Annotated in this window: 44 protein-coding genes and 4 pseudogenes; 33 read left to right on the forward strand and 15 right to left on the reverse strand. The window is 60.7% G+C overall.

What is annotated here, in order from left to right; translation table 11 throughout:
* From EN949_RS06335 to EN949_RS06365, 7 genes and pseudogenes are all read left to right on the forward strand, one after another.
* Positions 1 to 628 (forward strand): annotated as a pseudogene (locus tag EN949_RS06335) (hydantoinase/oxoprolinase family protein); the annotation flags it as partial.
* Positions 629 to 647: 19 nt separating this feature from the next.
* On the forward strand, positions 648 to 1,115 hold the full coding sequence (locus EN949_RS06340; protein ID WP_127367550.1) for a hypothetical protein: 468 nt from the start codon (positions 648 to 650) through the stop codon (positions 1,113 to 1,115).
* A complete protein-coding gene (folE, locus tag EN949_RS06345; protein WP_127370789.1) occupies positions 1,091 to 1,759 on the forward strand; it encodes a GTP cyclohydrolase I FolE in 669 nt (222 codons plus the stop codon). The genes EN949_RS06340 and folE overlap by 25 nt, the downstream gene beginning before the upstream one ends.
* Before the next feature lie 58 nt (positions 1,760 to 1,817).
* Positions 1,818 to 2,498, forward strand: a complete 681-nt coding sequence (locus tag EN949_RS06350; protein WP_127366891.1) for an RNA polymerase sigma factor — start codon at positions 1,818 to 1,820, stop codon at positions 2,496 to 2,498.
* A 117-nt stretch (positions 2,499 to 2,615) separates the two neighbouring features.
* Positions 2,616 to 3,140: a DUF4142 domain-containing protein gene (locus EN949_RS06355; protein ID WP_127366892.1), complete on the forward strand. Its 525-nt coding sequence runs from the start codon at positions 2,616 to 2,618 to the stop codon at positions 3,138 to 3,140.
* Complete coding sequence (locus tag EN949_RS06360; protein ID WP_206519124.1) at positions 3,137 to 3,463, forward strand: cupredoxin family copper-binding protein; 327 nt, start codon at positions 3,137 to 3,139, stop codon at positions 3,461 to 3,463. Before EN949_RS06355 ends, EN949_RS06360 begins: the two co-directional genes overlap by 4 nt.
* Positions 3,464 to 4,049: 586 nt before the next feature.
* Positions 4,050 to 4,309: pseudogene (locus EN949_RS06365) on the forward strand (hypothetical protein); the annotation flags it as partial.
* 405 nt (positions 4,310 to 4,714) lie between these two features.
* On the opposite strand, the gene EN949_RS37055 reads toward EN949_RS06365, so the two are convergent.
* Positions 4,715 to 4,840, reverse strand: a complete 126-nt coding sequence (locus tag EN949_RS37055; RefSeq protein ID WP_263499051.1) for a hypothetical protein — start codon at positions 4,838 to 4,840, stop codon at positions 4,715 to 4,717.
* Between the two features lie 540 nt (positions 4,841 to 5,380).
* Between EN949_RS37055 and EN949_RS37215 the strand changes: the two genes are divergently transcribed.
* Together EN949_RS37215 and EN949_RS06380 are read left to right on the forward strand one after the other, a co-directional pair.
* A complete protein-coding gene (locus EN949_RS37215) occupies positions 5,381 to 5,683 on the forward strand; it encodes a DUF1127 domain-containing protein (RefSeq protein WP_084015936.1) in 303 nt (100 codons plus the stop codon).
* A 1,515-nt stretch (positions 5,684 to 7,198) separates the two neighbouring features.
* The gene (locus tag EN949_RS06380) at positions 7,199 to 7,768 is read left to right on the forward strand and encodes a DUF488 domain-containing protein (RefSeq protein ID WP_245472373.1); all 570 of its coding nucleotides are present in this window, start codon (positions 7,199 to 7,201) and stop codon (positions 7,766 to 7,768) included.
* A 30-nt stretch (positions 7,769 to 7,798) separates the two neighbouring features.
* On the opposite strand, the gene pgm is transcribed toward EN949_RS06380, so the two are convergent.
* Genes pgm through EN949_RS06405 form a run of 5 tightly spaced genes read right to left on the reverse strand, consistent with a single transcriptional unit; the run spans position 7,799 to position 14,656 of the window.
* Positions 7,799 to 9,457, reverse strand: a complete 1,659-nt coding sequence (gene pgm, locus EN949_RS06385; protein WP_206523617.1) for a phosphoglucomutase (alpha-D-glucose-1,6-bisphosphate-dependent) — start codon at positions 9,455 to 9,457, stop codon at positions 7,799 to 7,801.
* Between the two features lie 13 nt (positions 9,458 to 9,470).
* Entirely contained in the window at positions 9,471 to 11,576 is a 2,106-nt protein-coding gene (gene tkt, locus EN949_RS06390; RefSeq protein ID WP_064994318.1) for a transketolase, read from the reverse strand.
* Between the two features lie 38 nt (positions 11,577 to 11,614).
* Complete coding sequence (gene pgi / locus EN949_RS06395; protein WP_245461855.1) at positions 11,615 to 13,267, reverse strand: glucose-6-phosphate isomerase; 1,653 nt, start codon at positions 13,265 to 13,267, stop codon at positions 11,615 to 11,617.
* Positions 13,264 to 14,361 carry a transaldolase gene (gene tal, locus EN949_RS06400; protein WP_064994320.1) on the reverse strand — a complete coding sequence of 366 codons (1,098 nt, stop codon included), beginning with the start codon at positions 14,359 to 14,361 and terminating at the stop codon, positions 13,264 to 13,266. Before tal ends, pgi begins: the two co-directional genes overlap by 4 nt.
* A gap of 43 nt (positions 14,362 to 14,404) precedes the next feature.
* Complete coding sequence (locus EN949_RS06405; RefSeq protein WP_084015940.1) at positions 14,405 to 14,656, reverse strand: DUF982 domain-containing protein; 252 nt, start codon at positions 14,654 to 14,656, stop codon at positions 14,405 to 14,407.
* A 704-nt stretch (positions 14,657 to 15,360) separates the two neighbouring features.
* On the opposite strand from EN949_RS06405, the gene EN949_RS06410 reads away from it, so the two are divergent.
* From EN949_RS06410 to EN949_RS36130, 5 genes and pseudogenes are all read left to right on the forward strand, one after another.
* The gene (locus EN949_RS06410) at positions 15,361 to 16,764 is read left to right on the forward strand and encodes a cytochrome ubiquinol oxidase subunit I (protein WP_127370996.1); all 1,404 of its coding nucleotides are present in this window, start codon (positions 15,361 to 15,363) and stop codon (positions 16,762 to 16,764) included.
* Entirely contained in the window at positions 16,761 to 17,771 is a 1,011-nt protein-coding gene (cydB, locus tag EN949_RS06415) for a cytochrome d ubiquinol oxidase subunit II (protein ID WP_127366896.1), read from the forward strand. The genes EN949_RS06410 and cydB overlap by 4 nt, the downstream gene beginning before the upstream one ends.
* 269 nt (positions 17,772 to 18,040) lie before the next feature.
* Entirely contained in the window at positions 18,041 to 18,613 is a 573-nt protein-coding gene (locus EN949_RS06420; protein ID WP_064994348.1) for an NADPH-dependent FMN reductase, read from the forward strand.
* Between the two features lie 259 nt (positions 18,614 to 18,872).
* Positions 18,873 to 19,007, forward strand: a complete 135-nt coding sequence (locus EN949_RS37060) for a hypothetical protein (RefSeq protein ID WP_280953742.1) — start codon at positions 18,873 to 18,875, stop codon at positions 19,005 to 19,007.
* Positions 19,008 to 19,273: 266 nt separating this feature from the next.
* Positions 19,274 to 19,412, forward strand: a pseudogene (locus tag EN949_RS36130) (IS21-like element helper ATPase IstB); the annotation flags it as partial.
* 110 nt (positions 19,413 to 19,522) lie between these two features.
* Here EN949_RS36130 and EN949_RS06435 read toward each other — a convergent pair.
* On the reverse strand, positions 19,523 to 20,401 hold the full coding sequence (locus EN949_RS06435; RefSeq protein ID WP_064994322.1) for a GNAT family N-acetyltransferase: 879 nt from the start codon (positions 20,399 to 20,401) through the stop codon (positions 19,523 to 19,525).
* A gap of 228 nt (positions 20,402 to 20,629) precedes the next feature.
* Between EN949_RS06435 and argE the strand changes: the two genes are divergently transcribed.
* The 5 genes from argE (at position 20,630) to EN949_RS06460 (ending at position 25,832) form a co-directional block, all read left to right on the forward strand.
* A complete protein-coding gene (gene argE / locus EN949_RS06440; RefSeq protein WP_127370997.1) occupies positions 20,630 to 21,754 on the forward strand; it encodes an acetylornithine deacetylase in 1,125 nt (374 codons plus the stop codon).
* A 16-nt stretch (positions 21,755 to 21,770) separates the two neighbouring features.
* Positions 21,771 to 22,694 (forward strand): glyoxylate/hydroxypyruvate reductase A, encoded by a 924-nt coding sequence (locus EN949_RS06445; protein ID WP_064994323.1) that lies wholly within the window; start codon positions 21,771 to 21,773, stop codon positions 22,692 to 22,694.
* A 15-nt stretch (positions 22,695 to 22,709) separates the two neighbouring features.
* The gene (locus tag EN949_RS06450) at positions 22,710 to 23,066 is read left to right on the forward strand and encodes a cupin domain-containing protein (RefSeq protein ID WP_064994324.1); all 357 of its coding nucleotides are present in this window, start codon (positions 22,710 to 22,712) and stop codon (positions 23,064 to 23,066) included.
* Between the two features lie 226 nt (positions 23,067 to 23,292).
* The gene (locus tag EN949_RS06455; RefSeq protein WP_127366092.1) at positions 23,293 to 24,336 is read left to right on the forward strand and encodes a tartrate dehydrogenase; all 1,044 of its coding nucleotides are present in this window, start codon (positions 23,293 to 23,295) and stop codon (positions 24,334 to 24,336) included.
* Between the two features lie 20 nt (positions 24,337 to 24,356).
* A complete protein-coding gene (locus tag EN949_RS06460; protein ID WP_064994326.1) occupies positions 24,357 to 25,832 on the forward strand; it encodes an NAD-dependent succinate-semialdehyde dehydrogenase in 1,476 nt (491 codons plus the stop codon).
* A 149-nt stretch (positions 25,833 to 25,981) separates the two neighbouring features.
* Here EN949_RS06460 and EN949_RS06465 read toward each other — a convergent pair whose 3' ends face one another.
* Positions 25,982 to 26,671: a haloacid dehalogenase type II gene (locus tag EN949_RS06465; RefSeq protein ID WP_064994327.1), complete on the reverse strand. Its 690-nt coding sequence runs from the start codon at positions 26,669 to 26,671 to the stop codon at positions 25,982 to 25,984.
* Between the two features lie 323 nt (positions 26,672 to 26,994).
* On the opposite strand from EN949_RS06465, the gene EN949_RS06475 reads away from it, so the two are divergent.
* Both EN949_RS06475 and EN949_RS06480 read left to right on the forward strand, forming a co-directional pair.
* Positions 26,995 to 27,834: a GNAT family N-acetyltransferase gene (locus EN949_RS06475; RefSeq protein WP_127366094.1), complete on the forward strand. Its 840-nt coding sequence runs from the start codon at positions 26,995 to 26,997 to the stop codon at positions 27,832 to 27,834.
* A 13-nt stretch (positions 27,835 to 27,847) separates the two neighbouring features.
* Positions 27,848 to 29,224, forward strand: a complete 1,377-nt coding sequence (locus EN949_RS06480) for an aspartate aminotransferase family protein (RefSeq protein WP_127366095.1) — start codon at positions 27,848 to 27,850, stop codon at positions 29,222 to 29,224.
* Between the two features lie 183 nt (positions 29,225 to 29,407).
* Here the strand turns inward: EN949_RS06480 and EN949_RS06485 are convergent, their stop codons facing one another.
* The 7 genes from EN949_RS06485 to EN949_RS06515 all read right to left on the reverse strand — a co-directional run bounded on the left by EN949_RS06485 (position 29,408) and on the right by EN949_RS06515 (position 36,512).
* Complete coding sequence (locus EN949_RS06485) at positions 29,408 to 29,884, reverse strand: Lrp/AsnC family transcriptional regulator (RefSeq protein ID WP_064994330.1); 477 nt, start codon at positions 29,882 to 29,884, stop codon at positions 29,408 to 29,410.
* Between the two features lie 10 nt (positions 29,885 to 29,894).
* The gene (locus EN949_RS06490; protein ID WP_127366096.1) at positions 29,895 to 30,968 is read right to left on the reverse strand and encodes a tartrate dehydrogenase; all 1,074 of its coding nucleotides are present in this window, start codon (positions 30,966 to 30,968) and stop codon (positions 29,895 to 29,897) included.
* A 73-nt stretch (positions 30,969 to 31,041) separates the two neighbouring features.
* Positions 31,042 to 32,367 (reverse strand): FAD-binding oxidoreductase, encoded by a 1,326-nt coding sequence (locus EN949_RS06495; RefSeq protein WP_127366097.1) that lies wholly within the window; start codon positions 32,365 to 32,367, stop codon positions 31,042 to 31,044.
* A gap of 291 nt (positions 32,368 to 32,658) precedes the next feature.
* Complete coding sequence (locus EN949_RS06500; protein WP_206519146.1) at positions 32,659 to 33,210, reverse strand: hypothetical protein; 552 nt, start codon at positions 33,208 to 33,210, stop codon at positions 32,659 to 32,661.
* Positions 33,211 to 33,388: 178 nt separating this feature from the next.
* Positions 33,389 to 34,453, reverse strand: coding sequence for a cupin domain-containing protein (locus EN949_RS37220; protein WP_127370865.1), 1,065 nt, complete (start codon positions 34,451 to 34,453; stop codon positions 33,389 to 33,391).
* A gap of 17 nt (positions 34,454 to 34,470) precedes the next feature.
* Positions 34,471 to 35,463, reverse strand: coding sequence for a 4-hydroxythreonine-4-phosphate dehydrogenase PdxA (pdxA, locus tag EN949_RS06510; protein ID WP_127366808.1), 993 nt, complete (start codon positions 35,461 to 35,463; stop codon positions 34,471 to 34,473).
* Positions 35,460 to 36,512 (reverse strand): four-carbon acid sugar kinase family protein, encoded by a 1,053-nt coding sequence (locus EN949_RS06515; protein WP_127366807.1) that lies wholly within the window; start codon positions 36,510 to 36,512, stop codon positions 35,460 to 35,462. Before EN949_RS06515 ends, pdxA begins: the two co-directional genes overlap by 4 nt.
* 73 nt (positions 36,513 to 36,585) lie before the next feature.
* Here EN949_RS06515 and EN949_RS06520 point away from each other — a divergent pair, with 73 nt between their 5' ends.
* From EN949_RS06520 to EN949_RS06575, 12 genes and pseudogenes are all read left to right on the forward strand, one after another.
* The gene (locus EN949_RS06520) at positions 36,586 to 37,473 is read left to right on the forward strand and encodes a LysR family transcriptional regulator (RefSeq protein WP_127366806.1); all 888 of its coding nucleotides are present in this window, start codon (positions 36,586 to 36,588) and stop codon (positions 37,471 to 37,473) included.
* A gap of 775 nt (positions 37,474 to 38,248) precedes the next feature.
* A complete protein-coding gene (locus tag EN949_RS06525; RefSeq protein WP_127368143.1) occupies positions 38,249 to 39,913 on the forward strand; it encodes an ABC transporter ATP-binding protein in 1,665 nt (554 codons plus the stop codon).
* A 23-nt stretch (positions 39,914 to 39,936) separates the two neighbouring features.
* Positions 39,937 to 41,607, forward strand: a complete 1,671-nt coding sequence (locus EN949_RS06530) for a peptide ABC transporter substrate-binding protein (protein ID WP_127366277.1) — start codon at positions 39,937 to 39,939, stop codon at positions 41,605 to 41,607.
* Between the two features lie 78 nt (positions 41,608 to 41,685).
* Positions 41,686 to 42,636: an ABC transporter permease gene (locus EN949_RS06535; RefSeq protein WP_127366272.1), complete on the forward strand. Its 951-nt coding sequence runs from the start codon at positions 41,686 to 41,688 to the stop codon at positions 42,634 to 42,636.
* 32 nt (positions 42,637 to 42,668) lie between these two features.
* On the forward strand, positions 42,669 to 43,553 hold the full coding sequence (locus EN949_RS06540; protein WP_127366273.1) for an ABC transporter permease: 885 nt from the start codon (positions 42,669 to 42,671) through the stop codon (positions 43,551 to 43,553).
* Positions 43,554 to 43,607: 54 nt separating this feature from the next.
* On the forward strand, positions 43,608 to 44,918 hold the full coding sequence (locus EN949_RS06545) for an FAD-binding oxidoreductase (protein ID WP_127370866.1): 1,311 nt from the start codon (positions 43,608 to 43,610) through the stop codon (positions 44,916 to 44,918).
* Between the two features lie 60 nt (positions 44,919 to 44,978).
* Positions 44,979 to 45,308: pseudogene (locus EN949_RS06550) on the forward strand (IS481 family transposase); the annotation flags it as partial.
* Between the two features lie 189 nt (positions 45,309 to 45,497).
* Positions 45,498 to 46,820 carry an FAD-binding oxidoreductase gene (locus EN949_RS06555; RefSeq protein WP_127366275.1) on the forward strand — a complete coding sequence of 441 codons (1,323 nt, stop codon included), beginning with the start codon at positions 45,498 to 45,500 and terminating at the stop codon, positions 46,818 to 46,820.
* Between the two features lie 67 nt (positions 46,821 to 46,887).
* Positions 46,888 to 48,417 (forward strand): threonine synthase, encoded by a 1,530-nt coding sequence (gene thrC, locus EN949_RS06560; RefSeq protein ID WP_245459173.1) that lies wholly within the window; start codon positions 46,888 to 46,890, stop codon positions 48,415 to 48,417.
* Between the two features lie 37 nt (positions 48,418 to 48,454).
* Positions 48,455 to 49,399 (forward strand): homoserine kinase, encoded by a 945-nt coding sequence (locus EN949_RS06565; protein ID WP_127366276.1) that lies wholly within the window; start codon positions 48,455 to 48,457, stop codon positions 49,397 to 49,399.
* Positions 49,400 to 49,437: 38 nt separating this feature from the next.
* The gene (locus EN949_RS06570) at positions 49,438 to 50,625 is read left to right on the forward strand and encodes a glycine C-acetyltransferase (RefSeq protein ID WP_127371655.1); all 1,188 of its coding nucleotides are present in this window, start codon (positions 49,438 to 49,440) and stop codon (positions 50,623 to 50,625) included.
* Positions 50,625 to 51,156 (forward strand): alcohol dehydrogenase catalytic domain-containing protein (locus tag EN949_RS06575; protein ID WP_164782477.1); only part of this gene is annotated, 532 nt, incomplete at its 3' end. The genes EN949_RS06570 and EN949_RS06575, both read left to right, overlap by 1 nt.

Here is a 51,156-nt window from a genome sequence, read left to right on the forward strand (position 1 = left end):
CAAGCGCGACGGCCAAGGGCATCGTGTCGCCAAAGGAGCGGAAGCATTTTCCGAGATGGTCCTCATCGCCGTCACCCGGCGTTCTGCAGAAGCCATTCTTGAAACAGTCTTTGCCGAGGACGGGCTGGATGGCGGCGTCTCTGTTGCCAATCCGCTGGTTCAGCGTGCCGTTGGCCGACGAGGCGGCATGGCGCAGCTGTCGATCGCACTCGACCGGCCGGTGATCGGCCTCGGCGCTTCGGCATCGCTTCACTACGCGGGGCTGCCGCCGATCCTCGGCAATGCGTGCAAGATCGCCGAACACGCCGACGTCGCCAATGCGCTAGGCGCGGTGGTCGGGCAGGTACGGATGTCAGCGGAAGCCCGCGTCAGCCAGCCGGAGATCGGGCTTTTCCGTCTCAATTCCGGCCTGCGGCTGGACGATTTTGACACCGAGGACGAAGCAATGGCCGCCGCCGAAGCCCACATTCGCGCTCTGGCGGCAGGTCTCGCCGAGCGCGCCGGGACCGATCAGGCTCGGATCGAGATCTCACGGGACATAAGGGTTGCCACAATCGAGGGCGAGCGCAGTTTCGTCGAAGCCATCGTCGTCGCGACAGCCACCGGGCCGCCGCGGATCGCGTCCTGACCCGGATAGGGGCCGCCCTGTGGCCACGGCCGGAACGTTGCGCAGGCTGGAGCCCTTCGCCGATCTGAAGACCGATATAGGCCCTGGTGCAAATGAATACTCCGCACGCCAGCGGGACTTTGCAGTGGGTGCATGTGCCGTCGACCGCCAGCAAATGGTCGCCGACGCGTACCAGGACCACCAGCTGACCGGCGGCATCGGCATTATCGCGATTGCCACGATGAACACACCAACAGCGAGGGGTCGGTTTCCGCGGGCTGTTTCGATGCCATCTTGGTTCTCCTTCACGATCCTGACGGCGTGCGTCGACCATGCGCCAGACATGAAATTGGATGCAGCGCTTTTCGAAAAGTTCCCGTGGTTCGCCACGGATGGGAACCTTCCTCCTGGGTGTCGTGCCAGTCGGGAACCAATCCTCGCCAGCCGCATCCAATGGTTTCGAGCGTGGAACTGGAGAGACCGATGGACCTGCATTCGCAAATTCTGAACGACACCGAAGATGGCGTGTCGGCCTCCGCCGAAGCAAATTCAGTGGGAGACGGCCAACCCAGAGCAGTCGGCCGCGTCCGGCCGACGCGCTTCGATGCTGAGGCCGCGGTCAGGACGCTGATCTCTTGGGCCGGCGACGATCCGGCCCGACCCGGTCTTATCGATACTCCTGCGCGTGTCGTTCGTGCCTATGAAGAGTGGTTTGCCGGCTATCGGCAAGATCCTGTGAGACTGCTCGAACGGACGTTCGATGAAATCGGCGGCTATAACCAGGCGGTCGAACTGCACGACATAGCGTTTCATTCTTTCTGCGAGCACCACATGGCCGCAATCCACGGCAAGGCGTACATCGCCTACATGCCCCTCAACCGCGTGGTGGGCATCTCCAAATTGGCAAGGGTCGTCGAGGCTTGCGCTCGCCGCTTGCAGGTACAGGAGCGGCTCACGGATGATATCGCTTGCGCGATCGAGGATGCCCTGCAGCCGGGTGGAGTGGCCGTCGTGCTTGTGGCCGAGCATGGCTGCATGACATCGCGCGGCGTCCACGCGCACGGCACCCGCATGGTCACCAAACGCATGCTCGGCGTTTTCGAGACGAACATCGATCTGAGGCGCGAATTCCTGTCGTCGATTCCGGTGTGACGAATTTTCAGGAACCTTGTTGTCGAGACCAATCTCTTGAAGGGCAAGGAGACTGCTCATGTCGTACGTTCGGCGAGACGCGACCGAAATCATCGCTGCCTCTGGCGACCTGGAATTGACGCAGCGAGCCCTGGCGCGCGACGGCGCTGCCTTTCGCACCATCATCAAGACGCATAACCAGCGGCTTTACCGCATCGCGCGCGGCGTGGTGCGCAATGACAGCGAGGCCGAGGACATCGTCCAGGAGGCCTATGTCAGGGCCTTTGCCCATCTCGGCAGTTTTCGCGGCGATGCCTCGCTCGGCACGTGGCTGTCGCGCATCGTCATCAACGAAGCGCTCGGCCGGTTGCGTAAAAGACGGCGATCGGTGGCGATGCCCGAGAACCCGCAGGCCGAGATTATCCAGTTTCCCCTCAACCCCAGCGATGATCCGGAGCGGACAATGGCGCAACGGCAAATCCTGGCCCTTGTCGAACGGGCGACCGACAGCCTTCCAGATCTCTACAGGATGGTGTTCGTGGCGCGGGTGATCGAGGGCCTGAGCATTGAAGAGACTTCAGAACTACTCGGCGTGCGGCCCGAAACCGTCAAGACCCGCCTGCATCGCGCTCGCGCCCTGCTGCGCAAGGCGCTGGATGACCAGATCGGGCCGGTGCTGCTCGACGCCTTCCCCTTCGCTGGCCGGCGCTGCGAAGGGTTGACCGCTGCCGTGATGAAGCGGCTCGGCCTGGAAGGCTGACCCATTTTCTGATTTGGCGGATTTTCGCGGGAACGTTTGCCGCCGCGCTGCATCCAATGATGCGTCAACCGGAAACGAAGCCCGAGGCGATCCCCGCATCCGGGCGAAGGAGATGTCATGCTTATTCGTCACACCGCCGCTCTGGCCGCCTGGCTGCTGCTTGGCACTGCCCCGCTTGCGCAAGCCGCCGACAAACCAACCGACCCGCAGATCGCCCACATCGCCTATACAGCCGGCGTGATCGATGTCGAGGCGGCCAAGCAAGCGCTCAAGAAGTCGAAGAACAAGGAGGTGCTCGCCTTCGCCAAGGACATGGTCCGCGACCATGAGGCGGTGAATGTCCAAGCGCTCGACCTGGTCAAGAAACTCAAGGTGACGCCGGAAGACAACGCCACCAGCAAGGCGCTGACCAAAGCCGCCGCGGAGGAGCGGGCCAAGCTCGCCAAGCTCAAGGGAGCGGCCTTCGACAAGGCCTATGTCGACAACGAGGTAGCCTATCACAAGCAGGTCGACGACGCTCTCCAAACGCTCCTGATTCCCTCTGCGAGCAACGCCGAGCTCAAGGATCTGCTGGAGACCGGCCTGAAGATATTCCAAGGCCATGAACAACATGCCGAACATGTCGCCGGCATGCTGAAATGAGAACAGCGCTGATGATGCCGAAACGGCAACTGTGGATTGCACTGGCGCTAACAATCGTCGCCGCGCCGGTGAAGGCCGAAACCATCCAGGTCACCATCGACAAGCTGGTGTTCTCGCCAGTGACCGTCGAGGCGAAGGTTGGCGACACGATCGAGTGGGTAAACAAGGACGTGTTTGCCCACACAGCCACCGTGAAGGGTGGCTGGGATGTGATGATCCCGCCGAAGAAGTCCGGAAGCCTGAGATTGAAGGCCGCGGGAGCGGTCAACTATTTCTGCCGCTTCCACCCCAACATGAAGGGCCGCATCACGGTGGCGCCATAGCTGGAGCGTGGGATCGCGGCAGGCGTCGCGATCCAACAATTCGGGGGGGCGTCGTGCCCAAGGAGGTTACGCAGGCAAAGACCGCTTTGTCTTTGCGGGCGGCGACAGATTCGGCGCCACTCAGGTTGGCATTCTGCGCTCGCTCGCGCGCCGCGGCAATTGCAGCGTATATGGTTGTCGGTTCGAGAGTTGGCGCACTGAACGAGGCCTACTATGCTGGCGATCTCACGATGGAAGGAAACCCGGATCGAGACTATCTGGCGTGGATTGGGCCGGCGCGACGTCTTTCCGTTGACATGGAAAGTGAACCGGATGAAGCGGTCTCGCGTATGGGAGGGTAACGTTCAAGGCCATGCCGACCCCTTCTGATACGCCAGCATCAGCGAAGCAAGCACGAAAGAAGCGACAGTCCAATCGAAGGACTGGCGATATCTGGCTGTAGCGGAAGGACAGTGTCGATCGGTCCCGCCTGATCACGCCGAAGCACACTGGCACCGACGGCATGGTCTCTGACTAGCGCTCAGAGCCGTAAATGGGTCGCCTTTATCAAGAACCGCTTCGAGGCGCTGCTGAGGGAGATCTTCGAATGACGGCCGCTATCCTTTGCGGCCATCATGGACTAGCAGCTCATGCTCGTTTCGCCATCGGCTGCTACGTCTACCGAGTGGTCCGGGCCCGCGCACGCAGGACCGGGTGCTCTGCCTCGGCGCGATGTAGGTCTGCGCGATGCTCCTTGCGCTCACTGCCGGCACCCGCACTGGAAGCGAGGTGTATTTCGAAGGGCGTCCTAGGATCCATGTCGAGCAAGCGCTCGCCAAGTTCCTCATGCGCGGGGAGGTGATCGAATGCTCCAAGCCGCCGACCTGCCGCCGTGGGCTGCCTGCCGACCCCCCTGCTTCTGATCGGAGTGGTGCTTACCCTTGCCGGAGCCATCGCAACACTGCGATTCGGCAGCTTTTGCTAGCGAATCCACGTACCTACACTTGGCCTCGGCTGGGGAACGGGCGCGACCGCGCTTGCTCAATCGTCTTCTTGTCGGCGCTCGGTTCCCGCGTCGGAGCCCGCGAACTGCTGGTCGCCGCCTTCGTCACGGTCACCTGATGCTCATTGCCCGGGCAGCACGTTTCCGTGACAGGACCGCAGGGAAGACGGGCATCCCTTCGAGGTCAGAGGTGAGGCAGGCTTGCGGACATGCGTCGAACACGCTGCGGCGGCACCGGATAAGTGATGCCGCCGCAGTCATTACGAGCGTCAGCGGCGACGACCGGCCAAATTTGGGCCCGCAACGATCGCCGACACCGAAGTCGCCGCCTGACCCTTGACCTCCTTGTCCTGCTTCGGTTTGCGGGTTTCGCGGTTGCCCTTCCTCTTTGCCATTCCTTGTCTCCTTGCTGGCAAGCACTGTGCGGCCCCCGGTCGACGGCCGGCAGCGCGCTTCGTGCGAAAACGATGAAGCTGCAGGATCCCCTGGCCAGGCGGATACTCCCCGCGCGGCCAGGGTTACCGGCGCGTTTTGCGCCGCTTTCGGAACGTTAGGGAGCTTGGAGGAGGTGTGTTCATGACCTCATTATGGGAACGTCGGATGCAGAAGTCCAAGATGGCTGGCCGATACCGGCCGTTTCGCGTCCAAAGGCCGCACGCGGCGCGCTTCGATTGAATTTCCGTGTAGGAGCCCCATCTACGATGCATGGTAATCGCAGGTCGTCACAAGAAGTTTCTGGTCGTTTCGGCGTTCCTCCTGACGCGTTCCTAGCCCGAGCGGCAAGGGCGCGCCCGCCCGCCGTCTCGGGAACAAATCCCACCCAGTCCGACATCGTATCCGGTCGTTCAGCGGCCGGCTTGTCGGCATGTCCATGACCAAGCTCGCATGAGGTTCCGCCATGTGCGGCCGCGGGCTACTTCGGCGGAGAGACCAACATGTCCAAAATCGACCGCACTTATCCATCGGCATCAGAACGCGGGTCCGAACGCAAGTCCAGAACCACAGTGCGGCAGCTGTTCCTTCGTGCCATCCGCCAATGGCAGCGGAGCCGCGCGATCAACGAACTCTCGCGACTGGACAACAGGCAACTCGAGGACATTGGCATTTCGCGCAACCACATCCCGCGGGTGGTTGAGGGTCTTTTCAGTCCAGAAGGAGCCAAACCTCTCCCAATGGCGGACTACCTGGGCGAGAGCCCGGTAATCGTGGCGGAATCCTATATTCCCCGGAGGGCCTGACATGGACACGATCACAAAGACCATCATAGCCGTAGGTCTTCTCGGCCTGATGGTGACCGCGTTCGCGATGCTCTGAGGGGCATCGGTGGCGCATTCCCGCAGTTGAAGTCGGGATGAAGTAGGGATGAAGTAGGCAGGACAGCATGTGCATGGAGACGTTCATCAGGATTTCGAGGCTTGCCGGGAGGGTCGCGTCCTTTCCCGGAGCAAACTCTTTGACCCTGAATCCCGCACCTAACCTGCTCCGGAGCATTCCAGGCAAAGCGGTTTGGCGCCGAGCGCCGCATCGATGGAGCGTGTCATGAGAACCGTCCGAACGAGGCAGGTGTGCCTCTCCTGCAATAGCCTCTTGCCCCGCGCCGCAGTCCGCTGCCCCTGGTGCATCTCGTCGACCGTCACTCCTGCCGCGATTGCGGATCACTGCGCGTCGGGGACGAGGCCCGGCGGACGAGCAAGCCGGGCCCAGGTGCTGCAGTGAGACCGGCCAATGCGATGCCGGTCCCGCCGACCCTGATCGATCGCGCCCGAAACGCCGCCACTTCGGCGGAGCGGGGAACGTGGGCGCTTGGGGAGGTCGCCCGGACATCATCCTCTATCCATCCCGCTACGAAGCGCGAGGCGCTCTGGCCTCTCGGGTCTGCTCGCCGAAAGGGGCGGGCAAGCCGGGAAGCCGTGTTGGCTGCCCTGCTGCGGCGGGAGCGCCGCGGGCCGACATACATCGGCGGCGGAATCGCGATGCCGCACGGACGAAATGACGAGTCCCTGCTGCCAGCGGCGGCAGTCCTCCGTCTCCGGCAACCTGTGCACTACGCTACGGCGGACGGCGACATGGCGGACATCCTCGTAGCCGTCCCGTGGCCGAAGGGGGTCTCGTCAGGATACGTGCCGACGCTCGCCCGCCCGTTCGTCGGCCAGCGGACAAGGCACGCAAGGAATGCCGCAGACTTCACTTCGCCCCCGCCGAAGTCGGAGCGGGCCACGTCGGAGAAGGGAAACTACATCGGCGAGCGCATCATGTAGACCATCTCGGTGCCGGACAAGATGATCGCGGCTGATGCCTAGCCGCTGCAACCAAACCCTGGATCCATGCTGCGGTACTGTGGGCGTGGTGATGGGCTTCTTCGCCTTGTGCCGCCCTTGGGGCGAGCATGGTGGCAAGGGGCGCTCTATCTCCTAATCTCCGACGCCGTCTATAGCGCTCATCCGTGGTTGCGTTCGGCACGCCGGTCATCGGCGTCAGTCTGTGCACACGAACGATCGTGCCGCTGCCCCCCCCTGGGCTTCCGAATTCCAGCTCACGTAACGCTGACTCGAGCCATGTGGCTCGACCAAGGGTGACAGGGATTCTCGCGCGAGACGCCATTCCGCACCTGGATGGCGCAATCGAATGGCGATGATCCACCACTCAACCTTTGCACGCGAATTCGGTTCCAGCGATCGCTTCCCGATGCAGGGGTCTTTTTTGATCTGCGCGATAAACAGGCTACAATCCGCGTCGAGGTGGCCAAGGTCGCCGTGCGCCGTCAGATTGGAATCGAAACGAACAGCTTCTTCACCATAGGCCATTCCACGCGTACGATCGTCGAGTTCGCCGAACTGCTTAGGGAGTCTCGTGTCGATTTCGTTGTCGATGTGAGGTCGATGCCGCGCTCGCGCACCAATCCGCAGTTTAACGAAGACAGCCTTCCGGGAGCGTTGGCGCCGTGGCAGATCGGCTATAAGCATGTCGCTGCGCTTGGCGGCTTGCGGGGCAAGGCGCGGGGGGCGGAACCTTCCCCCAATAGCTATTGGCGCGTACGTGGTTTTCGCAACTACGCGGACTATGCGCTGACCGAGCCGTTCGCCAAAGGCTTGGCGCAACTGCGAGAGCTCGGCAGCCGGCATCGCTGCGCAATGATGTGCGCGGAAGCCGTCTGGTGGCGCTGCCACCGCCGCATCATTTCCGACTACCTGCTCGGAGAAGGCGAACGGGTCATGCACATCCTTGGGGTCGGTCATGTCGAGGAGGCCAGCCTGACGCCAGGCGCTGTCGTGCGCGATGATGGAACGATCGTTTACCCCGGGGAGCATCTCCTCGGGACGTAAGCATGGGTCATCACAAGCCGTGCAGCCGGTTCAGCTTCCTTTGGTTGCCCCGAGCGCATGGTCGACGGTCGTCTGCGCCTCGGCCAGGATGGCGCGCAGGTGGTCCTGTCCGCGAAAACTCTCAGCGTAGATCTTGTAGATATCCTCGGTACCTGACGGGCGCGCGGCGAACCAACCGTTTTCCGTGGCCACCTTGACGCCGCCGATTTCGGCATTGTTGCCCGGTGCCCGGCTGAGCACCGACCGGATCGGTTCGCCAGCCAAGATCTTCGACGTGATCTCATGCGGCGAGAGCTTCGACAGTTTCTCTTTTTGTGCTGGGGTTGCCGTTGCCTGGAGCCGGTCGGCGACCGGTTCGCCCAATGCCTTCGTCAGGTCGCGATAGACCTCGCCGGGATCGCGACCCATCCTTGCCATGATCTCGGCCGACAGCAACGCCGGCACGATGCCATCCTTGTCGGTCGTCCAGACGGCGCCATTGCGGCGCATGAACGTCGCACCAGCGCTTTCCTCGCCGCAAAAGCCCATCGAGCCGTCCTGAAGGCCCTCGGCGAACCATTTGAACCCGACCGGCACTTCATACAGTCTGCGCTTCAGCCTGGCGCTGACGCGATCAATCATCTGGCTGCTCACCACCGTTTTTCCAACAGCGGTGTCCTTGCGCCATTCAGGGCGATGCTGGAACAGGTAATCAATCGCCACCGACAAGTAATGATTGGCCGGCAGCAGCCCGGCACTGCGCGTGACGATGCCGTGCCGGTCGTGATCGGTGTCGCATGCGAAAGCGATGTCGAATTGATCCTTCAGGCTGATAAGGCCTTGCATGGCATAAGCTGAAGACGGGTCCATGCGGATCTGGCCATCCCAATCAACCGTCATGAAACGAAAAGTGGGATCGACGTGGCGATTGACGATGGTCAGGTCGAGTTTATAGCGGTCGGCTATGGCGGGCCAGTAGTGGACTCCCGCGCCGCCGAGCGGGTCGACGCCCATGCGAACATGCGCTCCCCGAATGGCGTCCATGTCGATGACATTGCCGAGATCGTTCACGTAAGCGTTCAGGAAATCGTGGGCATGGACTGTAGGCGCATGGAGGGCCTTCTCGAACGGCATCCGCCGCACGCCTTTCAGGCCGTTGCCAAGCAGCTCATTGGCCTGTTGTTCGATCCAGCCGGTGACATCGGTATCCGCCGGCCCGCCATTGGGCGGGTTGTACTTGAAACCTCCGTCGCCGGGTGGGTTGTGCGACGGCGTGATGACGATGCCATCGGCAAGCCCGGTCTTGCGGCCTTTGTTGTAGATGAGGATTGCGTGAGAGACGGCAGGGGTGGGCGTATACTCGCCACCGGCCGCCATCATCACCTCCGCCCCGTTCGCGGCCAGCACTTCCAGTGCGCTCGCAAACGCCGGTTCCGACAGCGCATGTGTATCGATGCCGATGAAGATCGGGCCGTCGATGCCCCGTAGCTTGCGGTACAGACAGATGGCCTGGCTGATTGCCAGAACATGTGCTTCGTTGAACGTTCTTTCGACTGCAGACCCGCGGTGCCCGGACGTCCCGAATGCCACGCGCTGCAACGGGTCGGCAAGGTCCGGCGCTTGGCTATAGTAGGCCGTGACAAGCCTGGGGACATTGACCAGCAGGTCGGGCGGGGGCGGCTTTCCGGCCAATGGACTGATGTTCATGATCGTGCTGATTGCCTCATTTGGTGAAAGCCGCACTGCCTGGAGCTTGAATGCCCGCAATTTGCGCCTTGGCAGCCGCAACGACGTGTGCGGGCTCGAATCCGAAGTGTTTTGCGACGACCTTTGATGGAGCGGACAGGCCGAAGCTATGCAGAGCCAGGATGGCGCCGTCGAAGCCGGTATACCGTTCCCATCCGAAACCGGATGCTTCCTCCACTGCCACGCGGGCGGTTATCGTTGGCGGCAGGACGGTGTCGCGATACTCCTTTGGTTGGCTTTCAAACAATTCCCATGACGGCATGCTGACGACGCGTGCCTTGATGCCCTCGGCCTTCAACTGTTCATAGCCCGTCACGCACAGCGCGACTTCGCTGCCGGTCGCCAGCAGCAGGACGTCGGGTCGGGCGTCGGGAGCATCGGCCAGTACATAAGCGCCCCGTGCCACGCCGCCTGCGTTTGCGTAGATCGAGCGATCGAGCGTCGGCACCCGCTGTCGCGTCAGTACGAGGCAGACGGGCCTGTCCTTGAGATGAATGATGACCTTCCATGCCTCCATGACCTCATTCGCATCCGCCGGGCGCAGCACGATCATGCCGGGCATGGCGCGGAACGAGGCAAGCTGCTCGATGGGCTGGTGGGTTGGCCCGTCCTCGCCGAGACTGATGGAATCGTGGGTCCAGATGGAGATGAGCGGGAGTTCCATCATCGAGCTCAGCCGCAGCGCCGCGCGGCAATAGTCGGTGAAGATCAGGAAGCTGGAGACGAACGGCCGCAGCTTCGACAGGCTCATGCCGTTGCCGATGGCGCACATGGCATGTTCGCGCAGGCCAAAGTGGAAATTCCGCCCGCGGTAGCTGACGGCCTGGTCACCCTCGGGCGCCTGAAAGTTGCCGGCGAAATCGAATTCGAGGTTCGTCTTGGTTGACGGCGACAGGTCTGCCGCGCCACCCAGCAGCCATGGCAAATGTTCCGCAATAGCGTTCAACACCTGGCCGGACGATTCACGTGTCGCGAGGCCTTTCGCGTCGGCTGAGAAGGCGGGCAACGTGGCGTCCCACCCGGGAGCAACTTCACGTCGCTGCATCTGATCGATCTGTTCGGCCAGGTCAGGATATTGTTTGCGATAGGCAGCGAACAATTTTCGCCAGGCGGCATGAGCGGCGTCCCCACGCTTGCCCATATGTGAGCGGAAATGCGCCACGACCCCGTCCGGAACCTTGAAATCGGCGTCCGGATCCCAGCCGTAGAATTCCTTCGTCAGCCGAACTTCTTCGGCGCCCAGGGGCTCGCCATGCGCTTTGCTGGTGTCATGCTTGTGCGGCGCGCCATAACCGATATGACTTTGAACGATGATCAGCGTGGGGCGGTCATGCGTATCGATGAACATCTGATACGCCTTGCCCAGCAACACCAGATCGTTTGCATCGCTTACCCGCTCGACATGCCATCCGTACGCAAGGAAGCGGGTTGCCACGTCTTCGGTGAAGGTAAGGCCAGTCGGCCCCTCGATGGTGATGTGATTGTCGTCATAAATCCAGCAGAGGTTCGACAATTTGAGGTGTCCAGCCAGCGATGCCGCCTCGTTGCTGAGCCCCTCCATCATGTCGCCGTCGCTGCACAGCGCATAGACAGTGTGCGAGAACAGATCATAATCGGGTCGATTGTAGGTGGCCGCCAGCCACCGTTCAGCAATTGCCATGCCGACGCTTGTGGCGGCACCTTGTCCGAGTGGCCCCGTGGTCGTTTCCACGCCCGAGGTCCAGCCAAATTCGGGATGTCCAGTGCAATGGCTGCCTGCCTGGCGGAACGACTTGAGATCGTCCAACGTCACGGCCAGCCGGTCGCTCGATGGATAGGCCGGCCCTTTTGCCTTGACGCCGCACACATGAAGCAGGCTGTAGAGCAGAGCGCAGGCGTGACCGGCCGACAGCACGAAACGGTCGCGGTTCGGCCAGTCGGGATCGGCTGGATCATAGCGCAGGAAGTGTTGCCACAGGCAGTAGGCGACTGGCGCGGCATCCAGCGGCGTTCCGGGATGGCCGGAATTTGCCTTCTGGACCGCGTCGATGGAAAGCATCCGCAGCGTGTTGATGCAAAGCTGGTCGAGTTGCGCCTGTACCATATTTTTTCCGATCGGAGTCTTGCGGTCCGGCTGTCGATTCAGTGCTTCTTGATCCGGCGATAGCGCTCGATCAAAGCATTGGTCGAGCTGTCATGTTGAAGATTTGGGGTCGCGGAAACTTCCAGTTCAGGGATTGTTTTCTCGGCCAGCGCCTTGCCCAGCTCAACGCCCCATTGGTCAAACGAGTCGATGCTCCAGATGACGCCTTGCGTGAAGACGCTGTGCTCGTAGAGCGCCACCAGGCTGCCTAGTATCTTTGGCGTCAGGCGCTCGGCAAGCAACGTATTGGTAGGGCGGTTGCCTTCGAAGGTGCGGTGCGGAACCAGCCAATCCGGCGTCCCTTCCGCTCGGACTTCCCCTTCCGTTATGCCGAAAGCCAGCGCCTCGGTCTGTGCGAAGAGATTTGCCATCAGGAGATCGTGGTGGCGTCCCAGCGGATTCAATGCCTGGCAAAACCCGATGAAGTCGCACGGAACGAGCTTGGTGCCTTGATGAATGAGTTGGTAGAAAGAGTGCTGCCCGTTGGTGCCAGGTTCGCCCCAATAGATCGGCCCTGTTTGGTAGTCGACTTTCGTGCCGCCAAGCGTGACGTGCTTGCCATTGCTCTCCATCGTCAGTTGCTGGAGATAGGCGGGAAAACGCTTCAGATATTGCTCGTAGGGAAGCACCGCGACCGTCTGCGCTTCGAAGAAATTGTTGTACCAGACCGCGAGCAGACCCATCAGAGCCGGCAGGTTCTGATCGAACCGTGCAGTGCGAAAATGCTGGTCCATGTCATGGAAGCCCGACAGCATCGCCTGGAAATTTTCCGCCCCGACGGCGAGCATGGTGGATAGGCCTATCGCCGAATCCATTGAATAGCGGCCGCCGTCCCAATCCCACATGCCGAACATCTGTTCGGTGTCGATGCCGAATTTGGCGACCCCTTCGGTATTGGTCGAGACGGCGACGAAATGCCGGGCCACCGCCCGCTCGTCGCCCAGCTTGCGCAGCACCCATTGACGGGCCGTATGGGCGTTGGTCAGCGTTTCCAACGTTTTGAACGTCTTCGAGCAGATGATGAACAGCGTTTCTTCAGGATTCAGATCTCGCGTCGCTTCCGCGAAATCGGTACCGTCGATGTTCGAGATGAAGCGGAAAATCATGTCGCGCCGGCTGTAGTGGCGCAGCGCTTCATAGGCCATGACCGGCCCGAGGTCAGAGCCGCCGATGCCGATATTGATGACGTTGCGGATCGGCAGGCCTGAATGGCCGCGCCATGCGCCGCTGTGGATCTTGTTCGTGAAATCAGCCATCTTGCCGAGCACCGCGTGCACTTCCGGCACGACGTCGATACCGTCAACTAAAATTCGCTCGCCAATTGGCGCGCGCAGCGCCGTGTGAAGCACAGCACGCTGCTCGGTCACATTGATCTTCTGACCGCTGAACATCGCTTCGATGCGCTCACGCAACCCGGAGGCCTCGGCAAGTTCAATGAGAAGCTGGACCGTCTCAGGCGTGATGCGGTTTTTCGAATAGTCGAGATAAAGTCCGCAGGCGTCGACGGTGAACTGCGTGCCACGTCGGGGATCATCTGCGAAGAGCTGTCGCAGATGCAAAGGGCGCACTTCCTGACAATGCGCCAGCAACGCCTGCCATGCTGAAAGCTCCGTGAGCGGCAATGTCCTGGCCGCAAGAAGCGCGCTCATCATCTGCCGGCCGAACCGTGGCGATGTAACTGCTCGCTCTTCAAGGCAATCACCGCCATCAGATCGGCCCATGATTTGGTGAAGGATTGCGCGCCTTCCAACTGGAGCTGCGCGGCAAGCGCCTGAATGTCGACGCCGGCTTTTGCGAAATCGCCAAGCACGGTTTCGCTGTCGCCGCCATCCTCCCGCATGATGCCGCGCAACACACCCTCTTTCGAAAACGCATGGAGTGTCTTCTCTGGAATGGTGTTGATGGTAGCAGGCGCGGCGAGCGCTTCGATATAATAGGATTGCGGAAGCTGCGGATCCTTGGTGCCGGTGCTCGCCCATAGCAGACGCTGGGAAAGTGCGCCGGCATCGGCCAGCTTGCGCCATCCGGAAGAGGCAAGCCGCTCCCGGTAGGCTTTATAGACTTGCCCGGATATGGCGATACCGAGACGGTTCCGCAGCGCGGGGTTAACCTTATCCATGACCGCCTTGTCCCAGCGGCTGACGAAGATTGAGGCGACAGAGGCGATCTTCGGGTCGAGCCCGGCGTCAATCCGTCGCTGAATGCCTCGGCAATACGCGTCGGCCGCCGCCACATACTGCTCGCACGAAAACAGCAGGGTGACATTCACGGGCACGCCGGCGAAGATCGATTCCTCTATGGCCTCGACACCTGCGGGCGTGCCCGGAATCTTGATGAACAGGTTGGAACACTCCGCCTGCCCATGCAACCGCTTGGCGGCTTCGACAGTGGCGCCGGCATCGTTAGCCAGCAAAGGCGACACTTCCAGGGAAACCCAGCCATCGATGCCGCCCGTCACTTCGTGGACCGGACCAAAAAGTGCTGCGGCTTGCTTCAAATCTTCCAGCGCCAATTCGAAGAATAGCTGCTCGCCCGCTTTGCCTTCTCTGGCTTTTCGACGTAGGGCCTCGTCGTAAGCGGCACTGTTACGAATGGCTTCATCGAAAATTGTGGGGTTCGATGTCAATCCGGTCACCGAAAATTCGGTGCAATAGCGCTGAAGGGTGCCACTGCTCAACAGATCGCGGGTGATGTTGTCCAACCAAAGGCTCTGGCCGAGTTCGTGCAATCGGGTTGTTGCGTTCATTGTGACCTCGCTAGTGGCGGGAAATGGTCCATCCCGGCATTGTCTATTGGTTCGCACAATCGACCAACATGTGCGCTTCCCGCGCTGCGTCGATGAACGCATTTCCTGCGACGTCGGCGGGAACACTGCCGTTCAAGGCCTGTCGGCACGCCGGTTTCGCAGATCGGCGCTTGTCGCTTCTTTCACTGCGCCAATGACCGTTGAGCAGGTCAAAAGCTTGCCGAGTGTTCATAAGGTTTCGGATGTCGCCGCTTATGGCGGTGGCGACAGAAAGTGGCTTGGAAGACCAATACATGGGACAGGCCTCGGATTGGCTGAACCCACGCAACGCGCTTCCTCGGGGGAAGTTTCATCAACCGGCATCACCCTTGCGTGAAACCAGGGTGTGTGAGTATGGCGCCGAAATGAAAAACCCACCTTGGCGGCGGGTCGCGGGCGCAAATCAGCACTATGCCCGTATTAGCAGCACAGTTGCCGGGTCACTAAGCAACCGGGTCGTGCACCGGGGTCGGTCGCAGCCTTGCCTGTACAGCCTCGGTGAACAGGGGCAGCCGGGTCAGCCGATCATCATCTCGCTCACCGACGTACAGGCTTAGGAACGTTTCCGCCAGGCTGGACGGACCTTCGGCCATATCTTCGCATAGTGCAGTTGCAGGACTGAATCCCAGCAAATCCGCTCCAAGTTGCCGGCTTCGACAGTAGGCCTTGCGATCAATTCTTTGCAGTCGCGAACGGGAGGCGCCCCGACTGTCACATTTCGACGCAGCAGTCGCTGGACAACTCCTTTGGCTGTCTCCGTCGAAAGGCTTACCAGGGTAATATTTGGTGGTCTGGTTCGAGGTTGACGGCCAGACAGAAGAGCGGTTTCCAATCCTTGTATCGACACCGACGCCGATTTCTATAGCTTGATCACGGCTTTGAATCGAGGCGTGATCTCTGTGGCGGCTGCTGCAGCATATGAAGTGATTCTCACCAGCTTGGCATCGGGAGAGACGAGTAATGGATTTTGATCCTGTATTCCTGTCGCGACTGCAATTTGCCTGGGTGATCGGCTGGCACATCCTGCTGCCGGCTATTACTGTAGGATTGGCCGCGTTCATCGCGATGCTGGAAGGCCTCAATTTCTTCACCGGAAGGGACATCTATCTCCGCATCTCGACGTTCTGGATCAAAATATTCTCGATTGCTTTCGGCATGGGCGTCGTCACAGGCGTTGTCATGCCTTTCCAGTTCGGCACGAACTGGAGCCGCTTTTCCGACGCGACCGCCAATGTCCTTTCACCGCTTTTCGCCTATGAGGGCCTGACGGCGTTCTTCCTGGAGGCGGCCTTCCTTGGCGTCCTTCTGTTCGGACGGCAGTTGGTGCCACGCTGGGCGCATTTTGTCGCGGCACTGATGGTGGCACTGGGAACTTTGCTTTCTTCCTTCTGGATCCTGTCGGCAAATAGCTGGATGCAGACGCCGGCCGGCTACGAGATCATCGACGGCCGGTTCTTCCCGACCGACTGGTTCAAGGTGGTCTTCAATCCTTCCTTTCCCTACCGGTTGGCGCACACCGTCGTCGCCTTCTTCGTCACGACCGGCTTCGTCGTCATGGGCGTCGGCGCCTATCTGATGCGTCGGGGGAGGTCGGCCGCGGAAGGGCGAACGATGCTGTCGATGACGCTCTGGCTGCTTACAGTGCTGGTCCCACTCCAGATTTTCATCGGCGACCAGCATGGTCTGAACACGCTTGAGCACCAGCCGGCAAAGCTCGCTGCAATCGAAGCGCGTTGGGAAACCGCGCGGCAGGTGCCGTTGACCCTGTTCGCTATTCCCGACGACAAGGGCGAGCGCAACCGATTTGCCATCGACCTTCCATGGCTTGGGAGCCTCATCCTAACCCACCAGCTTGACGGCGAGATCAAGGGCCTTAAGGACTTTCCGGCCGATCAGCGTCCGCCCGTCGCGATCCCATTCTTCGCCTTCCGCATCATGGTCGGCTGCGGCCTGCTGATGCTCGGCCTCGTCCTCTTTGGCGGATGGCTTCGCTGGCGCGGCCGGCTGGACACTTCGCGGGCTTTTCTCACGCTCACTCAGATCGCGGCGCCCATCGGCTTCGTGGCAGTTATCGCAGGTTGGATCACCACCGAGGTCGGACGCCAGCCCTGGACGGTCTACGGCCTTCTGCGTACGGCGGAATCGGTGACACCGTCGCTGACGAGGTCCGATGTTGTGATCTCGCTGCTTGGCTACATCGCCGTCTATCTCATCATCTATCCTGCGGGCCTCTTCCTGATGCTGCGCATCGTGCGCAAAGGCCCATCCATCGTCGCCGATGAGGGCGCTGAGATCGAAGGGGGCAGGCCAGAGGCGCCGGTCCGAGCCGGAGCGGTCGAACTTCGAGAGGGGGAAGTGCGATGAGCCAGGTTCTCGATTTCGTACCGATATGGACGCTGATCCTCGGCATGGCGGTGTTCTTCTACGTGCTTCTGGACGGCTTCGACCTTGGCGTCGGCATGCTTTACGGCTTCGCGCCCGACACGGCGTCCCGCAACACGATCATGAATTCGATCGCTCCGATCTGGGACGGCAACGAGACCTGGCTGGTGCTGGGCGGCCTGGGGCTTCTTGCGGCGTTTCCGCTTGCCTTCGCCATCATCATTCCCGCGGTTTATTTTCCCATTCTCGTCATGCTGCTGGCGCTGGTGTTCCGTGGCGTGGCGTTCGAGTTCCGCTTCCGCGATGCCGAGCACAAGACCTTCTGGGACCACGGTTTCTGCTATGGCTCGGCCGTGGCCACCTTTGCTCAAGGGGTCGTGCTCGGCGCCTTCATCCAGGGTTTCGAGGTCACTGGCAGGCAGTTCTCCGGAGGGTCTTTCGACTTTCTGACGCCGTTCTCGCTTTTGACCGGCTTTGCCCTTCTGTTCGGCTATGGGCTTTTGGGCGCCGGCTGGCTGATCTTAAAGACAAACGGAGCGGTACAGGAAACAGCGCGTCGGCACGGCCGCGTGTGCCTTGTTGGCGTCCTCATCGGTATCGGCTTGGTCAGCATCTGGACCCCATTCATGAGCGAGGCCATCGCCTCGCGCTGGTTTGCCTGGCCCAATGTTCTATATTTGGCCCCGGTGCCCGTAGCGACCGCGGCGGTGGCATTCTTCACGTGGCGGGTGCTGGACAGCGCAAGTGAGATAAAGCCCTTCATCGGCGCCATCGGCCTTTTCATGCTCTCTTACGTCGGTATCGCGATCAGCCTCTTTCCGATGATTGTTCCTTATCATTTCACGCTTTGGGAATCAGCTTCGTCCGAGCGCACCCAGGCTTTCCTCCTTGTTGGCACGCTGGTGCTGCTGCCGGTGATCCTGATGTACACTGGCTGGTCCTACTGGGTGTTTCGCGGCAAGGTCCGTACAGATGTCGGATATCATTGATTTCGTTGTGCGGATCCACTCAGCCGCTTGGTGGCTCGCTGGCAGCTCAAATGAGACTGTGAGCTGCGGTGTGGCACATTCCGTTGACGTCACCTAAAGTCCGCAACCTGTCGCTACGAACCAACAGCGCAGGTACCCGCTCTTCCGATGTTCGCTTCATCGCGTCGTGAACCCTGCAGCAGTTGAATCCAGCAGCTTGTCCTAAATGTGCTGGTGTCCGACTTTGACTGAGCAGATACTGTTTGGGGGCGGCAATATGGGAGTGCCTGATGACCACGCACAAAGTCGGCTATCTGATTGGTAGCCTCGCCACGGCATCGATCAATCGCAAGCTTGCAAAAGCACTAGTGCAGCTTGCTCCACCAGAGCTTGAAATGTCGGAGATTTCCTTCAAGGATTTGCCGCTCTACAGCTACGACTACGATGCTGACTTTCCACCTGTCGCGCGCGCTTTCAAAGACTCTATCGCCGCGGTGGAGGCAGTCCTTTTCATAACGCCCGAGTATAACCGCTCGATCCCAGGTGGGTTGAAGAACGCAATCGACTGGGCCAGCCGCCCTTATGGCAAGAACTCGTTCGCCCGCAAGCCCTCAGCTGTCATTGGGACCTCGCCCGGAACCATAGGGACCGCCGTGGCCCAGCAAAGCCTGCGAAGCGTGCTTAGCTTCTGCAACTCCCCGCAGATGAACGCTCCGGAAGCCTACATTCAGTTCACGCCGGGCCTGATCACGGACGGCGGCGAAGTCACAGTCGAATCCACGCAGGAGTTCTTGCTCAACTACATGGCCGAGTTCCATATGTTCATCGCACGGGTCCTTCAGGTGCTTCCCAAGGATGCCTGATGTTGTCACGGAGCCCCTAGACGGCTTCGATCCGGAGGGGAGGGGGCCTGCTTGCTGCCTTTTGCAACACCGCATTGGATCCGGGCGTGATCGCTATCGGGATTTCGGCCTGACAGACCCCCCTCTGTTAACGGTCGTCTTGTCGCTTATGAAAAGGACCAGGGATGGCTGGTGTGGATAATCAGCCGTGGCGGCTTGCCCATTGGGCCAGCCGGCGCGCACTCTCACAGCTATGGTGGCGGAGCATGTAGAATCGGCCTTGTTCGAACAGTCACTCGGCAACATCGAGGGCCTCAATCGACCGTTCTATGATCGTGTGGCTGACGCCGCGGAAAAAACCGATGGGTCGGTTCTGTTCGATTTTCGCGTCGACGGCGATACCTACGTTCAGTAAATAGCTGCCATGGCGTAGTCGGCACAGCTATAATCGTGATGGGGAAGAACGGACAACTTAGATGCGCATCGGTAACGGGGACACCGCTCCTTTGGTGGCAGAATTGGCTGACTGGAATGCGTTTCCGCTGAGTGAGCAAGCAAAGGTTGATCACCGCGGAACAGCCAGCATCCTGCTAGCGAAGCTCCGTAGTTCCGGTCACTTCGGCCGGGATGGTTGGCGTTCCTAAGCGAGAGTTAGGCGGCATTAGCCACCTTCCTAACGCTCGCGGCCGCTTCTTCAATGTCGTCATCCGAGACCCGCGACGGCCGCCAAGGCAAAATTGCCGATCATCTGACCCGGCTCGACTTCGTCGTGTTCGATGAACTCGGCTATCTCTCCTCCGCCCAATCCGGTGGCCAATTGCGTCTTTAACGCCAGCGCCGCCTATTCGGCGGGCGCTGGTCTCCTACACTCGCTCGCCTGCGCGCACGGCCACGCGGTTGGCGCCTTTCGGTCGCATTGTGGTGCCGCAGTCAACTCAATGCGTGGCCAGCCAATCCATAAACCCACGGCCCGTTTTCTTCCCGGTTCAGGAATCGGCGCCCTTTGGACATGGTCGTAACGGTCTCGGCAATGCCAAGGCCGCACTGGTCGAGAAACGCGGCAAACATGCCTTCTTTCTCCCGCGTATCGACTCGGACGAAGCGTCCTGCAAGATTTCTCAGATGGATGGCTGTAAGATGGACCGCGTCCAGATCGCTGCGCGCGACCATCGGGCCGATCACGTAGCCACGTCCGAATTCGCGACACATGGAATAGCCGACGATCTCGCCGCCACGGCTCAAAGTGCAGATAGAGGCATTCGCTGAAAGCAATGCGAGCAGGCTGGCGCGGTCTGTCCCAAACGCTCGTCTGTCGAGCCCCATGATCTCCTTCAGCCTGTCGCTCGGCAGCGCCTGCAATTCCCCGTCCAAGGCCGGCAGGGCAGGGAGTGCAGGCGGAATCTCTCCTTGGTGCATGAATACGATTCCTTCGGTCGTGAAACCGAGTGAGACATAGAGGGGATAGGCGGCATGGGTGGCGTTGAGCGCCAAATTGCGATCGCCACACTGCTCGAGCACCTGGTCCATGAGCCATCGACCGCCGCCTTGCGCTTGTGTGCGGGGCGTTGTGATCACTACGCCGATGGTGGCGAAATCGTCCCCTTGCGGAAACCACATCGCGCTGCCGAAAACGCGCCCGATGCCGTCTACGGCAACGATGCCGCGGCCCGCGCGGCGCAGAGTGTCCCAGTCCTTCGGCCGATGCGGCCAGCGAACCGAGATCGAGAGCGCGTGGAGCAGATTGACATCGACTTCGTCGATGTCCCGCGCGACCAGTTCGAAAGACTTCAGGCGCACTGATCTCTGCATTTCAGTCGACCTGCTCCCTTTTTCCAAGTCCCACGGTCGCGACCCGTCCTCGCTGACGTGCCGCAGCCGTCTTTTGCCCCATGATTGCACCCGAAAGCCAGCAGGTTTCGCTGGTTCCGGGCCAATATTCGAAATCTTCGGCCAAAGCATACCTTCATTCGGCACGGAATGCTCTCGCCTGCTGCCACACTTGTTGCATCCAGCGAACTGCGAGTGGAGCGGCGCCCTGTGAATGTCGAAGAAATTCTTGCGAGGCTGATCGCGTTCCCCTCGGTCGTGGGCGCGCCCAATGGCGCGATCGTCGATTGGGTGCGTGAATATTGCGAGGCGGCCGGAGCTGAGGTGACGGTCCTTCGCGGCCCGGAAGGCGACCGGTCCAACCTGTTTGTCACAATCGGAGCTCGGCGTGCCCGCGGCTACATCTTGTCGGGCCACATGGATGTCGTGCCGGCCGGTGAACGGGAATGGCACTCGGATCCGTTTGTCCTGCGCCAAGACGGCGCCAGGCTTCACGGTCGGGGCACCTCCGACATGAAGGGGTTTCTCGCCTGCGTGCTGGCCGCGGTGCCGCGGCTCGCGGCGATGAACTTGCCACGGCCAATTCATCTCGCATTCTCCTATGACGAGGAGGCAGGTGCCCGTGGCGTGCCGCATCTCATCGCCGCGCTGCCAAGCCTGTGCGAGAAGCCGCTTGGCGCGATTATCGGTGAGCCGAGCCGGATGGAAGCGGTGCGGGCACACAAAGGCAAGGCGGCCGTGCGGCTCGAAGTGATCGGACGGTCCGGCCATTCTTCACGGCCCGAGCTGGGACTGAATGCCGTGCATGCAATGGCTGGTCTCGTCACGCAGATCGTGGCCTATGGCCAGACCCTTGCGATCGGGCCATTCGACACGGATTTCGCGCCTCCATACTCGTCATTGCAGGTTGGTGTCATCGCCGGCGGCCAATCCGTCAACATCATCCCCGATCGCTGCACCGCCGATATCGAGGTCCGTGCCGTGCCAGGTGTTTCGCCGAGATCCCTGCTCGAGCCGGTAAAGACCCAACTGACGGCTCTACGCGACAGCGGCTTTGAAGTGGCTTGGCATGAGCTGAGTGCGTATCCGGGGCTTTCGCTCCCGCAGGAGAGTGGTTTGGCGGCCCTTCTGGCCGAGTTGACGGGGCGTCAGCCCCTGTCTGCGGTGAGCTACGGAACGGAAGCTGGCCTTTATCAGCAGGCCGGCATCGACGCGATCATCTGCGGCCCCGGCGACATCATCCGGGCTCACCGTGCCAATGAATATATCGAGACCGGCGAACTTGCTGCCTGCCAGAGCATGATCGAGCGTCTCGCCACGCGCCTTGCCGGATAGCAGGAAAGGGCGGTTCATGGCTTTTCTTTTCAATTCCGACCCGGTGCGCGCAGCGGTCTTCCGCAAGGCTTTCGCACGCGAACTACCGGACGTCGAATTGTTCCACAGCAGCGAATGTTTCGACCCGGAGGAGGTGCGCTACCTCCTGACCTGGACGGCGCCAGATGATCTCGCGCGCTATCGCAATCTCGAATTGCTGTTTTCGCTCGGCGCCGGCGTCGACCAGTTCAACCGTGAAAGCCTGCCTCGGCAGGTGAAGCTGGTGCGCATGGTCGAGGACGGCATCATTCGCATGATGCAGGAATATGTCGTTCTTGGCGTGCTGAGCCTCCACCGGGATATGGTGGCGTATCGTGAACAGCAGAAGCGCCAAGCGTGGCGGGGTCTTGCCGCTCCGCAAGCGACCGAACGCCGGGTTGGGTTTCTTGGCCTCGGCATGCTGGCGCAGGCAGCTATCGAGCGATTGCTGCCGTTTCGCTTTCCCCTTGCCGCCTGGAGCCGAAGCAGGAAGGAGATCGAAGGGGTGACCTGCTTTTATGGCGCGGACCAGCTTGCCGGTTTCCTCGCGCGCACGGATATTCTCGTCTGCCTGCTGCCGCTGACGAAAGAAACGCGTGGCATCCTCGATGCGGAACTCTTTTCCCTCCTGCCGGCTGGGGCGAGATTGTTGCATGTCGGCCGCGGGCCGCAGCTAGACCAAACCGCCCTTGTCCAGGCTCTCGATAGCGGGCACCTCACCGCCGCAATGCTCGATGTCACCGATCCCGAGCCACTGCCGGACGGCCATCCGCTCTGGCGGCACCCGAAGGTGGCGATCACGCCGCACATCGCTTCCGTAACGCAAGCAGATTCCGCGGCGCAATCCGTCGTGGACAACATCCGGCGCCACCGCGCCGGAGAAGAACTGATCGGCCTCGTCGATCGGACACGCGGCTACTAACCAGGAAAACATAAAATGTCACTTCTGATCACGATCGACACAGATCCAGCCTTCGCGCCGAAGCAGGCATTGCCGGCTCCAGAGCGGCTCATCTCCGGCAATCCATCCTTCAAGACTTGGGCGCAGGATGCTTCGAAAGGCGAGAAGGTTCTGACCGGCGTCTGGGAGGCGACGCCTGGCGAGACGCATTCTATCAAGGGCACGACCTGCGAGTTCTGCCACATCGTTTCGGGCCTCGTCGAGATCGAGGAGACGGGCGGTGAGACCAAGACTTACCGCAGCGGCGACAGTTTTGTGATGAAGCCCGGCTTTGTCGGCGTCTGGCGCACGATCGAAACCGTGCGCAAGATCTACGTCAGCGTCTATGACTGAGCTCAACGCTCAAGGTCTGGCCGAATAGCGCGCGCGCCGGTTCCAGAACAATCCACTCTCCAAGTCCCGCCCGACGCGATTCGACGCCGTCGGGCGGCTCATCCTCGGCGGAAAATACGGCGCGCTGTCGACTACTGTTCCAAAACCAGGTGCGAGACGCCGCATGTCGCTGCCGTGTTGAGCAAGCTGCGACCTTCGGTACCCATCGGTCTCCAGGAGGATATCAATGAAGGCTTACACGATAGGGCACATCCCAGGCGACGGCATCGGCAAGGAGGTGACCGAGGCTGGATGGGAGGTGCTGCAGGCTGCAGCAAAGCGAGGCGGCTTCGCCCTTGAGGATACAAGGTTCCCATGGTCGTGCGCCTACTATCTGGAAACCGGTGCGATGATGCCCCCTGACGGCGTCGAGATGCTGCGGAAGTTCGATGCAATCTACCTCGGCGCTGTGGGATGGCCAGCAAAGGTGGCCGACTCCGTATCGCTTCACGGACTGCTCCTGCCGATCCGCAAAGGGTTCACGCAGTATGCCAACATACGGCCGCACAGGCTGTTGCCAGGCGTTCAGGGACCTCTTCGCCGTGATGGTTTCGATATACTGTGCATCCGGGAGAACACGGAAGGCGAATACTGCGGCGCTGGTGGGCGCATTCATTCCGGAACGGCCAATGAGGTCGCGATCGAGACGGCAATCTTCACACGTGAGGGTGTCGAAAGAATCCTCCGTTTCGGTTTCGAACAGGCGCGGACGCGCCGCAAGAAGCTCGCATCCGTCACCAAATCCAACGCGCAGAAACATTCCATGGTTTTTTGGGATGAGGTCACGCGTGAGGTGGCGAAAGACTATGCCGATGTGGAGGTCTCGCACTACCACGTCGACGCCATTGCCGCCCGCATGGTCCTGGCGCCTGAAAGCCTCGACGTGATCGTCGCCTCGAATCTTTTTGGCGACATCCTCACGGATATTGGAGCGGCCATTCAGGGCGGGCTGGGTTACGCCGCCTCCGCCAATATCAATCCCGATCGCAGCGCGCCTTCGATGTTCGAGCCGGTCCACGGTTCGGCGCCTGACATCGCGCATCTCGGCATCGCCAATCCGATCGCCGCGATCTGGTCCGGTGCGATGATGCTCGGGCATCTGGGCGAGGGGCAGGCCGCGGCCGAAGTGATGTCGGCGATCGAGTCCGCAACCGCACGCGGGATAGGCACGATTGCAGGCAAGGACACGACTGAAGCAATCACGCAGGCCGTGCTGGCAGGATTAAGCTGAAAGAGCAGAGGAAAAGAACCATGAACGCAATAACGAAGATTGGTTTCCTGAAGGGTGCGGACCTGTTTCGCCAGCGTGGCCTCATTGGCGATGTCTGGCAGCATGCGCACAGCAACGCGACTGTCGATGTGATCGATCCGGCCAGTCTGGAAGTGCTTGGAACCGTGCCCGACATGGGCCGGGATGAGACAAGGGCTGCAATAGATGCAGCGCAGGCGGCGTTCAAGGACTGGAAGGCCAGGACCCATGCCGAACGCGGAGCGCTTCTGGAGCGCTGGCACAGCCTGATACTGGAAAATGAAGAGGACCTGGCGTTGCTGCTGACGCTGGAACAGGGCAAGCCTCTGGCAGAAGCACGCGGTGAAATCCGCTATGGCGCCTCCTTCGTGAAATGGTTCGCCGAAGAAGCACGCCGGATCGGTGGCTCGACCATTCCGTCTCCCACGCCCGATCGCCGCATTCTGGTGCTGAAGGAGGCCGTTGGCGTCTGCGCAATCATCACGCCATGGAATTTCCCTAACGCGATGATTACGCGCAAGGTGGCGCCGGCGCTGGCCGCGGGTTGCACGGTTGTCATCAAGCCGTCGGAATTCACGCCATTTTCGGCGCTGGCGCTCGGCGTACTGGCGGAACGGGCGGGTATTCCTGCCGGCGTGATCAACATTGTGACCGGCATGCCCATTGAAATCGGCAACGAACTGATGGCCAACGAGACGGTGCGCAAGATCTCGTTCACCGGCTCGACCCGCGTCGGAGCGCTGCTCATGCGTGGCGCGGCCGATAGCATCAAGCGGCTCAGCCTCGAGCTCGGCGGCAACGCGCCCTTTATCGTCTTTGATGACGCCGATCTGGGCAATGCAGTCGAGGGGGTGATCGCATCCAAGTTCCGCAATGGCGGTCAAACCTGCGTCTGTGCGAACCGGATTCTCGTGCAGGCGGGCGTTTACGATGCTTTCGCAGAAAAGCTGAGCCAGCGCGTCAACCGAATGAAGGTTGGCGCGGGGACCGACGACGGAACGGAGATTGGCCCGATGATCAATGCGGCCGCCATCGACAAGATCGAGCGTCACATCGCGGATGCACAGGCGAAAGGCGCGCGGATCATCGCCCAGAGCGAGACGGTGCCGGACGGCAAGCAATATGCACGGCCCATCGTGCTGGGAGAGGCTACTACCGAGATGCTGCTGGCATCGGAAGAGACGTTCGGCCCGGTGGCGCCGCTTTTTCGCTTCGAAACGGAGGACGAGGCCATTGCGATCGCGAACGGTACGCCCTTCGGCCTTGCCGCCTACTTCTACACCGAAAATCTCAAGCGGTCATGGCGTGTTGCCGAGGCCCTGGAGTTCGGTATGGTTGGGCTCAACACGGGCATGATCTCGACCGAAGTAGCGCCTTTCGGCGGTGTCAAGCAGTCAGGGGTGGGGCGCGAAGGATCGCAGCTCGGCATCGAGGAATATCTCGAGGTCAAGACGCTTCATGTTGGCGGGCTTAACTAGTTCTGTTGCAAGCAGGTGGAAACACCTTCCAAAGCGTGGAACAACAAGAAAGGGGCGGTGAAAACCGCCCCTTTCTCTGTATTGCGACCAGTGCTCATTAACGTGGTGGGAGTGCCTCACACTGGCGCGACTGCACCAGCAACAGACGCTCAGGCGAATTCGCGAACGGGCTCCAGCCCGACGGCGCCGGCCAGCCCGCCGATATCCTTGATTTCACTGTACTCGTAGTATGGGTTCGCGGGTTCGTGGCCGCGATTCACCCAGACCTTGCTCTTGATGCCAAGATCATAGGCGGTCATGAGATCGTAGCGGAATGAGGACGACACATGCGTAATGTCTTCCGGGCCGCAGCCGAGCTTGTCGAACATGTACTCGAAGCCCTTCATATGCGGCTTGTAGGTGCCGGTCTCCTCGGCCGTGATGACCATGTGGAAGGGTACGCCGAGCTTCTCAACGTTCGACATGATCAGGCTCTTCATGGAATTCGACAGGATCACCAGTGGGATTTCCTTGGCGACCTTGGCCAGTCCCGCCGGGACATCCGGGTGCGGACCCCATGTCGGTATTTCCGAATAAATGCGCTGGGCATCCTCAGGCCGGAACGTCACATTGTTGCGCTTGCAGGCGCGCTCCACGGAATTGTGCACGACCTCGCTATAGGGCTTCCAAGCGCCAAGAACCTCATCGAGGCGATAGGCCGAGAAATCCTTGATGAACTGCGTCATTACGGCTGGGGAGAGTTCCGCACCGTAAACTCGTCTTGCCGCGCCGGCCATGTCGAAGTTGGTCAGCGTACCGTAGCAATCGAAGGTGATGTATTTCGGTCTGAAACGGGTCATTGGCGTCTATCCTTCCAATCCTGGCGGCACCGCGTGCCTTTAACGACAAGGATCATAACGAGCAGCGAAAAGGACTAGTCGCCGCATTCTCTGCCGCTTGAAGCAGATTGTTTTGTATCGTGGCAGGGCTTTGGCAGAGAGTTGCGCACGACGTGGTTCCGAGCTTGCCAGGCGCTTCCCTCGCCCGCCGGCTCGTCGGCATAAGATGCGGCGCCGGCGGCAAAGGAAAGTCAAAACACCTAGCTCACCGGTACGCGTCGGGAGGAACTGCTGTCGGCCGCAGCCTAACTTTGCATTGAAGAATTCAGGCCGGGAAACGACCCATGACCCCAGGGCGAGTCACGTTCAAAACGATGACAACCGAGCATTTGAACGATGCTGTCGAATTGTCACGTCATGTTGGATGGCCGCACCGTCGTGAAGACTGGGAGCTGATGCAGTCGCTCAGCCAAGGTCTCGTTGTCCAGGAGGAAGGACGCGTGGTGGGGACGATTCTGATGACGCCCTATGGCGACGATGCCGCCAGCGTCAACATGGTCATCGTCGATGCCGCAATGCGCGGTCGCGGGCTCGGGCGCAAGCTGATGGAGGAGGCGCTTACCAAGGCAGGCGAGCGCACTTGCTATTTGGTGGCTACGCAGGAAGGGCTCCCACTCTACGAGAAGCTGGGATTTGTCGCGACCGGCAAGATCGTGCAGCACCAGGGCCTGGCGCCGTCTGCAGATGCACCGGCACATGTGTCATGGGGCGAGGACGGCGACCAGGCGCGCCTTGTCGCTCTGGATTGCGCCGCGTTTGGTCACGACCGGTCGGCACTCATGAACTCGTTGTGCGAGCGGGCGAAGTTCGCCGTCATTCGCGATGCAGGCGATGTCCAGGCGTTTGCCGCAATTCGTCGTTTTGGTCGAGGGCTGGTCATTGGGCCGGTGGTGGCGAGGACGCTGCACGAAGCGAGATGCCTGATCGACTTCCTGCTGGCCGACAGTGCGGGCGAGTTTGTCCGCATCGACACCAACGAATCCACGGCTCTCGGCGAGTGGCTCATCCGTCGCGGCCTGGCCCACGTCGGCGGTGGCGTAACGATGCGACGAATCGCAGACGAGCCGAAAGTCGAAATCAGGTCACACCAAACTTATGCGCTCGTTAGTCAGGCGCTAGGCTGAACCGGAGGAAGAAATGCTTGCAAACTCCCTGATCGAACTCGACCGTGCGCACCTGGTTCACCCGTTTTCATGCTATCGGAGCCACGAAGAGACGGGTGTGCGCGTGCTCAAATCCGCCAAGGGCGCTACAGTGACCGAGGCAAGCGGGAAAACCTTGCTGGACGGGTTCGCGGGTCTCTGGTGTGTAAACATCGGATACGGGCAGGAAAGCGTCGTCGAGGCAGCGGCCAAGCAGCTAAGAGAGCTTCCTTATGCGACGGGATATTTCGGGCTGGGGTCTGAGCCGGCCATTCGTCTCGCCGCCCGGCTTGCCGAATTGGCGCCTGGCGATCTGAACCATGTCTATTTCACGCTGGGCGGGTCCGACGCGATAGACAGCACCATCCGTTTCATTCGCTATTTTTATCACGCCAAGGGGACGCCGCGAAAAGACCAATTTATCTCGGTCGGGCATGGCTACCATGGATCCTCTACGGTTGGCGCAGGTCTGACCGCGCTGCCGGCTTTCCATGCGGGCTTCGGCGTTCCTTATGACTGGCAGCACAAGATTCCCTCGCACTACGCCTATCGCAATCCGGTCGGTTCCAACCCGCAGGCGATTATCGATGCATCGGTCGCGGCGCTGCGGGCCAAAATCGCTGAGCTCGGCGCCGATCGCATCGCGGCCTTCTACGCTGAACCTATCCAGGGTTCGGGCGGTGTCCTGGTTCCGCCGGCAGGCTGGCTAAAGGCCCTGCATGCCGTATGCAAGGAACACGACATCTTGTTCGTTGCCGACGAGGTCATCACCGCTTTTGGCCGCACCGGTCCCCTTTTCGCCTGTGAGGAGGACGAGGTCGTGCCGGATCTGATGACCACAGCGAAAGGACTGACGTCGGGCTACGTGCCGATGGGCGCCGTCTTCATGACCGACCATGTCTACAATACGATCGCGGACGGAGCCGGCAAAGCGGCTGTCGGCCACGGCTATACCTACTCAGCCCATCCGGTGAGCGCAGCGGTCGGGCTGGAATGCCTGCGTCTCTATGAAGAGGGCTTGCTCGAGAACGGTCGGAAGGCCGGGAAGCGACTGATGAGGGGCCTCCGCTCGCTCGCAGACCACCCGCTGGTTGGCGATATTCGCGGTCGCGGCATGCTGGCTGCGATCGAGCTGGTCACGGACAAGGAGCGCAAAACACCGCTGCCGGCGGCGGCCGATCCGGGGCGCCGCATCTTCGACCGGGCGTGGGGGAACGGCCTTGTCATTCGCGCCTTCAACAGCGGCATACTCGGTTTCGCGCCACCGCTCTGCTGCACGGACGACGACATCGATGGAATCCTCGAACGCACCAGGATGACGCTGGATCAAACCCTCGAAGACAAGGATGTGCGGGAAGCGATGAAGGGATGATCGTCGTCATGGGTGAAGCCACCCGATCCATGCGAGCGGGGCCTGAAGGAAATCCTCAGGTCTTGCCGCATTCCGTCAAGTGCCAAGAAAGTTGCAGTTAGGCGGACTTCCGCCGTAGCACACGGGCAGCGGAAGCGAACGATGGCGCCCGCTTTCCAGTCCCAGACTGCAGGGGTGGCCTTTTCATCTGTCGAAAATGACGTCGAGAGGCAAGTGGGATTTCACGATCGGTGACTTCAACACGACGAAGCTGAAATATTTGTCGATCCCAATATCCAATTCGAGCATGCGCTCCATGATAGTCTGATACTCGCTGATGCCCGCCGTCACGAACTTCACAAGGTAATCGTATCCGCCCGAAATCAGATGGCATTCGATAACGGAATCGACTTTCTGAATGGCGGTGAGAAATCTCGCGAAGTCGTTTTGTTGATGGTGCTTGAGCGTAACCTCGGTGAAGATCGTTAGAGTCTGTCCGAGCTTGGACACGTCGATCTGGGCGGAATAGCCGGTAATGAAGCCTTCCGCCTGAAGCTTCTTCACCCGCATCAGGCAAGGGCTCGGCGAAAGGTTGACCAGGTCGGCAAGCTCGACGTTGGTGACCCGCCCGTTCTTTTGCAGTTGGGATAAGATCTTGATGTCGATCTTGTCGAGTTTCATCGCAAACCTGTCACACGTTCGAACCGCGGATCGTCCGGCAGACGGCGTCCGTCACGTCCTGCGTGGTCGCTGTCCCACCAACGTCCGGCGTCAGCACGCCTTCACTCGTCACTGTTTCCACAGCGCTCATCAACCGGACGGAGGCTGCGCTTTCGCCCAGATGTTCGAGCATCTGGGCAGCGGTCCAGAAGGTGGCGACGGGGTTGGCGATACCCTTGCCGGCGATGTCGAAGGCAGAGCCGTGAATTGGCTCGAACATCGAGGGATAGCGCCGCTCGGGATCAATGTTGGCGGTTGGTGCAACGCCGAGACTGCCCGCCAGCGCGCCTGCAAGGTCCGACAAAATGTCGGCGTGAAGATTGGTGGCGACGATCGTGTCGAGGCTGCGAGGTTTGAGTGTCATGCGCACCGTCATAGCATCAACCAGCATCTTGTCCCACGCGACGTCAGGGAACTCTTGCGCCACCTCGGCTGCGATTTCATCCCACATTACCATGCCGTGCCGCTGCGCGTTGGATTTCGTGACAACAGTCAGGAGCTTTCGCGGCCGTGACCGCGCCAGCCGGAATGCATAGCGCATGATGCGGGCGACGCCGACGCGCGTGAAGATCGCGACTTCGGTTCCGACCTCCTCGGGGAGACCGCGGTGGGCGCGGCCGCCGTGGCCGGAATACTCGCCCTCCGAATTCTCCCTCACGATCACCCAATCCAGATCGCCGGGCCCAACGCCCGCCAGCGGCGAAACGATGCCGGGCAAAATCCTGGTCGGCCGCACGTTCGCATATTGATCAAAGCCTTGGCAGATCGGCAGCCGGAGACCCCAGAGCGAGATGTCGTCGGGCACATCGGGAGCGCCGACAGCACCGAAGAAGATGGCATCGAAGCGCTTCAGTTGCGCCACTCCATCTTCAGGCATCATCCGGCCATTGGCCCTGTAGTAGTCCGATCCCCAGTCGAAGTGCTGGACGCGTAGCTTGAAGTCGCCGCAGCGCTGCTGCAGCGCCTCAAGCGCCTGTAGACCGGCGGCGATCACCTCTGGGCCGATCCCGTCGGCAGGAATGGCGGCAATCTCGTATTCGCGCATCGTCACTTCCCTGTTTGAGCAGTCGCGGCATCAATCTCGTGTGCGATCGATAGTACGTTGGCAAGCCATCTTCTCAGAATTCAGCGACCTTGCCCCATGCAGCGGTCTTCAGGCGTTCGGGCCTATACGGACGCGGATCGACAACAGGCTCGCTGCCTGTGATGATGTCGGCGATCATATGCCCCGCGCCGGGGCCAATCCCGAACCCGTGACCACTGAATCCCGCCGCCAGGATAAAGCCCGGAATCCCCTCCACTTCGCCGATCGCGGGAATGCCGTCGGGTGTACTGTCGATATAACCCGCCCAGACATCGGAGATCGCCACGCGTTGGAGTTCGGGGATAAATTCGCAGGCTCTTCGATATGTCAGCTGAATTTGTCCCATGTCGGGCTTCGGGTCGAGAATCCGGTTCCGTTCCATCGGCGTAATGTCGTCAAGGCCCCATTTGCGCAGGCTTTCATGTCCTTGACGCCAGCCCTCGAAGGCCCCCGGGGCGAGATTGCGCCAGCGGCGGGCGAACATCGGTAGAAACTCGCGGCTGAACCTGAACTGCTGCGGCGTTGGGTCGACGCGAGCTCGTCCGCTGATCGCCAGCGCGTATCCACCGTTGCTGCGCCGCGTCAGCGAGACGCTCGTGGTATGCAGGGCATCGGGCAGGCCGATTGCGCCTGGCGCTACGGCTAGAATGGACTGACGCACGGCAGCTTGCGGGAAGCGCATGCCAAGCTGGTTGCAGAAGGAAGAAGCCCACGCGCCTCCGGCCATGACCGCGATCTTCGTACGGATGGTTCCCGCTTCCGTCACGACCCCGCTGACCTTGCCGGCGCTCAACTCCAGTCCACGCGCTGCGCAATGCTGATGCAAGGTACCGCCCGCCGCCATGATGCCACGCGCGGCAACCGGCACTGCCGTGGAGGGATCCGCCGTTCCGTCAGTCGGTGAGAAAACCCCGCCCTTCCATTTGCGTCCGGTCGTCTTGCCCTTCTCGGTGGCTTCCTCTGCGCTCAGCACGTGCGTGGTGACTCCGACCGTTTTCGCAAAATCGCGCCACCTTGCCCAGCCCGCCAGCTCATTTTCGTCCTGTGAGAGATACAGAAGCCCGCAGCGGCGAAATCCAGTATCCCCGCCAGTCTCCTGTGCCACCTTCTCCCAGAGATCGAGGCTCTTGGTTGCCATAGGCAACTCGCGCGCATCGCGGTTCTGCTGGCGGCACCAGCCCCAGTTTCGGCTTGACTGCTCGGCGGCCACGCGTCCTTTCTCTACCAGGGCGACGCTGACGCCGCGGCGCGCGAGATAATACGCCGTGAACACGCCCACCACGCCGCCGCCGATGACGACGACGTCTGCCTCGCGGGGGAGGGAAGGGCTGCACTCGATGTGCATGAGCGGCGCGGGCATCTGCGGAACTCCGGTAACTTTGAAGCATTCTAGCCCGCGCCGAGAATAGACAGGCTGCGGAGTTGTGTGCCTGGACGGAATATCCTGCCGTTAGCGGCCCTTAGGACATGCAATTGTTGCGTGAAAAGCTCGCTGGCGCCCACCTCTCAGAGGGAAGGTAGCTGAAGCCTAAAGCCATCTCGTGTGGAGGAGCGTCGATTGCGGGTGCGGCCTAAAACTCAGCGACCTTGCCAGGGGACATGATGGATCTCGCTCTACGTCAGGCCTGGACGGCTTGGACGACGAAAAACTTCACCACGCGATTTTTACTTTCCCATCCGATCGATGCGCCCTGGGGCACGAAAAGCGCATCTCGGTGCCCGCCGACAGCACGCTGCCATCGGGCGCGGCGAATCGTACACTCGCGGCTAGCAGATGCATGAACTCGTTGTGGCGATGCGGGCGAACAACCCGGTGGTATGGGGTCGAATCCCACGTGCCCGCACGGTAATCCGCGCCGTCGCTGGAGAAGACGTTGTCGCTGCGGCATTGCGGGGCCGGGCCAAGCAAAGCCTCGGCCGGTAGCGAAGCAGACGGCTTGAAGTCGGCGTCGGCGCGCAACTGGACAAGGCCGGGCTTCGTCGGTTTGTCGCAAGCGGCCGCGCAGAACGAAAACCGCACGCCTGATTCAGTCTGGATGCGAAGCGTGGTGCCGCATCCGATGACAGCACCCGCTTGCGAACCGAGCACCAGCGGGGCCGCGCCGACCACCGTCAGGATCAGCTCTCCTTCCACCACGACGATGGTTTCGATGTGGGGGAAGCTTGCGACTTCGAGCTCGCCAACAAAGCTGGTTCGGCCCACGATATCGAGTCCGGCCCTTCCCAGGCGATTTCGCGATGCCCACAAAGGGATCATCCGAGCCGGACGCTGTCCTGCGGAAAGGGGTTGCAACGGGTGCGCCGTCGGCGCGATGCAGCACAATAGCCACGGTCATGATTGCTCATGCGCGTCTGAAAACCTAGCAGTCGGTACCGTCCTGCTAAGCAGTCAACTGGGATCGATCAGAATGAGCGAGATCAGTTACCGGGGGTGGGTAGCAGGGTAGGGCGGTTGACGTTGCCACCAACACTTCACATCCTTCCTCGCCCAAGGCCACCGCACTGTGCTCAACGCCATATGGGACGACGATGAACTCTCCGGGTTCGATAATTTCTTCACGGTCACGAAATTGCATGAGCAGGCGTCCCCGGTGAACGAAGAACAGCTGATCGTCGTGCTGTCGAAATGACCAACTGGAGGCGCCATTGAACATGGCGACCTTGAATTGCATGGCGTTGACACGCCCCTCGACTTTAGGCTTCCAAGGCGCGCGCAGCCCGGCAAACTCAATTGACAAATTCTTCTTGTGAATTGGCGAAAGGTGCTTGTTCAGGGCAGCCACATCGCGAATGATTGCGGTGAGTTGGCTTGGTAGGTCATTCCCATTGGCCGGGTATCTGCCATCCAAAGCTGCGGTCCCAATCGTAAACCCAGCTGCGCCGGCGCCTTGGACGACTGCAATTCGTTCTGGGGTGTCGATCGAACCCGCAACATAGACAGGCTTGGCGACTGCAGCGCAGACGGCCTTCATCAACTCGGGGACGTTCTCCGCCGATCGGTATGCCAGCAGGTCCAGGCCATGCACTCCATCGTGCCCTGCAATCGCTTTGGCACTTTCGACAATTTCGTCGATGGCGCCTTCAAGCACGCTCGGATGACCGGCGATCCGACCCGGAAACGGGAAGTACTGGATGCCGGTGTCCTTGATGATCGGCAGCACGTCGTCTACCCGCGTGCCACCAAGAAGAACATCGACGCCGATTTCGGCAGCTGCCTTTGCCGAAGCAATTTCGCTTTCGCGGTCCAGTGACACGACTTCCAGGTAGGAGGTTGCACCGCCCGTCCTGATGGCCGCATTGAGGTCTTTCAGCTGCTCGATCGGCAAGCCGATATCCTTGAACCCGATGTGCCGCACGCCGAGGCTGAGCGCGGTTTGAAGTTGCTGGGCCGCGTCCGAAACCGTTCGGTCGTTGCGCGTGAGCATGAAGATGAAGCGTAACCCCATTGGTGTGGTTCCTTTCTCTAGTTCGTCTTGGTTTGTGCCGCCACGAGGCGCTTGGCGTAGGCAAGTGCTGTTTCCAAGCTGGCGTGGTCTGCAATTCCACGGCCCGCGATGTCGAACGCCGTGCCGTGATCTGGGCTGGTGCGGACGAACGGCAGGCCAAGCGTGATGTTCACGCCTTTTTCCAACCCGAGATACTTCACAGGGATCAGACCCTGATCGTGGTATTGTGCCACCACAACATCGAATCGACCTTGACGAGCTTGCATGAAGACAGTGTCGCCAGGATAAGGGCCAGTGGCATCGATGCCCTCGGCTCGGGCCGCGTCGATTGCCGGTCGTATGATCCGGATTTCCTCGTCCCCGAAGAGGCCACCTTCACCTGCGTGCGGATTGAGACCCGCTACGGCGACACGCGGGGTCGCGAAGCCGAGAGCTTTTCCACCCTCATGGGCAAGCCGGATGGCGGATAGCTGAGCGTCGAAATCGCCCTGTTCGATCGCCTTGCTCAGCGACGTGTGGATGGTGACGAGCACCGTGCGGATGTCATCGTTGGCAAGCATCATCGCCACGCGCTTGGCGCCGCCGTAGTCGGCCAGAATTTCGGTATGGCCGGGGTAGCGGATTCCCGCGCTGGCCATCGCCTCTTTATTGATCGGCGCCGTAACGATGCCGCTCACATCTCCGGACTTCGCTGCGGCTATCGCCGCAACGATGGCGTCGAAGGCCGCCTGCCCGGAGATCGTGCTGATACGGCCGATTGGAGGAGGCTCGGTAATCCGCGAGGTTTCGATGACTTCAATTCGGCGTGGCTCGAATTGGGCCGCATTGGCAGCGTTGATGCGTCGCACCTCGACGTTCAGCCCGAGCCGCCGCACGGTGTCTTGCATGACAATATAGCTACCGAACACGACGACGCGTTCGCCGCCCTTCGCAAGCACCTTCGCCACGATCTCCGGCCCAATGCCGGAGGCGTCGCCCATCGTGAGAGCAAGTGGGAGAATGTTCTTCATTGGGTGGCTCCACGTATCCGCGCGACGGCGCGCGTCACCGCATCGTCACTGCCAAAGCCACCGGCCTTCATAGCGAGCAAGAGCGAGCGCCCATCGCCAAGCCTGGCGAGACCAAGCGGGAATCCGGGATCGAGTTCTTGCAGGATATCAAACTCACGGACCTTGAGAAGGTCCAGGATCGCTTCCATCGTGTCGCCGCCGGTGGCGATCAAAGCGCCGAAGCGTGGGCTTTGAAGCTCTCGCGCTGCGTCTTGTGCGATACGGCGCAGCACTGCTGCCGAGTCCCACTCGCGCGTCCTTGGTCCGCGCAGCAGCATGACGCCGCGGACCTTCTGGAGTTGACCTGCCTGCCGCTGACTGCGCAGATTTGCGCTCCCAATGACGACCAAAACATCGCTACTGATGCCATCGAGCAATGGCGGTAGGGTCTTCGCCGGCACAAAACGCCGCGATAGCGCTGCAGCCATTCCAGGAGAACCAACCCAAAGGATCGACGCTGGATCCTCGATGGAAGCAATCTGCGAATCGAGTTGTTCTTGGGTTACCGCATCAAGCAGCGTGACATTCTTGATGCAGTTCGGCACCAGGTCGACTAGCGCGGAATGCCGCGCGGGATGCATTGGGTCATGGCCATAAGCACCTTCCGAGACCGGGATGCCGTCAACGAACTGAATGCCCCTCACTGTCGTACGTCCGGCCTGGGGGAATGCCGGCGCAAACACCAGTGCTTTGCGGCCGCTCGCCGCAAAGCATGCTTCAAGCTCCGCCGTTATGTGACCGCGAAGTGTGGAGTCCACCGTTTTATAGAGCACGGTACGGCTGGCAAGTCGGGCGGTCAATCGAGCGACCGCCTCGAACGCTTGCGACGCAGTAGCAGACCGCGAACCGCTATCGACTGCAATTATCGCTGCCGCTTCCGCTTGGTGCGGAAGCTGGCCTCTGCCGATTGACGCAGTCAAGCCACGGGCGACGAAAGGTGCTGCACCATCTGCCGCGCTGGTGAGGTCATCGGCGAGGACCGCTATACTGGGTTGATGATTGGTGCGCATGCATCAACTAACAAAACCTCACTAAGGATGAATAGCGATAGTTTCTGACGAAATCGGTGATAGATTATCACTGATGGATCGCTCAGACATACCCTCGCTCGACGACCTGAGAGCGTTCGAAGCAACAGCGCGGCTGGGCTCGGTCCGGCTTGCAGCAGACTCGCTTGCGCTCACGCACGGCGCCGTCAGTCGCCGTATCACCAAACTCGCCGATGACATCAGGGTCAGGTTGTTTGAGAAGAATGGGCGAGGGCTGCGGCTCACCCCTGCCGGCGAGACACTCAACCTCACCCTCGGCAGGTTCTTCGGTGAGTTGGCCGCCACAGTTCAAAGCCTGCGTGCTGCCAATGCCGGGAAGAGTGCCCTGGTGCTCTCCTGCGAGCCTTCAGTTGCCATGCGTTGGCTCATTCCGCGGCTGGGGGCGCTTCAAGTGGCGCATCCGAACATGGCCCTCCACCTCTCGGTAGGTGGAGGGCTGGTGGACTTTCGTAAGAAACAGGTCGATCTCGCTATTCGACGGCTGGACTTCGCTGTGCCTGAGACGTGGAACGTCCGGCCCCTTTTTTCCGAAAAGGTTGGGCCTGTCATGAGGCCGGAACTTGTGGCAGAGTTCGAACATGGCGACTATCTCGCTCTCGGGTCGAAGACCCGACCTGACGCGTGGGCGCAATGGCTGAAGACCCATCCGTCGGCGCGTCGACCCACAGAAATCCGGTACTTCGACAATCACGCGCTGATCGTCGAGGCTGCGTCTGCAGGCCTTGGCGTAGCCCTCAGTCCGCTCGTACTTGCGATTGACGACGTGGAACGAGGAAGCCTGGCGGCCCCTGCTGGCTTTGACCCTGACGGCAGTCAATATGGGTTGATATGGTTGGGCTCGAGTGAACTGGAAGGTATGGAGTTTGAACTCGCAGAGTGGCTTCATGCGCAGTTCAGCCGCCTGGGACCAAATCGCCTTTGAAAGGAGCGCTCTGGGAGCTTCGCCCAGTTGAGCGGGCCCGACCCCGGCGTCGAAAAAGCAGCACTGATGGGCAGGGTAGAGACCTCGATAAGCGGCCCTCTTTGCCGTGCTTGGTTCCACACTGCTTTTGTATGCATCCTATGAGCTTCGTGCACCGGACGCCGGTTATTACCTACGCACTGTCAATGCCTGGGCGGGCGCCAGTCTACTTCAAATGAGGAAACTTCCGCCGCGGCGGATCCTTCAAATTTCCTGGGGCAATGCCTCGCGGAAGCTCTTCTCAGTCGAGTCTTTGATAGGCCGCCCAAAATGCCGTGCTCGCCTTGGACATTAGACTCTCGGCCATGCCGCGCAGATTGAGGGGCTTGCGCTATCATCATCAGGCCAAACAGAGTGAAATGCCAACTGGGGCGTTCTTTTCAGAAGTTCCTGCCGCCGGAGGGCCAAATTTCGAAGACTCTGCGGAAAAAGAACAGTCAAACTGGCTGCAAGAACGGGGCACCCTTCCTTACGGCAGGCAAGCTCCAGAGGACCTCCGACAGGCAGAGTTGCCCGTTTGGAGCGTTCTCCAGGAAAAGGGAACAATGTCCGGTACGGGGATCGGACTACATAAGGGAGCCGCCAGGATGAGTAGAATCCGTCTCTCGCAGCCTCAGAGCGCGAAGCGCCTAAATGGCAAGGCTACGGCTGCTACGGTGACGCGTTGCTGCTCAAGGGGCGATGTTGCGGTCGGCAACAGGGTGGATCCGCTTCGATGGAATGGGAGGTGATCCAGATGGTCGCAAGCATCCAGGCTGTAGCCGCTCACGATGTGGCGCTTTCGGTGCGCGACCTCACGGTGAATTTGCCGAAAGGCATGGAACGAACCTATGCGGTCGAGAACATTTCCTTCGATCTGAAACGCGGCCAGATCCTCTGCATCATAGGCGAGTCCGGATCAGGCAAGTCGGTCACGGCGAACGCGATCATGGGGCTCCTGCCCAAGGTGATCCGCGTCTCATCGGGTTCAATACAGTTGGAGGGGATGAACATCATCGGCATGTCGCCCGACAAGCTGCGCAACCTGCGTGGGCGGGTCGTGTCGATGATCTTCCAGGATCCGCTCTCGGCGCTCAATCCCTTGATGACCGTGGGCGCACAGATTGACGAGGTCATGGCCGCGCATGGATACGGTACGCCAAAAACCTGCCGCGACCGCGCCATCGAGTTGCTCACCGAAGTGGGCCTCCCAGATCCCGAACTCATGTATCACCAGTACCCTTTCCGGCTTTCGGGCGGGCAGCGGCAGCGCGTCATGATTGCCATGGCCCTGGCGCTCGAGCCGACGGTGCTGATCGCCGATGAGCCAACCACTGCGCTCGACGTGACCACCCAGGCACAGATCCTGGAGCTGATCCGCGACATTCAGCGCCGCAAGGGGATGAGCGTAATGTTTATCACGCACGATTTCGGCGTGGTGGCGGAGATCGCCGACAGCGTCGTGGTGATGGAAAAGGGGCACATCGTCGAACAGGGCAGCGCCGAGCAGGTGCTGAAGTCGCCCAAGCATGCTTATACCCAACGCCTGATCGCGGCCGTACCGCATCTGACCGGTGAAGATCGCTCTCGTGCGGAGTCCGACAGCAAGCAGCCGATCCTGAAGGTCGAGGGTCTGGTTAAAACCTATCGTGGCGGCGGCGCGCTGTTTGGCGCCCAGCGGATAGTGAAAGCGGTGAACGAGGTTTCGTTCGAACTGGCGCCAGGCCGAACGCTTGGGGTCGTAGGCGAGAGCGGTTCAGGAAAATCCTCGCTGGGCCGGCTTCTCATCAAATTGCTGGACAGCGACGGCGGCGAGATTTTGTTCGAGGGGTCCGATATAGCCAAGCTTTCCGAAGCGAAGTTCCGCCCGCTCAGACCACGGATCCAGATGATCTTTCAGGATCCCTTTGCGTCCCTGAACCCACGCTCAACGGTCGGCCACATCATCACGGTAGGCCCGGTGGCACACGGGACGCCTTTTGCCCAGGCGCGCGAAGAAGCGCGTACGCTTCTGGCCCATGTCGGTCTCGATGCCGGCGCCTTCGACCGCTATCCGCACGAGTTTTCTGGTGGGCAACGCCAGCGAATCGGGATCGCTCGGGCTTTGATGTTCAAGCCGAAGCTGTTGATTGCTGACGAGGCGGTCTCCGCGCTCGACGTGTCGATCCAGGCGCAGATCCTGCAGCTTCTGGACCAGATCCAGCGAGAGACCGGCGTGTCGATGGTCTTCATCACGCACGATTTGCGTGTCGCCAGCCAGATCTGCGACGAAATCGCTGTGATGCAGAAAGGCCGGATCGTCGAGCGCGGACCGCCCTCGCAGATATTCCTGAACCCGCAAGCGGCCTACACGCGCCAACTCGTGGCGGCAATTCCAGGAGAGAGGCCGGGCAATGCCCGTCCAATTGCAGCAAACGCATGAAAAATAACAAGAGAGGAACTACGATGACCAAAAATTCAACGACTACATCCAACTATTCGAGGCGCCAGGCGCTGCGACTGATGGCGCTAGGTGGAGCTGCAGGCTTGATCGCGCCCAATCTGCTGGGCAAGTCGGCTTTCGCCAAGACCCCTGCCGCGGGTCCGGCCGGTCGCGTCGTCGTCGGTCTTTCACAAGAGCCAACGGTCTTCAATCCGTTGATGGCGCATATCGAAGTCGATGACGCGGTCCATTTCTCGGTTTTCGATGCGTTGGTCAGGATGGATGCTGAAGGCGTCCTCCAGCCGAATCTCGCAGCCGAGGTGCCAAGCCAGAAAAACGGCGGCATTTCGGAGGACGGCCTCAACTGGCGCATCCGGTTGCGTGACAATGTCCGCTGGCACGACGGTGAGCCCTTCACGGCCGAGGACGTGAAATTCACCCTGGAGCTCATCACGAACCCGAAGTTTCGCGCCTGGCGTACAAGCGGCCATTCGCTCGTACAGGACATCACGGTGGTTTCGCCCACCGAGATCACTTGGCGGATGAAGGAGGCTTTTGCGCCCTATCTGTCGTTCCTGGCCGAAACCTTCATGGTGCCCAAGCACATTCTGGGGAAAGATGTCGATCCGAATACAGCGGCTTTCAACCAGGCGCCGATCGGCACCGGCGCGTTCAAGTGGAGCCAGCGGGTAGCGGGCGACCATATCGAGCTCGTCGCCAACCCGGAGTATACCGGCGAGGGTCCGTATATCGAGCAGCTCATCTTCAAATACATTCCCGATATGACGGTGCTCTATACGCAGTTCAAGAGCGGTGACGTCGACCTGGTCGATCAATCGTACATTACGGCCGACCATTATGCTGAAGCCCGCGAATTGCCAGACCGCGTGGTGACACTGGAGACCGGCGCATCCGTGGAGTCGATATACCTCAATCTGGGGCGCCCGCAGTTCAAGGATCTGGCAGTGCGCCAGGCGCTCTACGCCGCCATGGACAGGAAAGCGATCGTCGACACGATTTACTACGGCGTGGGCACTCCCACCGAGACGTTCATGCCGAAGGAGTCCTATTACTACAATCCGAACCTGCCCGCGCAGGAATTCAATCTGGACCGTGCGCGCCAGATTCTGGATGAGGCCGGCTGGGCGCCAGGCCCAGATGGAATCCGCGCCAAGGATGGAGTGCGACTGTCCTTTGCGAATTCGACAACATCAGGCAACAACCTGCGCGAGCAGACGCAGCAGTTCTTGCAGCAGACGTTTGCCGAGATCGGCGTCGAGATGACGATCTCGAACTTGCCGGCTGCAGTCATGTGGGGCGAATTCTGGCTGAAGTCGCAGTTCGATACCGCCATGGTGGGCGTCACCTATTTGATTGCCGCGGACCCCGACGCCACAAACCGCCTCCATACGAAGGCAATCGCCGCTCAAGGCGGACACGGTTCGAACACCGGACAATATTCCAACCCCGAAGTCGATGCCTTGCTTGAAAAGGGTGCTCGCAGCTTCGATCAGGAAGAGCGGCGCGGGATCTATAATCACGTACAGGAAGTGGTGCGCCATGATCTGCCCTTCCTGCCGCTGTTAGCGATCACAAACGTGCTCGGACGCAAGGCAGGGTTGGACGGTTTCAAGCCCAATGCCAACACGCGCACCGCGTCGTGGCATGCCGCAGACTGGCGCTGGAAGGCCTGATCCATCCTATTGCCGCCGCCGGATTGCACTGCGGCGGCGGCAACAGACTAAGTCGCCAACCCACAACGGAGGACTCGAATGCGCGGCTTCCTGCTCAATCGCCTTTCGCAGAGCCTGATACTGCTTGTGATCGTTTCGATCATCGGCTTCGGGATTCTGAACCTCCTTCCCGGCGGCCCGCTGGCGCAATTCGGACTCGATCCCGGAATGACCCAGCAGGATATCGAGCGCCTCAAGGGGCTGCTGGGCCTCGATCGACCCATATGGATCCAATATCTTGACTGGGCTTGGCGGCTGGTGCAGGGCGACTGGGGTCACTCCTTCCGCGACGGAGCGCCGGTATTGCAGATCATTGGCAGCCATCTCTTGGCGACGCTGCTGCTGATGGGATCCTCAACCGCGATTGCGATCTCTCTTGGCGCCTGGATTGGAATTCGGGGCGCCACGCGCCGCTACTCGTTATTCGACTATCTCGCAACTGTCGGTGCCATGGTTGCATTGTCGGTACCTACCTTCTGGTTCGGCCTCGTCGGCATCTACATTTTTACCTTGAAGTTAGGCTGGCTGCCCGCGGGCAATATGTCCGAGATCGGCGATAGTTCGATCCTGGGCTATCTCCATCATTTGATCTTGCCAAGTATCGTGCTGTCGCTGGTCCATGTCGCTATCTGGAGCCGCTACATGCGGACGGCTACTCTCGACGCCATCAGCCAGGACTTCGTCAAGACGGCTCGGGCCAAGGGGTTGAGTGAACGCCGGATTTTGATGAAGCATGTCGTCGGCAACGCCCTTTTGCCGATGATTACCCTGGCGGGGATGCAGCTTCCCAGCGTCCTGACCGGTGCGCTGGTGACCGAAACTGTCTTTACCTGGCCAGGAATGGGACGTTTGTTCCTCGATAGCCTTGGTTACAGCGACTATCCGGTTGTTATGGGGCTGCTGATGTTCTCGGCTATCCTCGTTCTGCTTGGAAACCTGATCGCCGACATTGTCGTCGCTATTGTCGACCCGCGCATTCGTCTGGCTTGAGCGCGCAACTTTCCCGACAGGAGACAGCCGATATGACCGCCCTCACGGCAAATACAAATGCAGCTCCAAGCCGCTGGACAAACAACCGCGCGGCGCTTCGTTTCATGCGGCATCGCCTGGCGCTGCTCGGCTTGGCGATGATCGTCTTTCTGTGTCTCGCTTGCGTCGTCGGCCCCCATCTCCTTCCTTATGACTCACTGTATATCGATCTGCGGGCCCGCTTTGCTCCTCCGCTTACGGGCCACCACTTTCTGGGCACTGATCCGCTCGGCCGCGACCTGGCGGCAAGGCTCTTGATGGCGGGACGAATCTCGTTGCTGGTGGGCTTCTTCGCCATGCTGTTGTCGACGCTAGTGGGCACGCTCGTCGGGGTAATTGCTGGATACCGCGGCGGCTGGACAGGAGCCTCGCTGATGCGCATGGTAGATGGCTTTCTGGCCTTCCCGTCTATCTTCCTTGTGCTGGCCCTTGCCGCAGCCCTGAAACCCAGCCCGATAATGATTACCGTCGTCATCGCTGCGACCAGCTGGATGGAAGTAGCCCGAATTGTGGAGGCCGAGGTCCGCTCTCTTCGCGAGCGCGAATTCGTCCAGGCCGGGCGAATGCTGGGGCTGAGCGGAACACATATCATGTTTCGGGAGATCCTTCCCAACGCCATCGGTCCAATTATCGTTGCTTCGACCTTGACGGTTGCGCGCGCCATTCTCATGGAGGCCTATATCAGCTTCCTCGGCTACGGGATCCAGCCGCCACTACCGAGCTGGGGCAACATGCTCAATGGCGCCCAGCAATACCTGGGCAGCGCACCATGGCTGGCAATCATTCCCGGAGCTGCCATCACCATCGCGGTGACCAGTTTCAATTTCATCGGCGACGGACTGCGTGACGCGCTGGACGTGCGAGATGACCATATTTGAAGTGCCGCGAGCGATACATTCCTAAACCCCGGAACACCAAGAGAAGTCAGTCACGTGCAAGAGCCCGAAATCGCCGAAAAGAACACGCCCTACTGGTGGGAAGCAGCGCCCGTCATGCCGCTGCCGCGGCAGCCGCTGGCAAAGAAGCTCGACGCGGTGATTGTCGGCGCCGGCTATGCCGGGCTTTCGGCCGGGCTTGCGCTGGCGCGCGAGGGGCGCTCGGTTGCCGCTTTCGATGCGATGCATCCGGGCGAGGGTGCTTCCACGCGCAATGGCGGGATTACGAGCGGGAGCATCCGGCCGGATGCTGCCACAATCACCAGGCGTTTCGGTGAAGAGAAGGCCATGGCGGTCGAGGCCGAGGGCAAGATCGCGCGCGAATTCCTCTACGACTTCATCAAGACCGAAGGGCTCGACTGCGACTTCCGCCTGGTCGGCCAGTTCAAAGGCGCTTTCGGCTATGAACAGTATGAGAAGATGGCGCGCGGCGCCGAGAGGCTGGCGAAGAAACTGGGGATCGAGTCTTACGCCGTTCCGCATGCCGAGCAGCGGAACTATATCGGCACCGATTTCTACCGCGGCGGAACCGTTCGGACGGACATTGGCGGGCTGCACCCCGCAAAGTTCCACGCTGAACTCCTGCGGGTGGCGCTCGCATCCGGATTGACGGTTCATTCGCACACGGCGGTCAAGTCGATCGAGAGGAATGGTTCGGGCTTTCGCGTGGTGACTTCCGCTGGGACGGTGGATGCGCGGCAGGTTCTGGTCTGTACCAACGGTTATACCGACGGCGCCGCACCCTTCTTGCGCCGCCGGCTGGTTCCGGTCCGCAGCCGGATCATCGTGACCGAGGAATTAGCGCCCGATGTCATGGCACGACTGATGCCGAAGCTGATGACGATCACCGAGAACCGGCAACTCGGTTTCTATTATCGTCCCTCGCCTGACGGAAAACGCATTCTGCTGGGGGGGCGCGACAGTTCTCGTGTCGGCGATCCGATTGCCCCGAAACTTCTCCTGCGCAAGGGCCTGGTGAACCTCTTCCCGGAGTTGGAGAACGTGCGCCTTTCGCATTGCTGGTTTGGCAACGTAGCGATGAACCGCGACATGCTGCCCCGCGTCTTCGAGAAGGGTGGTATGGTCTATGCCACCGGCTTCTGCGGCTCGGGCGTGGTCTGGGCGCCATGGATCGGTATGCGTGCGGCCCACAAGCTGATGGGGCATGGCGAGCAGTCGCGCACGGCGTTCGACTTTCGACCGCCTTCCGCCATCCCGCTCTATCGCGGCAATCCGTGGTTCATGCCGGCGATTATCCAGGGCTATCGGTTGCAGGACCGTATCGCCTTCTGGCGCGCCAGCCGCTGATCGCCGACGGTGACGGCCTTTTGACCATTCGTCGCTGCGGCCCAGATGGAGGCACCGCGGAGCTTGAGGGCGCTGGCGAAGCGCTATGGGATCAACCAGAAGACCGACGCGAAGTTGCAGAGTCGGATCTGTGTTCTCGATCTACCGACTGGGCCGACGGAGGTTCGGTCGACGTGCTCACGGTCGAGGAAGAGGCCGTCATCGTCGCTTTTCGACGCTATACGCTACTGCCGCTGGGTGACTGCCTCTATGCGTTGCAGCCGACGATCTCGCATCTGAGACCTCGTCATTGCACCGCTGCCTGCAACGTCACTGCGTCAGCCGCTTGGACAATGTCGAAGGCGACCGGCCGGCGAGAAGAAGTTCAGGAGCTATCCGATTGGTTACTTTCCATACGCCGCCCTGCGCCGAACTGGGACTCGGTCGGGCTTGAGCAGTTCGTATCGACCAAGGGATCAAAAACCCGCACATCTGGCGAAGTCCTAGATGATTTCGGCACATTCTTTCGAGCGCACGATGCGATGAAGGGCTGATCGGAACTTTGCTTCCGCATTCTTGGCAGCCGAGGTTGGTTGGAACATGTCGCCCCGAGTCGAACGTATTCACAGCGATGAGCGTCTCCCGGCCGAAGTCGACGTCGTCATCGTCGGCGGCGGCATCCTCGGGTCTACGGCCGCCTATTTCCTGGCGAAGCGTGGCCTCTCTGTGGCTCTGCTCGAGAAGGGCCACGTCGCCTGTGAACAATCGAGCCGAAACTGGGGTTGGTGCCGCCAGCAGAACCGCGATCGGCGCGAACTGGCGCTCTCGGTGATCTCCATGCGACTATGGGACGAGCTGACGCGCGATATCAATCGCGATCTTGGATTTCGACGCTGCGGTCTGGTCTCTGCGACTCACGACGAGGCTGTGCTCGCCGGTTGGGAAAGGTGGCGCGAGGTCGCCAGGGAGTACGAGGTCGACACCCGCATGCTGAGCCGGGCGGAGGTGGCCGAGCGCGTCCCCGAAGCGCGCGACAAATGGGTCGGCGGGACCTATTCGGGCCGGGATGGCAAGGCCGAGCCTGCGCTTGCCGCACCGGCTATCGCCGAGGGGGCCAGAGCTCTGGGCGCCACCATCCACCAGGAATGCGCCGCGCGGGCGCTCGACTTGGCCAATGGCAAGATTGCGGGCGTGCACACGGAGAAGGGCTACATCAGAACCAGCGCGGTGCTGTGCGCCGCTGGCGCCTGGTCCTCGCGCTTCCTTAGGCCGCTCGGGATCAGTTTCCCCCAAGCGAGCATCCGGCAGACCGCGCTGCGTTCCACCCCCACAATCAACATAGGCGAGGCGATCTCCACACCCTACTGCACGATCACGCGCCGACTGGACGGCAGCTATACGCTTGCGATCAGTGGCAAGGCGAACCTCGAAATCACGCCCCAGGCTATCCGGTATAGCCGGGAATTCATGCCGCAATTCTTGCGTCGCCTAAAGAACGTCAGGCTCGGCATCGGCCAATCGTTCCTTTCGGGGCCGGATTCAATGCCGGCGCTGCTGACCAACGACGATCGGATCTTCGAACAGAATCGGGTGCTGGACCCTCCACCCTTAAAATGGCTGGTAAGCCAAGTGGTGGAGAGTGTCCGGAAGACCTTCCCCCAACTCGGCGATATAGAGATCGATAGTGCCTGGGGCGGCTTCGTCGATTGCACGCCGGACGCAGTGCCCGTGGTGTCGCAGGTGGACGGGGTAAAAGGCCTCGTCCTCGCGGCGGGCTGCTCGGGCCACGGCTTCGGTTTGGGCCCAGGGCTTGGTTATCTGGCCGCACAGCTTGTCGTAGACGACACGCCTTGCGTCGATCCTACACCGCTCCGCCTGTCGCGTCTGGTCGACGGCTCGAAGCTGGACATCGCCGCTATCTGAAGATCAGCCGGAAGTCAGGCCTGACGCCCACCAACAATCGCCGCTATGGCCTGCAGGACAAGATCGCATGGTGGCAGGCCAGACGCTGACGGCTGAAGCTGGGCGGCCCATTGACCATGCAGCGCTGCGGCCCCGGCTGAACGAGCGCGCCGACAAGGAGGAGCATCACATGCACTACATCTCGACGCGAGGCCACCCCCAACGCAGGAAGTTTTGCGAGATACTGCTTGAAGGTCTGGCGCCGGATGGCGGGCTCTATGTGCCCGAGACGTACCCGCTCGTGGATGACGCCATGCTGGATCGGTGGCGGAGGCTGTCCTATCCGGACCTCGCCTTCGAGATCCTGTCGCTCTACATCGACGATATTCCGCCCGCCGATCTTAAGACCATCTGCGCGAAGACCTATACGCCCGAGGTTTTCGGGACGACCAGGATCGTGCCGGTGCGCGCGCTTGAAACGTGTCTCCACGTGGCGGAACTGTCCAACGGCCCCACGATGGCGTTCAAGGACATGGCGATGCAGTTGCTTGGCAATCTCCTAGAGTATGAACTGGCGCGGCGGGGTGAGGAACTGAACATCCTCGGGGCGACCAGTGGCGACACGGGCAGCGCGGCGGAATATGCCATGCGCGGCAAGAAGGGGGTGCGGGTCTTCATGATGTCGCCGCACGGACGCATGAGCACCTTTCAGCAAGCTCAGATGTTCAGCCTGCAGGACGAAAACATCCATAACATCGCCATCGAAGGGGTCTTTGACGATTGCCAGGACATCGTGAAAGCCGTGTCCGGCGATGGTGACTTCAAGAGGCGCCACCGGATAGGCGCCGTCAATTCGATCAACTGGGCCAGGCTGGTGGCTCAGGTTGTCTACTACTTCTCCGCCTACTTCCAGGTCAACGCGGGGAACACATCAGAGGTCGACTTCACCGTTCCTTCGGGGAACTTCGGAAACATCTGTGCTGGTCACGTTGCGCGCATGATGGGGCTTCCCATATCCCGTCTCGTCGTTGCAACCAACGAGAACGATGTGCTCGATGAGTTTTTCCGCACCGGCGTGTATCGCTTGCGGGGCCGCGCGGACACGTATGAAACATCAAGCCCATCGATGGACATTTCCAAGGCCTCCAATCTCGAGCGTTTCGTCTTTGAACTGCTCGGTCGCGATGCGGGCCGGACGAAATCAATGTTCGACGACCAACTCAGGCGACGAGGACAGTTCGATCTCAGTGGCGATTCCGCCTTCGCGCAGGTGGCCGCTCGTTTTGGCTTCTGCAGCGGCAAGAGCACGCACGCCGACCGGTTGGAAACGATCCGTGACACTTGGCGCCGCTTCAACACGCTGGTCGACCCACACACAGCTGACGGCATCACGGTCGCACGCAGGCACTCCGTTCTGGAGATGCCGATGATCGTGCTCGAGACGGCCCTGCCGGTCAAATTCGCGGAGACCATCAGGGAGGCTTTGGGCCACGAGCCAAGTCGTCCAAAACGGTTCGATGGAATAGAAGACTTGCCGAGACGATTTAAGGTCCTTCCCGCCGATACACAGACCGTAAAGACCCACGTCGCCGAAATTTTGCAGGCTGCGGCCCGCTGAAGAACTGTTTGAACAATCGGAGACCGCTATTTCCGCCATGGCTGTATATACGGAGCTATCAGTCGACGAAGTCGCAGCGCTCTTTGGGGCGCTGGGTCTGGGCTGGCCGCGTTCTGTTCGGGGCATTACGACCGGAATTGAGAACACGAACTACTTCGTAGATACCGAAACCGGAGAGTATGTGCTCACCTTGTTTGAGCGCCTCACATTCGAACAATTGCCTTTCTACCTTCATCTCATAAAACACCTTGCGGCGCGGCGAATGCCGGTCCCGAATCCGGTTGCCAACGCGAGTGCCGAAATCCTTCACTCGCTGAAAGGCCGGCCTGCTGTGGTCGTCAACAGGCTTCCTGGCGAAAGCGTGACAGCACCGACAGTGTCACATTGTCGCTCTATCGGGGAGATCCTGGCGCGAATACACGTGGCCGGGACCGATTACCCACGACACCAGGTCAATCCGCGAGGTCTCGAGTGGTGGAACGAGGTGGTGCCGGTGGTCGGCCAATACGTGTCCGATGGACAACGGTCGCGGCTCACCAGCGAGCTGACCTTTCAGAACCAAATTGCTGTGTCTCCCACCTACGAACAACTCCCCAGGGGGCCGGTGCACGCCGATCTCTTTCGTGACAATGTGTTGTTTGCCGGCAGTCATCTGACCGGCGTCTTTGATTTCTACTTCGCCGGATGCGACGCCTTCCTTTTCGATATTGCTGTGTGCCTCAACGACTGGTGTGTCGATGACTGCACGGGCCGCCAAGACAGTGAGCGAGCAGCCGCTTTCTTAGGCGCTTATGGGTCCGTTCGAGCGCTTACACCAGCCGAACGCATATTGCTTCCCGCGATGCAACGCGCTGGAGCATTTCGCTTTTGGCTATCGCGTCTGTGGGATCTGTACCAGCCTCGGGAGGCTGCAATCCTCAAAGCGCACGATCCAGGCTACTTCGAGCGTATGTTATGCGTGCACAGGGGAGAAATCGTATGAGCAAGGCTGCGAAGATCATCAGTGGAAGCGAAGGCAGGATGGCACCGTCTCTCAACGACCACGTTCGCGAGCTGCTTTCGCAGATCGAGACGGAGGGCCTGTACAAACGCGAGCGCGTCATCACCTCGTCCCAGTCGTCCGAGATCGAGGTTGGCGGCCGGAAGCTGCTCAATTTCTGTGCCAACAACTATCTCGGCCTCGCCGACAGCGAAGAGCTGCGTGAGGCGGCGAAGGCGGCGCTCGACCGATACGGCTATGGCATGGCGTCGGTGCGATTCATCTGCGGCACACAAGAGGAACACAAGCAGCTCGAGGCAAAGATATCGAGCTTCCTCGGCATGGAAGACACGATCCTCTATGGTTCCTGCTTCGACGCCAATGGCGGCCTGTTCGAGACGCTGCTTTCGGAAGAGGATGCGATCATCTCCGACGCGCTCAACCATGCCTCGATCATCGACGGCGTGCGGCTCTCCAAAGCGAAACGCTTCCGCTACACCAACAACAACATGGAGAGCCTCGAGGAAGAACTGAAAAAGGCTGAAGACAGCCGCTTCAAGCTCATCGCCACTGACGGCGTCTTCTCGATGGACGGCATCATCGCGAATTTGGCAGGCGTCTGCGACCTCGCGGAAAAATATGATGCAATGGTGATGGTGGACGACAGCCACGCTGTCGGCTTCGTCGGTGAGCATGGCCGTGGCACGCCGGAACATTGCGGCGTCGAGGGCAAGGTGGACATCATCACGGGTACGCTAGGCAAGGCGCTGGGGGGTGCCTCGGGTGGCTATACGGTGGCGAGCAGGCCGGTGGTTGACTGGCTGCGCCAGCGCTCACGGCCTTACCTCTTCTCCAACACACTGATGCCAGCGATCGCGGCAGCGTCCCTCAAGGTGTTCGACATCATCGAGAGGGGCGACGGGCTGCGTGAACGTCTCTACGAGAACGCGCAGCGCTTCCGCTCCGGGATGGAAAAGCTCGGCTTCACATTGGCCGGAGCAGACCACCCGATCATTCCGGTGATGATCGGCGATGCTGCGCTGGCTTCGCAGATGGCCGACATGCTGCTTGAGCGAGGCATCTATGTGATCGGCTTTTCCTTCCCGGTGGTGCCGAAAGGTCAAGCGCGGATCAGGACGCAGATGTCGGCCGCCCATTCGACAGCCGATATCGACCGGGCAATTGCAGCGTTCGGTGAGGTCGGCCGCGAACTCGGAGTGATTGGCTGATGTCCAACATGATGCGCGCACTCGTCAAAACTCGCGCCGAGCCAGGCATCTGGATGAAAGAGGTGCCGGTGCCGGAGATCGGCCCTAGCGACGTGCTGATCAAGATCAAGAAGACGGCGATCTGCGGCACCGACGTGCACATCTACAATTGGGACCAGTGGGCGCAAAAGACGGTGCCAGTGCCGATGGTGACCGGCCATGAATTCGTCGGCACGGTCGCCGATTTCGGCGCGGCGGTGACGGAATACAAGGTCGGCCAGCGCGTGTCGGGCGAGGGCCACATCGTCTGCGGTCATTGCCGCAACTGCCGTGCCGGGCGAGGGCATCTTTGCCGCAATACGCTCGGCGTCGGCGTCAACCGTCCCGGCGCCTTCGGCGAATATCTGGCGATCCCGCAGCATAATGTCGTGCCGATCCCCGACGATGTGCCCGACGAGATCGCCGCCATCTTCGATCCCTTGGGCAATGCCGTTCACACCGCACTCTCCTTCGATCTGGTCGGCGAGGATGTGCTGGTTACCGGTGCCGGGC

Origin of the sequence: Mesorhizobium sp. M7A.F.Ca.US.007.01.2.1, from assembly GCF_003998165.1 — a bacterium.
Taxonomy (GTDB): Bacteria; Pseudomonadota; Alphaproteobacteria; order Rhizobiales; family Rhizobiaceae; genus Mesorhizobium; species Mesorhizobium ciceri.

Excerpts from the sequence above, each read along its gene's own strand:
- EN949_RS06480 (WP_127366095.1), top strand. The coding sequence starts at position 27,848 with ATGCTTGCAAACTCCCTGATCGAACTCGACCGTGCGCACCTGGTTCAC.
- EN949_RS06485 (WP_064994330.1), bottom strand. The coding sequence starts at position 29,884 with ATGAAACTCGACAAGATCGACATCAAGATCTTATCCCAACTGCAAAAG.
- EN949_RS06360 (WP_206519124.1), top strand. The coding sequence starts at position 3,137 with ATGAGAACAGCGCTGATGATGCCGAAACGGCAACTGTGGATTGCACTG.
- EN949_RS06445 (WP_064994323.1), top strand. The coding sequence starts at position 21,771 with ATGGCTTTTCTTTTCAATTCCGACCCGGTGCGCGCAGCGGTCTTCCGC.
- EN949_RS06435 (WP_064994322.1), bottom strand. The coding sequence starts at position 20,401 with ATGCAGAGATCAGTGCGCCTGAAGTCTTTCGAACTGGTCGCGCGGGAC.
- EN949_RS06525 (WP_127368143.1), top strand. The coding sequence starts at position 38,249 with ATGGTCGCAAGCATCCAGGCTGTAGCCGCTCACGATGTGGCGCTTTCG.
- tkt (WP_064994318.1), bottom strand. The coding sequence starts at position 11,576 with ATGGTACAGGCGCAACTCGACCAGCTTTGCATCAACACGCTGCGGATG.
- thrC (WP_245459173.1), top strand. The coding sequence starts at position 46,888 with ATGGTGGCAGGCCAGACGCTGACGGCTGAAGCTGGGCGGCCCATTGAC.
- EN949_RS06495 (WP_127366097.1), bottom strand. The coding sequence starts at position 32,367 with ATGCCCGCGCCGCTCATGCACATCGAGTGCAGCCCTTCCCTCCCCCGC.
- EN949_RS06540 (WP_127366273.1), top strand. The coding sequence starts at position 42,669 with ATGACCGCCCTCACGGCAAATACAAATGCAGCTCCAAGCCGCTGGACA.
- EN949_RS06555 (WP_127366275.1), top strand. The coding sequence starts at position 45,498 with ATGTCGCCCCGAGTCGAACGTATTCACAGCGATGAGCGTCTCCCGGCC.
- pdxA (WP_127366808.1), bottom strand. The coding sequence starts at position 35,463 with ATGAAGAACATTCTCCCACTTGCTCTCACGATGGGCGACGCCTCCGGC.
- EN949_RS06460 (WP_064994326.1), top strand. The coding sequence starts at position 24,357 with ATGAACGCAATAACGAAGATTGGTTTCCTGAAGGGTGCGGACCTGTTT.
- EN949_RS06570 (WP_127371655.1), top strand. The coding sequence starts at position 49,438 with ATGGCACCGTCTCTCAACGACCACGTTCGCGAGCTGCTTTCGCAGATC.
- EN949_RS06565 (WP_127366276.1), top strand. The coding sequence starts at position 48,455 with ATGGCTGTATATACGGAGCTATCAGTCGACGAAGTCGCAGCGCTCTTT.
- cydB (WP_127366896.1), top strand. The coding sequence starts at position 16,761 with ATGAGCCAGGTTCTCGATTTCGTACCGATATGGACGCTGATCCTCGGC.
- EN949_RS06420 (WP_064994348.1), top strand. The coding sequence starts at position 18,041 with ATGACCACGCACAAAGTCGGCTATCTGATTGGTAGCCTCGCCACGGCA.
- EN949_RS06530 (WP_127366277.1), top strand. The coding sequence starts at position 39,937 with ATGACCAAAAATTCAACGACTACATCCAACTATTCGAGGCGCCAGGCG.
- EN949_RS06410 (WP_127370996.1), top strand. The coding sequence starts at position 15,361 with ATGGATTTTGATCCTGTATTCCTGTCGCGACTGCAATTTGCCTGGGTG.
- EN949_RS37220 (WP_127370865.1), bottom strand. The coding sequence starts at position 34,453 with ATGGGGTTACGCTTCATCTTCATGCTCACGCGCAACGACCGAACGGTT.
- EN949_RS37055 (WP_263499051.1), bottom strand. The coding sequence starts at position 4,840 with ATGGCAAAGAGGAAGGGCAACCGCGAAACCCGCAAACCGAAGCAGGAC.
- EN949_RS06455 (WP_127366092.1), top strand. The coding sequence starts at position 23,293 with ATGAAGGCTTACACGATAGGGCACATCCCAGGCGACGGCATCGGCAAG.
- folE (WP_127370789.1), top strand. The coding sequence starts at position 1,091 with ATGGACCTGCATTCGCAAATTCTGAACGACACCGAAGATGGCGTGTCG.
- tal (WP_064994320.1), bottom strand. The coding sequence starts at position 14,361 with ATGAACGCAACAACCCGATTGCACGAACTCGGCCAGAGCCTTTGGTTG.
- EN949_RS06515 (WP_127366807.1), bottom strand. The coding sequence starts at position 36,512 with ATGCGCACCAATCATCAACCCAGTATAGCGGTCCTCGCCGATGACCTC.
- EN949_RS06450 (WP_064994324.1), top strand. The coding sequence starts at position 22,710 with ATGTCACTTCTGATCACGATCGACACAGATCCAGCCTTCGCGCCGAAG.
- EN949_RS06520 (WP_127366806.1), top strand. The coding sequence starts at position 36,586 with ATGGATCGCTCAGACATACCCTCGCTCGACGACCTGAGAGCGTTCGAA.
- EN949_RS06535 (WP_127366272.1), top strand. The coding sequence starts at position 41,686 with ATGCGCGGCTTCCTGCTCAATCGCCTTTCGCAGAGCCTGATACTGCTT.
- EN949_RS37215 (WP_084015936.1), top strand. The coding sequence starts at position 5,381 with ATGTCCAAAATCGACCGCACTTATCCATCGGCATCAGAACGCGGGTCC.
- EN949_RS06475 (WP_127366094.1), top strand. The coding sequence starts at position 26,995 with ATGACCCCAGGGCGAGTCACGTTCAAAACGATGACAACCGAGCATTTG.
- EN949_RS06405 (WP_084015940.1), bottom strand. The coding sequence starts at position 14,656 with ATGTATTGGTCTTCCAAGCCACTTTCTGTCGCCACCGCCATAAGCGGC.
- pgi (WP_245461855.1), bottom strand. The coding sequence starts at position 13,267 with ATGATGAGCGCGCTTCTTGCGGCCAGGACATTGCCGCTCACGGAGCTT.
- EN949_RS06465 (WP_064994327.1), bottom strand. The coding sequence starts at position 26,671 with ATGACCCGTTTCAGACCGAAATACATCACCTTCGATTGCTACGGTACG.
- EN949_RS06350 (WP_127366891.1), top strand. The coding sequence starts at position 1,818 with ATGTCGTACGTTCGGCGAGACGCGACCGAAATCATCGCTGCCTCTGGC.
- EN949_RS06490 (WP_127366096.1), bottom strand. The coding sequence starts at position 30,968 with ATGCGCGAATACGAGATTGCCGCCATTCCTGCCGACGGGATCGGCCCA.
- EN949_RS06355 (WP_127366892.1), top strand. The coding sequence starts at position 2,616 with ATGCTTATTCGTCACACCGCCGCTCTGGCCGCCTGGCTGCTGCTTGGC.